Annotated in this window: 47 protein-coding genes, 1 tRNA gene and 1 other RNA gene (2 of these 49 cut by a window edge); 30 read left to right on the forward strand and 19 right to left on the reverse strand. The window is 47.1% G+C overall.

From position 1 onward, the window contains the following. The 4 genes from JFC05_RS04700 to JFC05_RS04715 form a co-directional block, all read right to left on the reverse strand. On the reverse strand, positions 1-297 hold the 5' portion of the coding sequence (locus JFC05_RS04700; protein ID WP_198335975.1) for a 3'-5' exonuclease family protein. Its footprint begins 249 nt before the window's first position; 297 of the gene's 546 nt are visible here — the first part of the coding sequence; its start codon is at positions 295-297; the stop codon falls past the left edge of the window. 295 nt (positions 298-592) lie between these two features. Next, complete coding sequence (locus JFC05_RS04705; RefSeq protein ID WP_105244797.1) at positions 593-1012, reverse strand: hypothetical protein; 420 nt, start codon at positions 1010-1012, stop codon at positions 593-595. A 361-nt stretch (positions 1013-1373) separates the two neighbouring features. Beyond that, positions 1374-3857 (reverse strand): YgiQ family radical SAM protein, encoded by a 2484-nt coding sequence (locus tag JFC05_RS04710; protein ID WP_198335976.1) that lies wholly within the window; start codon positions 3855-3857, stop codon positions 1374-1376. A 242-nt stretch (positions 3858-4099) separates the two neighbouring features. After that, entirely contained in the window at positions 4100-4876 is a 777-nt protein-coding gene (locus JFC05_RS04715; protein WP_227697408.1) for a YidX family protein, read from the reverse strand. Between JFC05_RS04715 and JFC05_RS04720 the strand changes: the two genes are divergently transcribed. After that, positions 4875-5216, forward strand: a complete 342-nt coding sequence (locus JFC05_RS04720; RefSeq protein WP_198335977.1) for a hypothetical protein — start codon at positions 4875-4877, stop codon at positions 5214-5216. The genes JFC05_RS04715 and JFC05_RS04720 overlap by 2 nt on opposite strands. Continuing rightward, positions 5213-5491, forward strand: coding sequence for an EamA family transporter (locus tag JFC05_RS04725; RefSeq protein ID WP_227697409.1), 279 nt, complete (start codon positions 5213-5215; stop codon positions 5489-5491). Before JFC05_RS04720 ends, JFC05_RS04725 begins: the two co-directional genes overlap by 4 nt. A 251-nt stretch (positions 5492-5742) precedes the next feature. Here the strand turns inward: JFC05_RS04725 and smpB are convergent, their stop codons facing one another. Further along, positions 5743-6219: an SsrA-binding protein SmpB gene (smpB, locus tag JFC05_RS04730; protein ID WP_075101997.1), complete on the reverse strand. Its 477-nt coding sequence runs from the start codon at positions 6217-6219 to the stop codon at positions 5743-5745. Between the two features lie 223 nt (positions 6220-6442). Here smpB and coaD point away from each other — a divergent pair, with 223 nt between their 5' ends. The 19 genes from coaD (at position 6443) to pdxJ (ending at position 26679) form a co-directional block, all read left to right on the forward strand. Continuing rightward, on the forward strand, positions 6443-6961 hold the full coding sequence (coaD, locus tag JFC05_RS04735; RefSeq protein WP_198335978.1) for a pantetheine-phosphate adenylyltransferase: 519 nt from the start codon (positions 6443-6445) through the stop codon (positions 6959-6961). A gap of 97 nt (positions 6962-7058) precedes the next feature. Beyond that, complete coding sequence (locus JFC05_RS04740; protein ID WP_198335979.1) at positions 7059-7307, forward strand: YfhL family 4Fe-4S dicluster ferredoxin; 249 nt, start codon at positions 7059-7061, stop codon at positions 7305-7307. Between the two features lie 111 nt (positions 7308-7418). Continuing rightward, positions 7419-8732 carry an adenosylmethionine--8-amino-7-oxononanoate transaminase gene (bioA, locus tag JFC05_RS04745; RefSeq protein WP_198335980.1) on the forward strand — a complete coding sequence of 438 codons (1314 nt, stop codon included), beginning with the start codon at positions 7419-7421 and terminating at the stop codon, positions 8730-8732. After that, entirely contained in the window at positions 8729-9454 is a 726-nt protein-coding gene (gene bioD, locus JFC05_RS04750; RefSeq protein WP_198335981.1) for a dethiobiotin synthase, read from the forward strand. Before bioA ends, bioD begins: the two co-directional genes overlap by 4 nt. 86 nt (positions 9455-9540) lie before the next feature. Further along, an RNA gene (rnpB, locus tag JFC05_RS04755) (RNase P RNA component class A) lies at positions 9541-9897 on the forward strand. A gap of 173 nt (positions 9898-10070) precedes the next feature. Next, positions 10071-10147: transfer RNA gene (locus JFC05_RS04760), tRNA-Met, on the forward strand. 247 nt (positions 10148-10394) lie between these two features. Further along, positions 10395-11207 (forward strand): ABC transporter permease, encoded by an 813-nt coding sequence (locus tag JFC05_RS04765; protein ID WP_198335982.1) that lies wholly within the window; start codon positions 10395-10397, stop codon positions 11205-11207. 33 nt (positions 11208-11240) lie between these two features. After that, positions 11241-11912, forward strand: a complete 672-nt coding sequence (locus tag JFC05_RS04770) for an ABC transporter ATP-binding protein (protein WP_198335983.1) — start codon at positions 11241-11243, stop codon at positions 11910-11912. Next, the gene (locus JFC05_RS04775; protein WP_198335984.1) at positions 11881-12996 is read left to right on the forward strand and encodes a KpsE/RkpR family capsule polysaccharide export protein; all 1116 of its coding nucleotides are present in this window, start codon (positions 11881-11883) and stop codon (positions 12994-12996) included. The genes JFC05_RS04770 and JFC05_RS04775 overlap by 32 nt, the downstream gene beginning before the upstream one ends. A 71-nt stretch (positions 12997-13067) precedes the next feature. Beyond that, positions 13068-14837, forward strand: a complete 1770-nt coding sequence (locus JFC05_RS04780) for a polysaccharide biosynthesis/export family protein (protein ID WP_198335985.1) — start codon at positions 13068-13070, stop codon at positions 14835-14837. An 82-nt stretch (positions 14838-14919) separates the two neighbouring features. Continuing rightward, a complete protein-coding gene (locus JFC05_RS04785; protein ID WP_198335986.1) occupies positions 14920-17514 on the forward strand; it encodes a capsular polysaccharide biosynthesis protein in 2595 nt (864 codons plus the stop codon). Between the two features lie 155 nt (positions 17515-17669). Further along, positions 17670-18896 (forward strand): capsule biosynthesis protein, encoded by a 1227-nt coding sequence (locus tag JFC05_RS04790; protein ID WP_227697410.1) that lies wholly within the window; start codon positions 17670-17672, stop codon positions 18894-18896. A gap of 388 nt (positions 18897-19284) precedes the next feature. Beyond that, positions 19285-21084: a translation elongation factor 4 gene (gene lepA, locus JFC05_RS04795; protein ID WP_198335988.1), complete on the forward strand. Its 1800-nt coding sequence runs from the start codon at positions 19285-19287 to the stop codon at positions 21082-21084. 105 nt (positions 21085-21189) lie between these two features. Next, complete coding sequence (gene lepB / locus JFC05_RS04800; RefSeq protein WP_075102008.1) at positions 21190-22092, forward strand: signal peptidase I; 903 nt, start codon at positions 21190-21192, stop codon at positions 22090-22092. Between the two features lie 223 nt (positions 22093-22315). After that, complete coding sequence (locus JFC05_RS04805) at positions 22316-22708, forward strand: DUF4845 domain-containing protein (protein ID WP_227697411.1); 393 nt, start codon at positions 22316-22318, stop codon at positions 22706-22708. Between the two features lie 93 nt (positions 22709-22801). Beyond that, positions 22802-23599 carry a ribonuclease III gene (gene rnc, locus JFC05_RS04810; RefSeq protein WP_198335989.1) on the forward strand — a complete coding sequence of 266 codons (798 nt, stop codon included), beginning with the start codon at positions 22802-22804 and terminating at the stop codon, positions 23597-23599. Positions 23600-23915: 316 nt separating this feature from the next. Beyond that, positions 23916-24932, forward strand: coding sequence for a GTPase Era (gene era / locus JFC05_RS04815; protein WP_075102064.1), 1017 nt, complete (start codon positions 23916-23918; stop codon positions 24930-24932). A 70-nt stretch (positions 24933-25002) separates the two neighbouring features. Then, positions 25003-25806 (forward strand): DNA repair protein RecO, encoded by an 804-nt coding sequence (gene recO / locus JFC05_RS04820; protein WP_198335990.1) that lies wholly within the window; start codon positions 25003-25005, stop codon positions 25804-25806. A 93-nt stretch (positions 25807-25899) separates the two neighbouring features. Continuing rightward, complete coding sequence (pdxJ, locus tag JFC05_RS04825) at positions 25900-26679, forward strand: pyridoxine 5'-phosphate synthase (protein WP_227697412.1); 780 nt, start codon at positions 25900-25902, stop codon at positions 26677-26679. 142 nt (positions 26680-26821) lie between these two features. Here pdxJ and JFC05_RS04830 read toward each other — a convergent pair whose 3' ends face one another. After that, positions 26822-27586, reverse strand: coding sequence for a pilus assembly FimT family protein (locus JFC05_RS04830; RefSeq protein WP_198335991.1), 765 nt, complete (start codon positions 27584-27586; stop codon positions 26822-26824). Positions 27587-28172: 586 nt separating this feature from the next. Here JFC05_RS04830 and JFC05_RS04835 point away from each other — a divergent pair. Further along, positions 28173-29474 (forward strand): OmpA family protein, encoded by a 1302-nt coding sequence (locus JFC05_RS04835; protein ID WP_198335992.1) that lies wholly within the window; start codon positions 28173-28175, stop codon positions 29472-29474. 367 nt (positions 29475-29841) lie between these two features. Continuing rightward, positions 29842-31689: a translational GTPase TypA gene (gene typA, locus JFC05_RS04840; protein ID WP_198335993.1), complete on the forward strand. Its 1848-nt coding sequence runs from the start codon at positions 29842-29844 to the stop codon at positions 31687-31689. Positions 31690-31871: 182 nt separating this feature from the next. Here the strand turns inward: typA and JFC05_RS04845 are convergent, their stop codons facing one another. The 6 genes from JFC05_RS04845 to cysM all read right to left on the reverse strand — a co-directional run bounded on the left by JFC05_RS04845 (position 31872) and on the right by cysM (position 40037). Then, entirely contained in the window at positions 31872-32312 is a 441-nt protein-coding gene (locus JFC05_RS04845; RefSeq protein ID WP_105244818.1) for a hypothetical protein, read from the reverse strand. Positions 32313-32624: 312 nt separating this feature from the next. Beyond that, positions 32625-33560, reverse strand: a complete 936-nt coding sequence (gene mutM, locus JFC05_RS04850) for a bifunctional DNA-formamidopyrimidine glycosylase/DNA-(apurinic or apyrimidinic site) lyase (RefSeq protein WP_198335994.1) — start codon at positions 33558-33560, stop codon at positions 32625-32627. Positions 33561-33636: 76 nt separating this feature from the next. Next, positions 33637-36189: a RelA/SpoT family protein gene (locus JFC05_RS04855; protein WP_198335995.1), complete on the reverse strand. Its 2553-nt coding sequence runs from the start codon at positions 36187-36189 to the stop codon at positions 33637-33639. 354 nt (positions 36190-36543) lie between these two features. Beyond that, positions 36544-38085 (reverse strand): 23S rRNA (uracil(1939)-C(5))-methyltransferase RlmD, encoded by a 1542-nt coding sequence (rlmD, locus tag JFC05_RS04860; RefSeq protein WP_198335996.1) that lies wholly within the window; start codon positions 38083-38085, stop codon positions 36544-36546. A 113-nt stretch (positions 38086-38198) separates the two neighbouring features. Beyond that, positions 38199-39023 carry a 3'-5' exonuclease gene (locus JFC05_RS04865; protein WP_100748916.1) on the reverse strand — a complete coding sequence of 275 codons (825 nt, stop codon included), beginning with the start codon at positions 39021-39023 and terminating at the stop codon, positions 38199-38201. Between the two features lie 24 nt (positions 39024-39047). Beyond that, the gene (cysM, locus tag JFC05_RS04870) at positions 39048-40037 is read right to left on the reverse strand and encodes a cysteine synthase CysM (protein WP_227697413.1); all 990 of its coding nucleotides are present in this window, start codon (positions 40035-40037) and stop codon (positions 39048-39050) included. A 553-nt stretch (positions 40038-40590) separates the two neighbouring features. On the opposite strand from cysM, the gene JFC05_RS04875 reads away from it, so the two are divergent. The 6 genes from JFC05_RS04875 to tsf all read left to right on the forward strand — a co-directional run bounded on the left by JFC05_RS04875 (position 40591) and on the right by tsf (position 49534). Next, a complete protein-coding gene (locus tag JFC05_RS04875; RefSeq protein WP_198335997.1) occupies positions 40591-44040 on the forward strand; it encodes an ATP-binding protein in 3450 nt (1149 codons plus the stop codon). Positions 44041-44374: 334 nt separating this feature from the next. Then, a complete protein-coding gene (locus JFC05_RS04880) occupies positions 44375-45187 on the forward strand; it encodes a crotonase/enoyl-CoA hydratase family protein (protein WP_198335998.1) in 813 nt (270 codons plus the stop codon). A 253-nt stretch (positions 45188-45440) separates the two neighbouring features. Continuing rightward, positions 45441-46700, forward strand: a complete 1260-nt coding sequence (locus tag JFC05_RS04885) for a multidrug effflux MFS transporter (protein WP_198335999.1) — start codon at positions 45441-45443, stop codon at positions 46698-46700. 94 nt (positions 46701-46794) lie between these two features. Next, positions 46795-46974 carry a hypothetical protein gene (locus tag JFC05_RS04890; protein WP_227697414.1) on the forward strand — a complete coding sequence of 60 codons (180 nt, stop codon included), beginning with the start codon at positions 46795-46797 and terminating at the stop codon, positions 46972-46974. A 468-nt stretch (positions 46975-47442) separates the two neighbouring features. Beyond that, positions 47443-48222, forward strand: a complete 780-nt coding sequence (rpsB, locus tag JFC05_RS04895; protein WP_100748923.1) for a 30S ribosomal protein S2 — start codon at positions 47443-47445, stop codon at positions 48220-48222. 430 nt (positions 48223-48652) lie between these two features. Further along, positions 48653-49534: a translation elongation factor Ts gene (gene tsf, locus JFC05_RS04900; protein ID WP_192995953.1), complete on the forward strand. Its 882-nt coding sequence runs from the start codon at positions 48653-48655 to the stop codon at positions 49532-49534. Positions 49535-49646: 112 nt separating this feature from the next. On the opposite strand, the gene JFC05_RS04905 is transcribed toward tsf, so the two are convergent. The 6 genes from JFC05_RS04905 to hflX all read right to left on the reverse strand — a co-directional run bounded on the left by JFC05_RS04905 (position 49647) and on the right by hflX (position 55525). After that, positions 49647-50573 carry an IS3 family transposase gene (locus JFC05_RS04905; RefSeq protein ID WP_198336034.1) on the reverse strand — a complete coding sequence of 309 codons (927 nt, stop codon included), beginning with the start codon at positions 50571-50573 and terminating at the stop codon, positions 49647-49649. Then, positions 50474-50995: a helix-turn-helix domain-containing protein gene (locus JFC05_RS12945; protein ID WP_198336000.1), complete on the reverse strand. Its 522-nt coding sequence runs from the start codon at positions 50993-50995 to the stop codon at positions 50474-50476. The genes JFC05_RS04905 and JFC05_RS12945 overlap by 100 nt, the downstream gene beginning before the upstream one ends. Before the next feature lie 90 nt (positions 50996-51085). Then, positions 51086-51913, reverse strand: a complete 828-nt coding sequence (locus JFC05_RS04915; protein ID WP_198336001.1) for a lytic transglycosylase domain-containing protein — start codon at positions 51911-51913, stop codon at positions 51086-51088. A 442-nt stretch (positions 51914-52355) separates the two neighbouring features. Further along, a complete protein-coding gene (locus JFC05_RS04920) occupies positions 52356-53045 on the reverse strand; it encodes an LrgB family protein (RefSeq protein WP_198336002.1) in 690 nt (229 codons plus the stop codon). A 34-nt stretch (positions 53046-53079) separates the two neighbouring features. Further along, positions 53080-53565, reverse strand: coding sequence for a CidA/LrgA family protein (locus JFC05_RS04925; protein ID WP_198336003.1), 486 nt, complete (start codon positions 53563-53565; stop codon positions 53080-53082). 517 nt (positions 53566-54082) lie between these two features. Then, positions 54083-55525, reverse strand: a complete 1443-nt coding sequence (gene hflX / locus JFC05_RS04930; protein WP_198336004.1) for a ribosome rescue GTPase HflX — start codon at positions 55523-55525, stop codon at positions 54083-54085. Positions 55526-55869: 344 nt separating this feature from the next. On the opposite strand from hflX, the gene JFC05_RS04935 reads away from it, so the two are divergent. Beyond that, positions 55870-56670 carry a lysophospholipid acyltransferase family protein gene (locus JFC05_RS04935; RefSeq protein WP_105244832.1) on the forward strand — a complete coding sequence of 267 codons (801 nt, stop codon included), beginning with the start codon at positions 55870-55872 and terminating at the stop codon, positions 56668-56670. Between the two features lie 121 nt (positions 56671-56791). Here the strand turns inward: JFC05_RS04935 and JFC05_RS04940 are convergent, their stop codons facing one another. Continuing rightward, positions 56792-57671 carry the 3' portion of an aldo/keto reductase gene (locus JFC05_RS04940; protein WP_198336005.1) on the reverse strand. 161 nt of this gene lie beyond the right edge of the window, so only the last 880 of its 1041 coding nucleotides appear in the window; its start codon lies beyond the right edge, outside the window; its stop codon occupies positions 56792-56794.

Raw genomic sequence — 57671 nt, forward strand, 5'->3', positions numbered from 1 at the left:
GAGGTTGTGCTGCGCTGTCGCCGCGTCCACATCGAAGTACTCGGCATAATCGAGGACGTTTTGGCTATCGATGGCAAAGGGGTACTCATAGGTACTGCGATGAGCAGGCTTTTCGCCGCTCGCGACCGACGACCAATCGATGGTGTAGGCGGCAGGCGCTGAGGTCTGTGCAGTGCCATCGCTGGACACTGCCGCTTGCTCAGTCGCAGGGTCAGCCACCTCAGTTGACTGGTCACAACCTACTAGCGCCCAACCAGCAGTAGCCACTAGTAATATACTCGTTAAGCGCATTCCCATCGATGTATCCTCTTTGTTATTGGTCGTTATGATTGCCCGTTGTGCTATTTTGCCAGCTTTTGCTCGGCTTCTCTAGGGCGTGTCCTCAATACGTTTTAATACCTCGATATTATCTGCGCTATTTTCGTTGTTTGATTAGGGCGTGTTGAACATTCAACCATGGCATTGACAGAGACTATTAATGCGCATAAAAAAACAGCCATCTTTTGATGACTGTTTTTGATGTACTTTATTGGTTTGGCTTTTTGGTTTTCTGTCGTTTAAACGCAAAAGCTTAACGACTGAACCTTAAGTATTATCTACCGATCTGGCAGTTTACTTGATATTCTTTACCGTTTGCCCATTTGATGGCAAAGATACCTTTGTCACCTTTCATATGCCAAGCATAGACTGCTTCTGGGTTTGAGTCATTGATATAGCTGGCTACGTCACCTTGTACGCCGCCGTTTAGGATAATTGGCTGCTCTGCCCATTTTACTTTAGGCATGGTAGCGTTTAGCATGACTTGTTTTTTATTGATAGACTGTTTTGCCATGATTTGGCTGTCATCAGTACAGGTATAAGGTGCTGGTGCCATACGGTCGTAAGCGGCATCCGTGACGCTCTCTGATGCTGGCGTATTTGCAGCGTTTGGCGTGGTCGGTGCGGTCGTGGCACAGGCGCTTAGCAATGCAAGGGCAGGTAAGGCAGTGGCGATTTTGGTTAGGGTGTTCATGGCATTCTCCAAATGTTTAACAAAATTATAAGAGGTCTTAAGACGTCTATAACAATGATCATGTATTTATTATTAACAAAGCATTAAGCATAGGCATAAGCATATAGGGGCTATGGTAACGAAAGCCGCCTTTGATGAGTGTTAGAAATTGTTTGTTACATGTTCATTAAGTTACGTAAACACTGACTAATGTAACGCTACGGGACAGTCGTTAGTGATAACCGGCTCGCCGCCAGTGCCACATTTGATAGTTAATTCGATATAACACCCTACAATTACCAAAAAACGCCTGCCGACAATTAGTCGACAGGCGTTTTGCTCAGACAGCGCTTGGGATAGTCCACTCTAGCCATAGTCCAGACTATTTAGTCTTGCGCGGCGGCAGGCCAGTATGCTGCGTCTGAAAGTTGCCTTTACTGACGCGCTTTTTGCTATTTTTGTTCCCAGTATTTTTGGTCGTTGGGCGCTCAGAGGCGCGGTTGCTGCGTTTGAGCGAATCGTTGCCGACGCGGCTGTTCTTTTTGCGTGCAGAATGGTAGCTGTCTTGCGCCGCATCCCGACCTTCTAGATGGGCGTTATATGGCGGTATCAGGCAGCCGCGATTTTTACCGATCAAGTCACTACGGCCCATGTCTTGTAGCGCTTTACGCAGTAGTGCCCAGTTTTTTGGGTCATGGTAGCGAAGAAAGGCTTTGTGCAATTTGCGCTGCTTGCCTGATTTGACGATGTCCATATCACCACCCCCACGGCTGACCTTGTGTAGCGGGTCTTTGTGGGTATGGTACATGGTGGTCGCGGTCGCCATGGGGCTAGGATAAAACGCCTGCACTTGGTCGGCGCGGTAGCCGTTACGCTTTAGCCACAGCGCAAGGTTCATCATGTCCTCATCTTTGGTGCCAGGGTGGGCGGCGATAAAGTAAGGAATCAGATACTGCTCTTTGCCAGCCTCGGCGCTGAAGCGCTCAAACATGGCTTTAAATTCGTCGTAGCTGCCCATGCCCGGCTTCATCATCTTGGACAGTACGCCTTCTTCTGAATGCTCTGGGGCAATTTTTAGATAGCCGCCGACATGATGGCTGACCAGCTCTTTGACATATTCAGGGTCTTTGACCGCCAAGTCATAACGCAAGCCTGAGGCGATTAGGATTTTTTTCACACCTTTGATATCACGGGCCTTGCGATATAGCTGGGTGAGGTTGCTGTGATCGGTAATGAGGTTTTCACAGACATCAGGATAGACACAAGACGGCTTGCGGCAGTTTTTCTCAATGGTCTCGTCTTTGCAGTTGAGGCGGTACATGTTGGCAGTAGGGCCACCAAGATCGGAGATGACACCTGTGAAGTTAGGCGCAGTATCACGGATGGCTTCGACTTCACGTAGGATGGAGTCCTCTGAGCGGTTTTGAATGATGCGGCCTTCGTGCTCAGTGATAGAGCAAAACGTACAACCACCAAAGCAGCCGCGCATGATATTGACCGAAAACTTAATCATGTCATAAGCTGGAATGCGTGCGTCACCATAGCTCGGATGCGGCAAGCGGGCATAAGGCAGGTCAAACACATAATCCATCTCTTCCGTGGACAGCGGAATCGGTGGCGGGTTTAGCCACACATCGATGGCGCTGTGTGAGTTACCACCGCCGCTGTTGTGTCGCTGCACCAGCGCCCTAGCGTTACCGGGATTGGTCTCTAAATGCAGGATACGGTTGGCATGCGCGTAGAGCACAGGGTCTGATTTGACGTGCTCATAGTCAGGCAGGCGAATCACTGTCTTATCACGTGGCGGCATTTTTAGCTTATGTTTAAGAGCAGTTTTTGGCTTATACTCTTTATTATCTTCAGCCTCCATGCCACGCATCTGCACCACTTGCGTATCCGTATCGACTTGATCAGCATTTAAGACTTTGTTGGTGACGGGCTCGGCGACGAAGCCTTGATACTGCTGCGAGTATTGTGAAGCCGTGCCTGTCATTGCTGACGTGGCTTGCCCAACTGGCGAGTCCGATGGTTTTTCTTGTTCGATTTTACAGCTATCAACGTCCTCGGTCATCACGTACGGGTTGATGATTGGATCGACGCGGCCGACGGTATCGACATCGTTGCTGGCGACCTCAGTCATATCTGCTTGCCAATGGCGACGACTCGGCGAGAGTAGATACGCTGTGCCTCGCAGCTTACTCATCTGCTCAAACGTATAGCCTTTAGACAGACCATGTACCACATCGACGATGGCGCGCTCGGCATTGCCGTACAGTAACACATCAGCGCGCGCATCCATCAAAATACTGCGGCGGACTTTGTCTGACCAATAGTCATAATGAGCGATACGGCGAAGGCTGCCCTCGATACCGCCGAGGATAATCGGCACATCGGGATAGGCCTCACGGCAGCGTTGACTATAGACGATAGCGGCGCGGTCCGGGCGTTTGTTTGCCACATTGCCCGGCGAGTACGCATCATCGCTACGAATCTTGCGATCGGCGGTATAGCGGTTGATCATGCTGTCCATATTACCCGCGGTCACGCCGTATGCATAGACTGGCTTGCCAAGCGCCATAAAAGCGTCTTTGCTCTTCCAGTCAGGCTGGGCGATGATACCGACGCGAAAGCCCTGCGCTTCTAATAAGCGACCGATAATCGCCATACCAAAGCTTGGGTGATCGACATAAGCGTCGCCTGAGATGATAATGACATCACAGGCATCCCAGCCCAGCGCGTCCATCTCAGCACGGCTCATCGGTAGATAAGGCGCAGGCTCGTAGCAGCTCGCCCAGTGTTTGTCATAATCATAAAGCGGTTTGATGCCTTGTTTAAAGGCGGTGCGGGCGATGGTATCGGCAGACATGGGCGGACCTGTTAAATAAAAAGAGACACTAAAAAATAAGCCGTTATTTATCAATAATAATAACGGCTCATTAAAAAACGCTCATTTTAACATGAATTGTCTTCAGGATGTCATAAAGCCGTTTTAATGAGCGAAGGGTAAGTTGTTGATAGCGTAAGAAAATGTTGAGCGTAAAGGCGGCCGCCAAACCGCTGGCTTGTACCGTGTTTTAAAATCATGACTGCTTTAGTCAAAGACACAAGCTAATCGCCCAATAATTGTAATGGAAAAGTCACTACATCAAATGCTAAGGCAAAAGGCAGTAACACCAGTTTTTGGGCGCTATTAGGGCCGCGGCGATTGACCTGCTCGTGCTCTGTTTGTGTATAAAAGCTGACGGTATAAGGTTTGGTCAGTGAGCGGTAATTGGACTGAATCAAACGTAAATTGCTGACTTGCGGATAGATAGCGCCTTTGACAGGAACGCTAAAGCAAAAGCGCTGTGCATCGATGCGCTGGTCGCTAGTGGTGGTGCAGTCACGGCCATTATTTTGCAAAAAGAACTGATAGTCTGAGCGCTGAAACTCGTCTTTTAATTTGGCATAAGACAGCTTCATCTCTCCTTGAAAAACGCCAGCGTTATCGGGTACATAAAAGCTCATGTCATTATCGACGTGGATGTTTTTGGGTGTCAGGGTGCTCAGTAAGCTGATCATCTCTGTCCCGCCCTGCGTCAACACATAGCTGTTTTTTTCGCCGACGATGACCATGGTAGCATTGGGCGTTTTGGGTAACGCTTGAGCTGGGCGACCAAAAGCGACGATCTGATCTTCGGATAATATCTCTTTGCTGGTTTGGCTGCTGACATGACGATCATTTTCTAGTAGTGCGCTGGTAGCGCAGCCTGAGCTGGCAAGTAGCGCTGCAAGCGATAGCCCTATACAGCTGGCTTTTAGATACCTGTTTAGGTATACGTTTAGGTACACGGCCGCGCTCATGCTTTGCAGCTTATGAGAGAGTGGGGTTTTTGATGGGGTCATGGTCGCACTTCCTTGTTTGCGATATTGTTGTGGGGAGATGACGGTGGTTTTCTGTAGATATCCTACCCTGTTTATCCAATACTTTGCTACTGCAAATAGAGGTTTTGCGGCGGCAAATGACAGTGCTGTTGGCACCGATTGTCCTGCCCTGTTTATCCAATACTTTGCTACTGCAAATAGAGGTTTTGCGGCGGCAAATGACAGTGCTGTTGGCACCGATTGTCCTGCCTGTTATTGGTCTGACTATTATCAGCCTGACTGTCAGTCGAGCAATATTTTGGTGCCGCTTTTGGTAAAGTTCATCACAAACTGGCTCTTAAAGCCCCGTACATTATTTTGATGCTGGCAGGATTGGGCGTGCTGAGTGTGCTGGCGATAAAAACCAACGTCGATGCCAGTCAAATGCTACCGGTTAATGTGTACGGCATGATGCGCTACCTAGAGCCGGCGCTGCTATTTATCTTGGCGATTACGGTTTTGGGCAATCCATTTGAGTCGGCGATGATATATAGCTATGGGCTAATCTGGCTCGGTATTGTGTGTTTACTGCTTCATGGTATCTGTCCGCTGCGCGGTACCAAAAACGAGACGTTAGGTACAAAAGCTGCCGCTTAACGCATGTATGCTGGGGTGATATTTATATTTAGCGGAATGTAAAACTGTTATGAATTTAAACGCGCTACTGGTATAAATTTTACTTGCGTGCTGCGTTCACAGAGGCTGCGCAACCTACATTTAAAAACAGCATCCCAGTAGCGCTATGACATTTTTAGAGTGTATCGACTATGTAATAAAACAGGACGGTTTACGCGATGGTAAATCGTCCTGTTTATCAGCTCGATAGGAGCAGAGCACTGCCAGAGCATTTAATCCAAATGCTGCTTAAAGCCGCGCTGCTTATCGCGCTCCCAGTCGCGGTCTTTCAGAGTTTTACGTTTATCGTGTTGCTTTTTACCGACGGCAAGGGCGATCTGACACTTGACCATCGAGCGCTTCCAGTAGCAAGACAGCGGCACACAAGCATAGCCTTTTTGATTGACCGCGCCATATAATTTGTCGATCTCGCGGCGATTGAGCAGCAGTTTACGGGTACGGATGCTATCGGGGCTAATGTGCGTCGAGCTAGATAGCAGAGGCTGGATATGAGCACCAAACAAGAAAGCCTCACCATTACGAAAGGTAATATAAGCCTCGGTGATGGACATTTTACCTGCACGAATGGCCTTGACTTCCCAGCCTTGCAAAGACAAGCCTGCCTCAAAGGTTTCTTCGATAAAATACTCGTGCCGCGCTTTTTTATTGGCGCAGATTTGATTGTCTGGTTTTTTCGCTTTTTTTGACATAAATTCTCCATCAGGATGTCAGTGCGCTGCATCCTTGTCTTACCATTCCTCATCCAAGACCATCGGCGGGCCTACTATGTGAGATGAGTCGAAGCGCTTATTGTAGCAAAGCAAAGGGGCAAAAGGTAAATCGGCTGTTAGGACAAATGTAGCAGATAAGTATTAAATGTAGGCAAAATTTGCTAGCATGTGCAGTATCATTAACGACCAGATTAGCACTGCTATGAATTCAGCAAATGCCGCCCATGCTTCAAAGCTTCAGACCAAGATTTTATACCCTGGCACCTTTGACCCCATTACCAATGGCCATGTCGATTTGGTGACGCGCGCGACCAAATTATTTGATGAGGTGGTCATTGCCGTGGCATCAGGGCACCACAAAAAACCGCTGTTTAGTTTTGAGGAGCGGGTGGCTTTGGTCGAGACGGTGTTTGCAGATTTGCCGCAAGTGTCGGTGGTGGGTTTTGAAGGTCTGCTCGTGGATTTTATGCGCCTGCAAGGTGCCACTGCTGTCTTGCGTGGCCTGCGTGCGATGTCGGATTTTGAGTATGAGTTTCAGCTGGCCAATATGAACCGCGAGCTCGATGAAAATTTTGAGGCGGTGTTTTTGACGCCATCGCAAAACTACTCGTTTATCTCATCGACGATGATTCGTGAGATTGCCAAGCTTGGCGGCGATGTCAATAAATTTGTGCCACCTTGTGTCTCGCAAGCTTTTGCCAAAAAGCTCACGCTTAACTAGCCGTCACCGTTTATCTGCTGACAGTTATTTTATCCTTCACCAAACTCGCCAGAGTAATCTGACGCGCTTGTTATTAGTCATACATAAGGAGCAGTTTATGGCATTGTTAATCACTGACGAATGCATCAACTGTGATGTCTGCGAGCCTGCTTGCCCAAACGAGGCCATCTCTGAGGGCGATGATATATATGTGATCGACCCTGATCTGTGTACAGAGTGTGTCGGTCACTTCGATGAGCCGCAATGCGTGGTCATCTGTCCTGTCGACTGTATTCCAAAAGACCCCGATCATATCGAGAGCGGAAGCGATTTATTGGCCAAATACAAGCGTATCACTGGTCAATAATGCGCTGAGATGCTGCTGCCCAACAAAGCCTAGGAATAATATAATGAATACGGATATTCAATTGCTCATACACTTTTTTCAACATACGTACTTTTCGTTTGCGAGCGGACGATGAGTATGCCTACCAGCGACTTCGACCACCAGCACTTGTGGCATCCCTATGCCAGCTTGCCGCCCACTTATCCAAATATCGTCATTGACCATGCCGAAGGTATCTATATCGTCACTCAAGATGGCACGCGCCTCATAGATGGCATGTCGTCATGGTGGGCAAGCGTGCATGGCTATAACCATCCGGTGCTCAATGCGGCAATGACTCATCAGCTCGGCAAAATGGCGCATGTGATGTTTGGGGGCTTGACCCATCAGCCGGCGATAGACTTGGGTGAAAAACTGCTCTCCATCGTACCAGCAGGCCTCGATGCTATTTTTTATGCTGATAGCGGCAGTATCGCGGTGGAAGTGGCATTAAAGATGGCGCTACAGTATCAGATTGCTGCTCAGCGTCCGCAAAAGTGCCAGTTTGCCTCAACGCATTCAGGCTATTATGGTGATACCTGGCATGCGATGAGCGTCTGCGATCCTATCAACGGCATGCATAGCTTATACGGTAAGCAGCTGCCGGTGCAGCATTTTGTTTCTGCGCCGCCTATGGAATTTGAACATAAATTAACGCAAGACGTGCGCGATGAATTAACCCAGTTTTTTGCTAAACATAGCGCTCAGCTTGCCGGATTCATTATCGAGCCTGTCATTCAGGGCGCAGGCGGCATGCGCTTTTATAATCCAGAGTATTTGCAATTACTGCGGCGGTTATGTAATGCGCATGATGTGCTGTTGATTACCGATGAGATCGCCACAGGCTTTGGCCGTAGTGGTAAGCTTTTTGCGTGTGAGCACGCCGATATCAGCCCCGATATTATGACCGTGGGTAAGGCGCTAACGGGCGGCTATATGACTTTTGCCGCAACGCTATGTACCCGCAAAATTGCGGATACCATTCACAATAGCGACTATCCAGCCCTTATGCATGGTCCGACCTTTATGGGTAATCCGCTGGCTTGCGCGGTCGCTTGTGCGTCGATTGATTTGATTTTGTCTTATGATATCGAGAGGCGTACGGCAGATATGCAAGCCGTTATGGAGTCGCAGCTTGCGCCAGCAGCGACATTGGATGGTGTCAAAGAGGTACGTTGTTTGGGCGCGGTCGCCGTCATTGAATTGGATAAAGCGGTCGATATGCCTGTTTTTCAATCCTTACTGATCAAAAATGGCATTTGGGTCAGACCCTTTGGTAAATTGGTCTATATCATGCCGCCCTTTGTCATGACGGATGATGAGCTGGTGACGCTATGTCAGTCACTACTGACCGTCGTTACCTTTTATTTAAATCAAACTTGTGTCACCAATAGAGCGGCTATATGAGTGTGCTATTTATCTCCGGTATCGACACCGACATTGGCAAAACTTACGCCACCGGTATACTGGCTAAGGCCTTAATGCAGCAGGGCATAAATATCATCACCCAAAAGCTGGTACAAACGGGCGTTGGGGTTGATTTGGCCAGTGGTGAGATGAATATTGCTGATGATATTGTTACTCATCGCCAGTTGATGGGTGTACCGCTACAGCCGTGTGACCTTGCTCACACCACATGCCCTTATCGTTATAAAAAACCAGCGTCGCCGCATCTGGCGGTCAGACTGGCCGATGATGTGTTAGACCCTGATGTCATCACTCAGGCGACGCGGCAATTGCAAGTAAACTACGATGTGGTGTTGCTAGAAGGGGCAGGCGGTTTGCTCGTACCCATAACCGAGCAATTACTGACGCTAGATTATATTGCCACCCAAGGCTATCCAGTGGTTTTGGTGACCTCGGGTCGCCTTGGCAGTATCAATCATACTTTGCTTAGCCTTGAAGCCATCAAAGCACGCGGTTTAACGCTGCATAGCGTGATTTATAATCCCATTCATGATAATGCGGCTCAGACAGATTCTGAGATTGCGACGAGTACCATGGCGTTTTTACAGCACCATCTGCAGCAGTACCATCCGGACACGTACTGGCTGACCCTGCCCTATATAAAGCAAGATAAGCAACGCCACACTCTGCCAGATTTGTATTTACCAAATGGTTTTGTCTGAGGCGGCTACAAGCGATTATTTGACGAGGCAAAATTAGTCACAAAAGATATTTCCAGATGAGCCTTGGGTTTGCTATACTGGCGCCCTTGGTAGACTAGGCGATCGCCGCTGCACACTGGCAACAGATGTGCAGGGGAGGAAAGTCCGGGCTACATAGGGCAGCGTGCCAGCTAACGGCTGGGCAGGGTAACCTGACGACCAGTGCAGCAGAGAGGAGACCGCCGCGCGCAAGCGAGGTAAGGGTGAAAGGGTGCGGTAAGAGCGCACCGCGTGTCCAGCAATGGTGCACGGCATGGTAAACTCCACGCGTAGCAAGACCAAATAGGCATCGGCATGGCGCGGCCCGCGTTCGATGCGGGTAGGTTGCTTGAGCGTATCAGCGATGATGCGCCTAGAGGAATGATCGTCCACGACAGAACCCGGCTTATCGGTCTACCAACTTTTTTATGCTTCGTTTTTTAAGCGTTGTGTTTAAGCATTGTTTTTACGCTTCGTTTGTATAGTTAGCAGTGATGTTTTTGCGCTTAATTTGAATAAAATTCATTTTTTTTTGCAAAAAAAGCCAATTAGGGGTTGACGGTATCAACCTCTATCGGTATTATACCGAGCCTTAAATGGCGATGTAGCTCAGCTGGTTAGAGCGCACGACTCATAATCGTGAGGTCGAGAGTTCAAGTCTCTCCATCGCCACCATATATCATAAAACCTAATCAGTTTTAAAAAGCCAATCTTTCATGATTGGTTTTTTTTTGCCTAAAATCACTTAAAAACTCTGTCAGGCTGAGGGCTTTTTATCATGAAGCCACTTATAAAAGAGCCATTGAGCTTACGAATTTCTTGCTATATCATTAGTTTATCAGTTTACTTACAGATTAATTCTTGTAACTTATGTCCTGCTTACTTATTATAGGGACTGTTTTCGGTAAAGTCCTGTAACGTCATGTCTGTACAATTGCCTCCTTATCGTCCCATCAAGCACCGTAGTGGCCTTAAAGTCATGGGTGCGGCATTTCATGCGTTGCTGATGCGTGAGCTACAGACGCGTTTTGGTAGCTATCGTCTGGGCTATCTGTGGGCGCCGCTTGAAGTCCTGTTTCAAGTGCTTATCTTTTTGGTTATTTTTGGTGCGATTCGTGAGCGGTTAGTTCCTGGGATGGATTTTTCCCTGTTTTTAGTCGCTGGTATGGTTCCGTTCCGGATGTTCCAAAAGATAGCGACAAGAGCCTTGGGGGCAGTTGAGGCTAATAAAGGTTTATTGGTATATCGCTCAGTTAAGCATGTTGATGTCATCATCGCACGCTCTTTCTTAGAGTTAGTGATCTATTTTTTTACTTTTATTCTACTTCTAGTGGGTCTGTCTTTTTTTGGGATAGTTCCTGATTTTAGTAATTTACATATTGTTATTTTCTGTTGGGTTACGCTCTTCTTATTTAGTTTAGGTACGGCTCTCATTATGATGATTGTTGGCTACTATGGTGGTGAAATTACCAAAGTAATATCTATTTTTTTTACAGTGTTATATTTTACTTCAGGTGTTATATTTCCATTACACATTGTCCCAGAGCCCTATTTTAGTTATTTACTATACAATCCATTAGTACATAATTTAGAGTTGATAAAGTATGCATTTGCGCCTAACTATCCGTCCTATCATATTGATATTGGATATTTTTTAGAGTGGATGTTTGCAGTGAATTTTTTGGGACTCTTGCTTTATAAATATGCAGAACGTGATATGATTCGCTCCCGTTAGAGCAAGCGCTAAAGTATACAGAAAGGCAAGTAAATGATTGAAGTTAAAAACATTTCTAAGTCATTTATGACAAAAAAAGGTCGGCATTATCTTTTTAAAGATCTCAATCTGACTATTGGTGATAAGCAAAGCGTTGGCTTGCTCGGGCGTAATGGCGCGGGTAAGTCAACTTTGCTGCGTATCATCTGCGGACTTGATGAGCCAGACCATGGCGAGGTCATTACTGATTCTACCATCTCATGGCCAGTCGGCGTGGCAGGAGGCTTCCAAGGCAGTTTGACGGGTCGGCAAAACGTCCGCTTTGTGTGCCGGCTGTATTCTAGCGGGGCCTATATCGATGAAAAAATTCGTTTTGTCGAAGAGTTTGCAGATATAGGTAGTTATTTTGATATGCCTGTACGAAGTTATTCGTCAGGTATGCGTTCAAGGCTTGTATTTGGCTTAAGCCTAGCGTTCGATTTTGACTACTACATGCTAGATGAAGTAGGTGCTGTTGGCGATGCAGCTTTTAAGAAGAGGTCTCGAGAAATATTGAAGGCACGAAAAGAAACGTCAGGTGTACTTATGGTGTCTCATAGCTTGAAAGATATAACGGCAAGTTGTGATGTTGGTATTGTATTAATGGATCAGACAGCACATGTCTTTGATGATATAACAGAAGCGATTGAGGTTTATGAAAAGCATATCCACAAAGCAAAAAAGTAAGGTAATTAACCTCTCGTTATTTATCGGCTTAGTCATACTGCCTTGGGTGCTCGTGATATTTTATGTCATGACGCTGGCTCATCCGCGTTATATATCGACCGCTGATGTGGTGGTAAAGCAAGTCAGCGAGTCAAGTGTGCCGTCTGGCGGTGGCATATCAGCTTTACTGGGTGTCAATAGTACCAGTAAAGAAGATGCAACCTATTTGACAGAGTACATTCTGTCAAATGATATGGTGAAGCGGCTAGATAATAAGTTTAAGTTTCGCGAAGCATACTATGTCGATGGTTCAGACCCCATCTATGAGATTGATCCGGATGCCACGCAAGAAGAGCTGCTCGATTACTTCAAAAAGCGGGTACACATCAACCTCGATGAGCAAAGCTATGTGCTGTCGGTGGCGACAGAAGCCTTTGATTCACGCTACGCGTTTGAGCTAAACAAAACTATCTTGAACGAGTCTGAGCAATTCGTAAACCGTATCTCACAAGAAGTTGCGCGTGATCAGTTGGTGTTTGCCGAAACCCAATTAGAAGAGTCACAAGATCGCCTAAACGACGCCAAAGAGCAGCTATTAAACTATCAAAACACCAATGAGATTTATGACCCGCAGGCCAACGCCCAGATTATCAATCAGCTGATTGGCAGCCTACAAGGACAGCTGAGCTCTCTACGTACTGAGGAGCGGCAACTGCTTAGCTATCTCAATCCTGATGCGCCGCAAGTGGTGTCGATCAGAAGCCAAATCAAAGCGATTGAAGCGCAAATTCGTCAAGAGCAAACCAAGCTGACCTCGCCAAATACCACCAAGCTAAACCGTCAAGCGGTGCAGTTTGAGACCATAAAAGCGGATGTGGACTTTGCCACAGAGCTGTATAAGCTGTCGCTATCATCACTTGAAAAGGCGCGCCTAGAAGCCTTTAAAAAGATGAAAAACCTGATTGTGATCTCAACCCCTTATGAGGCCGAAGAAGCGTTGTATCCACGCCGCGCTTATATCATTTGGACATCACTTATATTGTTATTGATATTCTATGGTTTTGTGCGCTTGGTGATGGCCGTTGTCCGCGATCATCGTAGCTAGTTTTGCGGTCTGCCAGCTTTGACCGACCAGATATCACTAATGATCGACAGATCAGTAAAGGAATATAATTCATGAATACGAAACCACGTGCGATCGTGATGATGATAAGTGTGGCGATGGCTGCTATGAGCATGTCAGCAAACGCCGTCAGTTATGCCGAGCAAATGGCAGGCTCTAGCTTTGGTACAAGCGCCAATAATGCCAGCCAAGATCAAAATCGCAATAATATCAATGTTTCAACCCAAGCGTTTGCTGGCGGTGTACCTGGACAGGCCACCAGCCAAGAAGCGGTGAATGCCGCCAGCTTGCCCAGTCAGTCGGTTATTAACACCACCCGCCCTTACCAAGACATCAACACCCAAGACATGATGTTTGGTGAGCAGCTATTTCGCGGGGCTTTTTCGACCACCTCCGGCTCGACCTTTAACGACAGCTATGTGATAAACCCAGGCGACAATGTCCAAGTACGCATGTGGGGCGCTTATCAATTTGCCTCCACCATGACAGTCGATCCACAAGGCAATATTTTCTTGCCAAACGTCGGTCCGGTACGTATCGCTGGGGTTCAAAACGGCAACTTACAAAACGTAGTCAAAAGCGCGGTCAATCGTATTTATCGCTCAAACGTCGGCGTCTATGCTTCTTTAGAGCAAGCACAGCCGGTCAAAGTATTTGTCACCGGTTTTGTCAAGCAGCCTGGTTATTATGGCGGGCTGGCGGCGGACTCGGTGCTGTCTTATCTCGACAGAGCGGGCGGCGTCGACCCGACACGCGGCAGCTTTATCGACATTCAGATCAAACGCAATGGCCAAATGCTCCAGCAAGTCAATCTTTATGATTTTTTATTGGCCGGTAAGTTGCAGCCTTTTGCCTTTCGTGATGGTGATGTGATTACAGTGGCCCCGCAGAAAAAAACCTTTGCCGTGAGTGGTGAGGTGCAAAACGAGTATACATTTGAGTTTGATGTCAACGATCTGACCATCGGTGATGTCTTGCAAGTGGCCAATCCTGCCGCAAACGCCACCAACGTCAGTATTACCCGCAGTGCAGGCCGCGCCCAGACGGCGGAGTACTACTCACTGGCAGAGGCGCAAAACGTGCCTGTCTATAATGGTGATCAGATGGTGGTGACCTCAGATCGCTATGCTGGGACGATTGCAGTGCAGGTGAAAGGAGCACATACGGGCAATGGCGCGATGGTGGTGCCTTATGGCGCCCGTCTCAAAGACATCGTGCCGCAATTGCAGCCAAGCCCGCTGGCTAAGTTGACACATTTGACCATTTATCGTCAGTCAGTCGCTGAGCAGCAAAAACGCATGATCAATGAGTCGCTTGATCGTCTAGAAGAGCTGACACTTGCCACGCAGTCAACGACTCGTGAAGAGGCCGCACTGCGTCAAGATGATGCCGCTTTGGTCAAGCAGTTTGTGGCAAAAGCGCGAAATGTACAGCCAGATGGTCAGATCGTTGTGGTGCCAAACTCATGGCAAGACATTATCCTTCAGCAAGGTGATGTCATCGAGATCCCCGCGCAGACGTCTGTGATTACGGTCAATGGACAGGTACGCGCGCAAGGGGCGTTGACCTTTAACCCAGATTATACCGTCGGCGATTATGTGGCCAATTCAGGCGGCTTTGGTGATAATGCAGATACCAAAGAGATTTTGGTTATCCATCAAAATGGCGCCAGCGAAGTGGTGAATACCGCTTATCGTATCCAGCAAGGCGATGAGATTATGGTGTTGCCAAAGGTTAAGACCAAGCGAGTAGAGATTGCGCGCGGACTGTCGCAGATTTTCTATCAGTTGGCCATCGCTGCAAAAGTGGTGCTGGATCTATAACGACTGATAGGCGTTTTATAGAATAAGGTGTTTATACTAAAATATCAGTGATTGGTAAATCACTGATTGACAAGGGGAAGTAATGGCAAACAGCGTCACAAAAGAAGGCAAAAGCGCCTCTATATCGGCCTTTGATGATACGCTGTTTTTGCCCTTAACCCAGCGCTTGCAGCCGATGCAACTGGCGGTAATTGGTAAAGGTATGCAGCGTAATAATCTTTTGCTGCCACAAGTGCTGCATGCTGATATTCAGCGCTGGTATCCGTGGTCAGCAAGGCAACAAGGTGTCACGGCTCCTGCTGCATCACTGATGTCTAGGTTGCCCTTACCAAACCGTATCAAGAATCAGATCAAAATCATATCGAAGCCTCAGCCTGAGGCTTTTATCGGTTGGGGACGCAAAAAAAGCTTTCAGCGCGCCCACAAAGCCGCCAGCAAACAAAGCTGTGCTGCGCTGAGTATCGAAGACGGCTTTTTACGCTCACTAGACTCTGGCATCAGTAGCCGCCATGCTGTCAGTGTGGTCGTCGATGATGTGGGTATTTATTTTGATTTGACCCAAAGCTCGCGCTTAGAGCAGCTTATCGTTGCTCGTACCAGCTTTGACACTCATAACAATCGTGACAGTGCTGGGCATCATTCGCTGCATCACAGTCGTGCTCAGCAGCTGATGTCACGCATCTGTGCAGAAAAGCTGAGTAAATATAATGCGGTGACGACTTGCCCCTCACTCAATGAGTTGGCAAACAGTAAAGCGGCAAAGCGAAAAGTCGCCAGTACCGCAAACACTCCTCGGCAGCCACATATCTTATTAATCGATCAAGTCGTAGGCGATGCCTCTGTCAAAGGAGCTGGTGCAGATAAACGTCAGTTTAGGCGTATGCTAAAAGCCGCTTGCCGCAATCATCCGAATGCCCATATTTGGATAAAAGCACACCCTGCCGCCCGCACAGGCTATCTGACTGGTCTCAAGCTACCCAAAAATGTGCAGGTGTTGACACAAGTGCTCAATCCTATCGCTTTACTGACGCAGGTCGATCATGTGTATACAGTCAGCTCGCATATGGGTTTTGAGGCGCTGATGCTCGGCAAGCAGGTGCATTGTTTTGGGGTCAACTGGTATAGTGGCTGGGGGCTGACAGATGATAGCGGTGCGCCCAAACGCTTGTATCATACTGTCATGCACCGTCGTCAAAAATTTGCGAAGGGTTTGCCGCCGTCCAAACCACAGCCTAATTCAGCCTTATTTCCACCAGCTTTTTCTCAAACGACGTCTAAAACCAATATGGCGAGAAACGTGAGCGCAACTTTAGAGGTGTTGTTTTATAGCGCTTATGTCGATTATAGTCACTATGTCGATCCTGCGAGCAGCAAAGCTTGCGACATAGAGGCGGCGATTGAGTGGCTGGTGACCAACCGTCACTGGCAGTCGCAGCTGGCAGGTCGTTTGACGGTTTATGAATTTAGCCGCTGGAAGCTGCCATTCGTTAAGGCTTTTGTGGATCTGCCGCGTACCGATTTGTTTATAAAACCAAAACCTCGCCTAAAAAACCTGCTGCATCCCGATCATTTACGGGTGGATTATCAGCAGCCGTTACTGGTTTGGGGCTTAGCAAAGCGGCAGCAGGTACAACAAAAACGCCAGCGCAAGCAGATAGGTTTTGGTGCAGATAGCCCAGCTATCTACTGTATGGAAGATGGTTTTATCCGCTCCAACGGTCTGGGCGCAACGCTACTGGCGCCTTTATCTGTGGTGATAGACAGACAAGGCATCTATTACGACGCCACCGCGCCCTCGGATTTGGAGACGCTGCTACGCCACTGTCAGCCGCTAAGTCAGTCGCAGCGTCAGCGCGTCCAAAACCTACAAACCAAACTGCTCACCCAGCGAGTCAGTAAATACAATGTGGGTGCGAGCATCAGTCGTCAGGCAAGTCGTGATGGCAGCTGGCTCATACAGGCAAAGCAGTCTGGCAAGCGTCGCTTCCTCATCGTTGGACAAGTAGAAGATGATCTCTCTGTGCAGCACTGCGGGTCAATGATCAAAAAAAACCGTGATCTGATCGCGCGCGTTAGGCAAGATAATCCTGATGCATATCTCATTTATAAACCGCATCCTGATGTGGAGGCAGGGCTGCGCGCTGGCAAGGTAGGCGCTGATGGCTTACAGCTGGTAGATGCGGTCGCTTATGATACCGCGATGCCTGACTGCCTAGAAGGGGTCGATGCGGTGCATACCATCAGCTCGTTGACAGGCTTTGAGGCGCTGCTTCGTGGTTTGAGTGTGACGTGTTATGGTCTGCCGTTTTATGCAGGGTGGGGGCTGACCACAGATATCGACGCGCAGCTGCCGCCAAAATCTCAATATCTGGCCAGACGTAATCGCGCCACTCCTTTATCGCTTGAGCAGCTATTGTATTGTACTCTGATTCGCTACCCGTTATATCGCCTGCCAAATGGCCATGGGCTGGCGCAAGTGGAGCAGGTCATCGACTATTTGTATCCGCCTGATGACGATGCTTTGATGGCCAGTTCAGAGGCTTTCATTACTCCCAGCACCAAGAGCCCTATGCGCGCTTTATTACCAACGCCTACCCAATTAAAACGCCGCGCCGCGACGCGTTTTATGCAGTATCGCCATCAGTGGCAACAGCGTCTAAGTAATAAACCGCACTAACCTTATCTCAACAATCAACGTAAATACCCTGCGACAATCATGCCTTTTTTAGGTATAATTGCCTGTCGTTTATGCGGTTTTTTTGTATATTGGCCTGTTTTAATGCGACCTTCTTTTTCTTTTATTAATGGTAATTTGATACTATGACAGCTTCGATGTCTCATTTGCTTACTCATCGACATGTCTTGCTATTACAAGGAAAAATGGGCGGGTTTTTTCATCGTTTCTCAAGTTTTTTGCAGACGCAAGATATCAAGGTCAGCAAGATTAACTTTAATGCTGGCGATGCGCTGTTTTATCATCATCCCAATACTTACGAATACACAGGCACATTGGCGCAGTTTTCGTCGTGGTTGTCTGCTTTTATTCAAGAGCAAGGGGTCGATGCCATCGTCTGCTTTGGCGACTGCCGTCCGCACCATACTCAAGCGGCGCGGGTCGGTGAGCAGCTAGGCACCTCATTTTTCGTATTTGAAGAAGGCTATTTGCGCCCTGATTACATCACCTTGCAAGAGCATGGCATCAATGGCTACTCACGCCTCAATACGGCTGATATCAAGGCGCTGAAAAAAGCCAACGACCAACCGCTATATACGCATAATCGCTTTTATCGCTTGAGCGTCGCGGCTGTCGTTTACTATGCGGCCACTTGGCTGTATAAAAGCCGCTACCCGCATTATTCCCACTATCGTGGCATGACCGCCTGGCAAGAGGGAATCGCTTGGCTAAAAGCGCCGTGGCGCAAGCTGCGTGGCTACTTACCTGACAAGCGCTTACAACAGCGGCTAACGCGGCAAGATAGCAATAATTATTTTTTGATTAGCTTACAGGTGCATAATGACTCGCAAATCACTCATCACAGTGACTATCGTGATGTGGTGCAGTTTATTGACGAGGCCATCGCAAGTTTTGCCCATCATGCTGATGCTGCGCAGCTGCTGGTATTTAAGCATCATCCGCTAGACCGAGGTCATCGGGATTATCGTGAGTTGATAGCAAGTTTGGCAGCGCGCTACCAAGTCGCAAACCGAGTGTTTTATGGCTGTGATATGCATCTGCCCACCTTGATTAAGCACAGTATCGGAATGGTCACCATCAATAGCACCACGGGTCTACAATCGGTATATCATAAAAAACCGACCAAAGTTATGGGCCGCGCTATCTATGACACTCCCAAACTGACGGATCAAAAGCCACTCGATAAATTCTGGCAGCAGCCAAAGGGCCCCGACAACGAGTTTTATCTGCGCTTTCGTGAGTATCTGATAGAGCAAACTCAGCTAAATGGTGCTTTTTATGGCAAGTCGCCATGGATATATAAGTATCTGAGCGCGACAAAAGACACTGACGATTCGGCGTTCTCTGAGAGTAAGATGCCCTAAAAAATAACGGGGATAAACGTGAAATATCGCAAAAGACACAGGCGCGATAAACAAATTAGCCAACAATCTGTTGCCTTCTTTTTTTCTGTAGCGTTATCGGCTTGTAACCTCACTGGTAAATCCTCTGCCAACAAATAAAATCGCCTTACTTTATAGTGGAAAACTGCTAGAATACGCTTTTATGTTTGCGCATAACGGTTGGTGTCTTCAGTGGTTGATTAAAGACAGTGATACCGGATGTCGGTCTGATAATGTCTGGATCTTTATGGCTCATTTATAGGCCGCCAGTTTTTAGATAGCGACTTTTTAGATAGCGACCGTGTGACATGCGCCTGACAGCATTTGCTCGAATCTTTTATTCTATCACCCTTAATTTAGTAGGCGCTTTGTGACTGCATTAGCAAATATTCGTAACTTTTCAATCATTGCCCACATCGATCATGGCAAGTCGACGCTTGCCGATCGTTTTATCCAGATGTGCGGTGCCTTGCAAGATCGCGAGATGCAAGCGCAGGTACTCGACTCCATGGATATCGAGCGTGAGCGCGGTATCACGATTAAGGCACAGTCGGTCACTTTGTTTTATGACCATCCAAATGGCGAGCGCTATCAGCTTAACTTTATTGACACACCAGGCCACGTCGACTTTTCTTATGAAGTGTCGCGCTCACTTGCTGCCTGTGAAGGGGCACTGTTGGTGGTGGACGCCGCGCAAGGCGTCGAAGCACAGTCGGTGGCCAACTGCTACACCGCGGTCGATCAAGGTTTGGAGGTTATGGCAGTCTTAAATAAAATTGATTTGCCACAAGTAGAGCCTGAGCGCGTGATTCAAGAGATTGAAGACATCATCGGGATTGAAGCCATTGATGCGCCGCGTGTCTCTGCCAAATCAGGTCTAGGCGTCGATAAGCTATTAGAAACGTTAGTAGATGTTATCCCTGCGCCAACAGGCGACCGCGAAGCCCCGCTACAAGCCCTTATCATTGACTCTTGGTTTGACAGCTATTTGGGCGTGGTATCGTTGGTTCGTGTCCGTGAAGGGACGGTGAAAAAAGGCGATAAGATTTATATCAAATCGACCAAAGAGTCTCATCCTGTCAGCTCTATCGGTGTCTTTACGCCAAAACCTGTCGACACCGGCGTTCTAGAAGCAGGGGAAGTGGGTTTTGTCATCGCTGGTATCAAGGACATCGCAGGCGCGCCGGTGGGTGATACCATCACGCATGCCAGCACGCCTGACGTTGAGCGTATCCCAGGTTTTCAGCAAATCACTCCGCAGGTCTATGCAGGCATGTTCCCTGTCGATGCCAATGATTTTGAAAAATTCCGTGAAGCCTTACAAAAACTACAAATCAACGACGCCTCGCTTTTCTTTGAGCCAGACACCTCGGATGCGTTAGGGTTTGGTTTCCGCTGTGGCTTTTTGGGCATGCTGCATATGGAGATTATCCAAGAGCGTTTAGAGCGTGAGTATGACTTGGATTTGATCACCACTGCGCCGTCGGTGATTTATGAGATTGTCAAAAAAAACGGTGAGATTATCTATGTCGATAACCCATCGAGATTGCCTGAGCCAAACAACATCGAAGAGTTCCGCGAGCCGATTGCCCGTTGTCAGATTTTAGTACCGCAAGATTACTTGGGCAACGTCATGACTTTGTGTATCGAGCGCCGCGGTGTACAGGTCGATATGCGCTTTATGGGCAAGCAAGTCCAGCTGATCTTTGATATTCCGATGGGCGAGGTGGTCATGGACTTCTTTGACCGTCTAAAATCAGTCTCGCGCGGCTTTGCCTCATTGGATTATAACTTTGAGCGTTATCAAGTCGATAAGCTGGTGAAAGTGGATGTACTCATCAATGGTGATCGAGTTGATGCGCTCGCGATGATTGTCCATCAGGACCAAGCACGCTTCCGTGGCAACCAGCTAGTGACCAAAATGAAAGAGCTGATTCCGCGTCAGATGTTTGATGTGGCAGTTCAGGCGGCGATTGGTAGCCAAATCATCGGTCGTAGTACGGTCAAAGCCATGCGTAAAGATGTCCTAGCCAAATGTTATGGCGGTGACGTATCACGTAAGAAAAAGCTGTTGTCTAAGCAAAAAGCGGGTAAAAAACGTATGAAGCAGGTGGGTAGCGTCGAGATTCCACAAGAAGCCTTCTTAGCCGTGCTGCAAGTGGATAACTAAGAGTACATGCTGCTTTGGTAAAGGTTTGATAAAAAATACGTCACATATGGTTTGATCTTATCGATGCTGCAATAAGATAAGCCGCTCGTTAATAGGCAAGTTATTATGGATTTTGATTTTAATTTAATTTTAGTGCCATTAACCATCGGCTTAGGTATCATTTGGCTATTAGATAAGTTGACCCTCAAACAGCGTAAGACTCGCGGACGTGGCAAGGAGAGCTTATTGGTCCGCTGGGCTTATGATTTTTTCCCCGTATTGGCCGTGGTGTTAGTGGTACGCTCATTTTTGATTGAGCCTTTTAATATTCCCTCATCATCGATGGTGCCTACGCTGTACACAGGCGACTTTATCGCGGTCAATAAGTATGCGTATGGTGTGCGTCTGCCTTTGACGTACAATAAAGTATTGGACACAGGCGAGCCTGAGCATGGCGACGTGGCCGTGTTTCGCTATCCAGAAAACCCAAGTATTTACTATATAAAGCGTGTGATTGGTCTGCCAGGGGATACGGTGAGCTATGATAACGGGACGCTTGCGATCAATGACGTACCAGTAAAAACCAAGCCTGTCAGCTTTACGGCCAATACAGATCTGACGTCTCAGCTTTATTTGCCAGGACAGATTGCCCCCGGTCAAATACTCACCGAAGAGAGCGCTGCTGCCATGGGCCAGCAAGAAGAGCGTGAAGCGCAGTATTTTGCCGAAACCCAAGGGGATACGACGCATCTTGTGCGCTATTTGACCGATATGAATAGTGCGCAATATGCGCCTTTTTTGCAGCAACAAGCGCCAGAAGTGGTCAGCTCTGAGGGCACACAGTGGCGTATTCAGGTACCAGAAGGTCAGTATTTTGTGATGGGTGATAACCGTGATCGCAGTGCTGACGGTCGGTTTTGGGGTTTTGTGCCCGAACAAAACCTAGCGGGCAAAGCGGTCTACATCTGGATGCATAAGCCACCAGGTCTAAACCTGCCCACTTTTGCACGTAACGGTACGATTCACTAACCGTAAAGGCTGACTAGAGCGCTTCTTCACTTAGGGTTTGGTTTGAGGCAGCGCGTACAAGCATGATATGTCTGCTGATAAAAAATAGCAGCGCCGCTATTGGTTTTTTTATCGATAATAGTTTTGTGCTAATATTGTTACTATCTAATTAACGATCGCCTCATAGGTAGGCGGCGGTTAAAAATAGTGATTTATCAATATGGACCAGTAGAGGAAAAGGATCATGCAGCAGATATCTGGCTCGGCAACGCAGCGCGGTGCAAGTGTGACCAGTATCGTTTTAGTCATTATGGTTTTGGGTGTTGCTGCCAAACTCATCGTTGCTATCGTACCCGCTCACATCGGTGATTACCAGTTAAATAAGACTTTGAGTGCCCAGCTAAAAGAGTCGAATAAGAATAATGAAACCGCCAGACAGTACGTCGAACGTGTCAATCGGCAGCTATCTATCAACGCTGATTATGACACCAAAGCAGAAGATGTCTTTACCTTTACCAATAAAAAAACGGGTCAACTGGCGATTCATAAGCAGTATGCGGTCAACAATAACTTTTTTGGCAATGTCGATATCGTCAATCGTTTTGAGGCCGATATCGATATGAATAGCGCAGAGTAGCGCAGCTGAGCCGCCGATGATTTTTATAGCGCATTTATCATTCCAACCATTCACCACCTCAGTAAAAACAGAAGGGATAACCATAAGCCACGCATGAAACCAACTTCGCAGCATTCCCAAGCGGTTACTACTCCCAAAAAAAATAGCACGTCTGTCGACAACCACGTTGTAAGTACAGAGTTTGCCCAACGATTAGCGATTTTGACGCGCAAATTAGGCTATGTGTTCAACGATTTAAGCTTGCCAAAGCTTGCGCTGACGCACCGCTCTTTTGACAGCAAAAAAAACTACGAGCGTTTAGAGTTTTTGGGTGACGCCCTGCTAGGGATGATCGTCGGAGAAGCTTTGTACCATCGTTATCCGACGCAAAATGAAGGGCGATTGACGCGTATGCGAGCCACCTTGGTACGGCAGGAATCGCTGGTAATCATCGCGCAAAATCTTGAGCTCTCCAACCATTTGATTTTAGGTGTGGGCGAGCGTAAAGGTGGCGGACGCAATCGCGCTTCTATCTTGGCCGATGCTGTAGAGTCTTTGATTGGGGCGATTTACCTAGATAGCCAAGACATGGACATCACGCGCCAGTGCGTACTGTCGTGGTATGGGGATTTGATCGACAATGTCAATGATCAAAAAGCCTTAAAAGATGCCAAAAGCCGTTTGCAAGAGTGGCTACAGTCCAAGCAATTTGATTTACCGCATTATGAATTATTAGAAACTCGAGGGAATGCGCCGCATCAGATATTTGTGGTGCGCTGTCATGTCAATATCAATGAATGCCCTGACATTACTGAGTCTGGTGAGAGTCGCCGTATCGCTGAGCAAAAAGCGGCCGAGCTGATGATTAATCAGTTGCACAAGCTGCCAAACTCTGCCAAAAAACGCTTATAGCAAGTGATAAACCCACAGCCTGACATATAATATGGTTATTGCAAGGCAGTTTGTCCACGTTGATTTTACTCGTCTTGACCGCATATATTATAAATGTTTACCTATTTATTAGCCCATAACGCGATGGATGTTTTAATATTGGTGATAATGCACCATTTAACGCCTAGTGATTTTTTATCAAACACCGTTTGGCTGGTGATAAACCCTACAGGATTACCTTATGAGCAATCATTCTGATTTGCCATCACACAATGCAGATAATACTGACAATATGACTGAAAACACCCCCATGCCCGCAGACCAAAATCAGGTAGCAATGAGCACAGACGAGATCAATCAGTCAGAAGATGTCTCATTAGAAAACGATGCCGCCATTGAGGCGTTTTTTGCCCCGAGTAGCCAGACGCGTATCGCGGAAGATTTCAAGTCGGGCTATGTGGCGATTGTTGGTCGTCCAAACGTGGGTAAATCGACGCTGATGAACCACTTGCTTGGGCAAAAACTGTCTATTACCTCGCGCAAGCCGCAAACCACCAGACATCGTATTCACGGTATTTTGTCAAACCATGAGATGCAAGCGGTGTTTGTCGATACGCCAGGTATCCATCGTAACGAAGTACGGGCAATCAATGAGCGTATGAACAAAGCCGCGGTTTCGGCTTTGGTCGATGTTGATTTGGTGCTGTTTGTGGTCGACTCGGATCAATGGCGCGATGACGATCTGCTTACCTTGCAAAAACTTGGTGAGACAGATCTGACCGTGGTATTGGTAATCAATAAAGCTGATACCTTAAAGGATAAAGGTACGCTCTTGCCCCTGATCGAAACGTTCCACGAAAGCTTTGACTTTGCTGATATCGTTCCTGTGTCTGCGCTAAAAAACCAAAACCTCGATCGCTTACAAGAGGTGATCGCCTCACACTTACCAGTGGCGTCGCCTATTTATGACACCGAGCAAATCACCGACCGTTCAGAGCGCTTTTTGGCCAGTGAAATCATTCGCGAAAAAATCATGCGCAGTGCAGGCGATGAAGTGCCCTATGATTTGACCGTGCAAATTGATGAGTTCAAAGACGAGCCTGCGCATACAGATGCCAAAACTGGCCGTCCACGCAAAGCCTGTACCTTTATTGATGCGACCATCTATGTGGAGCGTAGCGGACAAAAAGCCATCGTCATCGGAGATAAAGGCCAGCGTATCAAGCAAGTCGGCATGGATGCTCGCAAGGATATGGAGCAACTGTTTGACAAAAAAATCATGCTGACCTTATGGGTAAAAGTCAAACGTGGCTGGTCTGATGACGAACGAGCCTTGACCAGTTTGGGCTATTGATGCGCAGCGATACCGATAGGTATAGCCGTTTTTAAGCCACCTGATAAAAATGGGTGCTGAGGTAATAGACATGCGTAACGAAGCGTTGACAGGTTACTTATTGCATCAGCGTCCTTATCAAGAAAAGCGCGCATTATATTGTCTTTTTTCTCAGAAGCATGGGGTCATACATGGGGTTGGCAAAAAAGGCGCCCCGCTATTTATGCCTTTGCAGCTATTTGCCAGTGGCAAGCGTGATTTAAAGACGTTTAGTCAAATCAACATTGCTGTACACAGTAACAGTAATAGACATGAAAAAGTCTCTTTAGATGCTCATCCCGATGATACAGCGGTAGATGACGCTCACACGCTTGCTGCAATGCCTTATGAGACAATCACGGGTCAGCAGCAGTATTCGGCACTGTATCTCAACGAGATATTGTGGCGTCTTTTGCCAACCGAAGACCCAATGCCGGTACTGTGGCAGCACTACCAAAACAGCCTATACCAACTCAAACAGCCTTTGACCCAGCAGCAGCTGCGTCTATGCTTGCGTCAATTTGAAAAGCACCTATTTGATGAGCTTGGTTTTACCCTGACTCTCAGTCATGACAGTATGCAAGACGCGATTGTGCCTGAGGGACTATATCGGTTTTTGCCAGATGCTGGGTTTTTGGCCATATCGCGTGACACCATAGAGTCTGAGCATTTAACAAGTACCAGTGGCTACGCGGTGTTTTTGGGTGCAGATATCATAACAATGGCGCAGTCAGGCATCACTACCACGACGCTAAACGACTGGTCAAAACTACATCGTCATCTGATTGATCATTTATTAGAGTATCAGCCCCTGCAAAGTCGATTGTTGTGGCAGCAGCAGCGGCGCTATCAATGATTACGTCTAGCAGTAGTCACATTTATCAATCAATCGTTACGTCTATCAATAGTCATGCCTGTCTATTAGGTCTCGTTATTAAAAGGATGTCTTATGACCACTTCTTCATTGTCCGCCGCTCATGGTATTTTGCAAAAACCTTTATTAGGCGTCAATATTGACCATGTAGCGACATTGCGTCAAGCACGCGGTGTCAATTATCCAAGCCCTTTGGCAGCCGCTTTACTGTGTGAAAAGGCGGGCGCTGACGGTATCACGATACACCTACGCGAAGATCGTCGCCATATTCAAGATGCTGATGTCTATGAGATAGCAGAGCAGCTGACGACGAGAATGAATTTAGAAATCGCTGCAACAGAGGAGATGCTAAAAATTGCCAGTGAGGTCAAGCCATACTGGGCATGTCTGGTACCTGAAAAGCGTGCTGAGCTAACCACAGAAGGCGGTCTGGATGTCGCAGGACAACTGGCTTGGTTGACCGATTATATCGGCAAGCTACAAGCGGCGGGCATTAAAGTGTCACTGTTTATTGACCCTGACGACAAACAAGTCGCAGCAGCCATCGAGTGCGGCGCGGATGCCATCGAGCTACATACCGGTGCTTATGCCGAAGCAGGTTTGGCCGGTGATGTAGATGCCCAGCAAAATGAGCTTGCGCGCATCAAAGCGGCGGTTGCGACTGCGCAACGTCTCAATAACCAGCTACTGGTCAATGCAGGTCATGGCCTCACACTTGACAATGTCCATGCCATTGCACAGATAGAAGGGATTTATGAGTTAAACATCGGCCATGCGCTCATCGCAGATGCCGTATTTGCCGGACTAGAGCAGGCCGTCGTGATGATGAAGAAGGCCATGCATCAAGGCGGCTAATGCATATATAGCCAATCCGATATAAAAACGATACAGCGAGCGGCGTCGTCACAGCACGCAAGAAAAACAATGCTTTATTGAGCCGTTTTTAGCGCACTTAGATAACTATCGAGATAACTATCGAGTGAATTGAAGGCACGCTTTAGCTATTACACTGCGTAGGATGATGCTCATTGTGCTTTTGCTTGACGATACCTCGTTGATTAAATGAGATAAGATACATGGCTTTATTATAAGTAGCCGTTGGACAGTATTTTATATGACCAAAGTGCCCACGCGGTTTGCCACTATCTCCCCAAAACTTAGTGTAGTGGCGTCTGCCGCCTACGCGTAACATCACCTTACTGTATTTTAGCTTCAGTGACTGCTGCACCAACAGCTGATCGACCTGCGCATCGAAGTGCTTGTTGTTATTTTTATCGATAAATAACAAAAGGGTTTTGTCACTGTTTCTATGACAGCGGCCACCTGCGTTTGATAGGCACAGCAACACGTTTTGCCTTCTGATAAAACTTTCAGCCTTGGCTAATGCAAGTGTATCCTCTAGTTGATTTTTAACGCGTTCAGCTTCCATCTGCGCCAGCTGCGTCTGTATGGCTGGTGCCGCCATCATCGCTATAATAGCCAGTATCGCAACTGTGATAATCAGCTGAATTAAGGTAAAACCCTGACAACCTTTATACACGTGCGGACAATTCGCGATTTTGGGTTTATCTAATGAAGTGATTGGATATGGTGAGCGTGGCGACCAAGCTATACAGTCTTTACCTCTCTTGTCTTTACCTCTCTTATAAAGCAAGTAACGTCTTACTTTGTCAAATAACAGTGCGCCTAAGACCAACGTTACTTTACCAGCGCGACCAACGCGGCAAATTCTAAGTAGCTCTATCCTAAGTAGCCAGTTCATGAGGCGTGTAACCTATACTAAGTGAAGGAATCTAATAACGGGGTCCCACTTATTTCCTTGTTACTTCATTATATATTTGTATTTTCAAATATATTGCTGGTTTTTTATCAAAGTGCCATTATTTTGCTTTACATAAAACTGTATAAATACACTATAATATACAGTAAATAAATGTCGACTTATTTAGTTTAAACAGAATATATGTCTACTGTCAAAAAATGTTTCAATTGGTGAATGCTGGGTTTTAGCAATAGAGAAAAATTACTAACTGTATTAAAATACGCTCAGACAGTAGGTATTGTTAAGTGAACTATCTATTGCGAACTGACATACAAAAGATAAAAAGCGTAAGGTGTGTTAGTTCTAGGTAACTTATGCTGGTTATTGTGTTTTAGTTACGACATTATCGTGTAATAATGTGTAGCTCGTTAACGAAAAAAGTTGTAAACTGAATTGATAATCGCTAAGCTACTCCTTAATTGGTTTTGCTTTGTAACTTAAAATTCGTAAGAGATGTTTATTTTAGAGCGTCTTGAGAAGCGGTTTTGCTTAACGCATCACTAAAATTATCCTTTGGAGGAAGTCCATGAAATTGAATAAAATTGCTCTAGCTCTGGTTGCTGTAGCAGCTGCGCCTTTAGCAGCAAATGCTGGCGTAACAATCAGCCCGCTATTACTTGGTTATCACATGACTGAAGAGTTCAGCGATACTAGTGATAAGCAACGTGATATCCTAAAAACTGGTAAAGACCTATATATCGATGGCAAAGGTCAACCAATTGATGGCCGTGGTGGTAACGTACCAAACGGCGGCGTAGCGCAAGAAAGCGGTCTTTATACTGGTGCTGCTCTTGGTATCGAATTGACACCTTCTACGCAGTTCCAAGTTGAGTATGGTGTTACTAATACCAATGGCGAAGCTTCAGAAAGATCAGCAGATGCTGGCGTAAACCGTTTTGACGTAGAACAAACCATGCTTTCTGGTAACTTCTTGATCGGTACTGAAGAGTTCACGGGTTACACCGACAACGCATTCAAACCATATGTATTGGTTGGTGCCGGTCAATCTAAAATTGAAGTAGAAAACCAAGAGACTTATGATACTGCTCAAGGCTCATCTGTAGGTAAGGTTAATGCTGGTACTGAAGTATCGAACTCTAAAGACACTATCGGTAACCTAGGTCTAGGTGCTATGTATCGTATCAACGATGCACTAAGCCTACGTGGTGAAGCTCGTGCGATTCACAACTTTGACAACGACTGGTGGGAAGGCATGGCATTGGCCGGTCTAGAAGTTGTACTTGGTGGCCATTTAGCACCTACAGTAGCAGTACCACCTATGCAAGAGCCAGTAGTTGACAACACGCCAGTCGTGGTTGTTGATGACCTTGATTCTGATGGTGATGGTGTACCTGATAGCATCGACGCTTGCCCAGACACTCCAATGAACGTTGTCGTTGATGAGCGCGGTTGCCCAGTTCCAGTAGATATTACTGATGAGCTAAAAATGGAGCTACGTGTATTCTTTGACAACGACAAGTCAACGATCAAAAACCAGTACAAGCCAGAAATCGCTAAAGTTGCTGAGAAGATGCGTGAGTATCCTAACTCTACCGCTCGCGTAGAAGGTCATGCTTCTAAGACTGGTCCTTCAGCACGTTATAACCAACGTCTATCTGAAGCTCGTGCCGTTGCGGTTAAATCTATGCTAACTAACGAATTTGGTATCGCGCCAAACCGTCTAACCACTGTTGGCTATGGTTACAACAACCCAATCGCGCCAAACGACACTGAAGAAGGTCGTGCTATGAACCGTCGTGTTTATGCCATCATCACTGGTGACAAAACAATGACTGTTGAGCAAACTAAAGACATGGTTGTTCAGTAAATAACAACTGATAGACTCAAGTCTTGAGTGAAAAGCACTCATATATAGTTACAAAAAAAGCCGCCCATAGGGTGGCTTTTTTTTATTTATGTATTGAGAAAAGCAAGTAATTACATAAATTTATCGGGCAATAATGTTATACTAGCAGCCCAAACATTCTGTAAATTGACAGAGTGTACATTAGCATAGCTATCTGTATGATGAATTTATCAGTGTAGATATTTGATTCTCTTGAAATAATTAGAAAGTCGGTACTTATTGGACGACTTTTTAAATCGGTATTAAATACCTGTCTGATTGATGATAAAAGTTTATCCAGCGGCGCTTATTGCTACTGCATTTTTTTAAGACGAAACGAGCATTTTATATGGCGAACGATATCAAACACCTGCGTAACATTGCAATTATTGCCCACGTTGACCACGGTAAAACCACTTTGGTTGATAAGTTATTACATCAGTCTGGTACTTTTGGCGACCGTGCAAACATTGCTGAGCGTGCGATGGATTCAGGTGATATTGAGCAAGAACGTGGTATTACTATTTTGGCTAAAAACACAGCCATCCGCTGGACAGATCAGACTGATGGTACCGAATACCGTATCAACATTGTAGACACCCCAGGTCACGCCGATTTTGGCGGTGAAGTCGAGCGTGTTATGTCAATGGTTGACTGCGTCTTGTTGGTAGTGGACGCGGTTGATGGCCCAATGCCACAAACTCGTTTTGTGACGCAAAAAGCATTTGAACAAGGTCTAAAGCCCATCGTGGTTATCAATAAAATCGACCGTCCAGGCGCGCGTCCTGACTGGGTCATGGATCAAATCTTTGATCTATTTGATAATTTGGGCGCAACCGATGAGCAGCTTGATTTCCCAGTAGTATATGCTTCAGCGCTAAACGGTATTGCAGGTTTAGATGCTGATGATTTGGCAGAAGACATGACGCCGCTATTTAAAACCATCGTTGATGTGGTACAGCCACCTCAAGTAGATGCAGATGCGCCATTCCGTATGCAAATCTCAAGCCTTGATTACAACAGCTTTGTTGGTGTTATCGGGGTTGGTCGTATCCAGCGCGGTAAAGTAAAGACCAACACACAGGTCACGATTATTGATAAAAACGGTAAAACACGTAACGGCCGTATTTTAAAAATCATGGGTTACCACGGTCTTGAGCGTATCGATGTAGAAGATGCGCAAGCAGGTGATATTGTTTGTATCACGGGTATCGATGCACTAAATATCTCAGACACCATCTGTGATCCAAACCATGTAGAAGCCCTGCCAGCGTTGACAGTTGATGAGCCAACGGTATCTATGAACTTCCAAGTAAACAACTCACCGTTTGCTGGTCGTGATGGTAAGTTTGTGACGTCACGTAATATTCGTGAGCGTCTAGAGCGCGAACTGATTCATAACGTCGCCCTGCGCGTAGAAGATACAGAATCTCCTGATAAATTTAAAGTATCAGGTCGCGGTGAGCTACACCTTTCAGTATTGATCGAAAACATGCGCCGTGAAGGTTTTGAGCTTGGGGTATCAGGTCCTGAAGTTATCGTAAAAGAAGTCGATGGTAAGCTACAAGAACCGTATGAAAACGTCGTCTTCGATATCGAAGAAGAGCATCAAGGCCCTATCATGGAGCAAGTTGGTCTACGTAAAGGCGAGATGACCAATATGGAGCTTGATGGTAAAGGTCGTATGCGTATTGAGGCAACGATGCCTGCGCGCGGTTTGATTGGTTTCCGTTCTGAGTTTTTAACGCTAACCTCAGGCACGGGCATCATGACATCGAGCTTTTCTCACTATGGTCCGCAAAAGATTGGTGATGTCGGTGGCCGCGCTAATGGTGTGTTGGTATCTATGGCCAATGGCGTATGTCTAGGTTTTGCACTATTTAACCTACAAAAACGTGGTAAGCTATTTGCTGAGCCACAGCTAGAAGTCTACGAAGGCATGATCGTCGGTCTAAACTCACGTAGTGATGATATGACCGTTAACCCAACGACGGCAAAACAGTTAACCAACGTTCGTGCTAGTGGTACTGATGAAGCGTTGACATTGACGCCAGCTGTGAAGTTCACTCTTGAGCAAGCGCTTGAATTTATTCAAGATGATGAGTTGGTCGAGGTGACACCAAAAGCCATCCGTATCCGTAAGCGTTACTTGACGGAAAATGAGCGTAAGCGTCACAGCCGTAGCAAAAAAGCATAAGATAAACCAGAGTTTAAACACTCAGTGCTAAAATATAGTACGAAAGTTTGTTTAAGCTAAAAGTTCAGTAATAAAAACGGCTAACCCTAGGGTTAGCCGTTTTTTTGCATATGCGTTAGGACAAAGATAATAAGATTTAGAGCAAAGAATAAGGTAAGGAGTGTAGAGTAAAGCAGCAAAGACTAAGGGGTTACGACCACATAATCATTGGTATTGATTAAGATCTCTGATGGCTGGTCTACAACGATACGTACGACGTTATCATTGACGGCTTGCGATTTATAATAGTTGTCTTCGGCGACGGTACAGCCTAAGCAGCGACCCATGGCACTCCACGGCTCAACGAACAGCTTTTGCTGCGCTTGATCTGGGTTACCCCCGATGATAGAAAATGGCAAACTGACGATATAAGCGGCGGTGCCAGCAACTGCATTGACCAGTTGCAAAGGCTTGCCTACAACGGTATCCACGACCATGGTCTCATAAGAGGGGCCAAAGTCGCTTTCATCAATCTCTATCGCTGCCAACGCAGGTTGCATGCTAGCCGCCATCAAACCTAAGCTTGCGACTGCTGTAAAAAGTTTTTGCTTAACGGCGCGTTGGTTGTTGGCTCTAACAGTCATAATGATATCCTAAAACTCATGATTAATATGGTTTGCTGGTGCTTTTAAAGCAACTAGGAAACCGCGTCTCTATAAAGTTATTGCAATAATAGACAGCTTGAATATTACAGATAGATGAATGATTTGCACAACTTATGTAAGTGCTAGCACTATTAAAGCAAGATGTGCGTCAATAAGCAACAAAAATGCGTACAATCGCGCGGCGGAAATATAAACGGCGATTGTATTATCGATAAATAGTAGAGCGTTATGAGTGGTTGTTTAAAGCCAATGAGATAACAGTCAGCTGAGCTGCTAACAGGTGAGCACCACTTAAGGATTTAGAGGCTGACAGTTGGCACAATAGACACTTGCGCGGCCATTAAGTTTGATGTTTTTGAGGGGTGTATCGCAGTGTGGACAAGCTTCTCCTTGTCTGCCATAAACATTGAGTGTTTGCTGAAAATAACCCGTGGTGCCGCTTGCCACCGTAAAGTCGCGTAGAGTCGAGCCACCAAGCTCTATGGCTTTTAATAAAATATCTTTGATATGAGCGACCAAAACCAATAGCTGCTCATAGGAGAGCTGATGGGCTGGGGTGGCGGGATGAATACCTGATAAATATAGGCTTTCTGTCGCATAGATATTGCCCACACCAACGACGACCTGCTGCTCCATAATCACTGATTTAATTGCGCGGGCAATCGGCTGTTTCTTTGATTTGGTGGTACTGGCAGCCGCTGTACCATTGCTGTCGTTAGGTGCAGTTGTCCGCTGAATCAAATGGTACAGATAGTCAGCGGTGAACGCCTCTGACAAAGGCTCAGGGCCTAAGTGATCAAGCAGCTTGGTGCGATAGTCTCGATACCAGAGCACCGAGCCAAAGCGTCTAGGGTCATAGTAGTGCAGCTGGGTTTTGTTGTTGTCAGTATCGCGAAATGTGATCAGCAAATGATCGTGTTTGCGTTTTTCGGTCGTATGCTCGTGTTGTTGCAGGCTGCCTGACATACCCAAATGCACCAATAGCTTTTTTGGCTCCTTTATATGAGCGTGCTGAGAGCCATCATCAGAAGTAGAGGGTAAGAAGTTTAGGATCAAGTATTTGGCGCGGCGCTCCACACTGACTAAGGTATGATGAATCAAACTTCCCAAATCATCTGGCACAGCCCAGCGCAGTTTTGGCTGAAACACTTGTATGTCAACGACTTGCTGACCATGTAAGGGGCTTAGGCTGGTCTTGGTGGTTTCTACTTCAGGCAATTCTGGCATGATGTTTTATGATAACTCTATGATTAAGGTAAGTTTGTAGGCTCAGGTCAAGGGACAGGCTATAAAAATACGCGCCTTATGCGACGGCACGTCTGGCATGCAAGATACCGTGCTGCTGCTCGAGCTTGGCCAATAGTTTAGACAAGTGCGCCAGTCCTGATACTTCGATATGGAACTTCAAAAAAGCGATATTGTCGTCATTACTTAACGTCTCAACTTGGCGAATATTGACGTTTTCTTTGTCAATAATCTGTGTTAAATCGCGTAATAACCCTCGTCTGTCATAGGCCTCTATATGTATATCGACTGGTTGATAGCGGCCAGGTTGGACGCGCCAGCTGGCCTCTACCTCGCGCTCAGGATCACGCTCGATGAGACGCAGATATTCTGGACAGCCACGATTGTGGACACTGACACCGCGTGACAAGGTGATATAGCCGGCGATGGGTTCGCCATGGATAGGGTGACAGCAACCCGCCAAGCTAATCTCGATATTATCCAGTCCATCGATTCGTATCTTATAGGCATCGAGCTTGCTTGTGTCTTTGGTATCGATGCTGGGTACAAAATCCTCTGGCGGTCGCTCCGGCTCTAGCTGTAGCTGACGCGAGATATGACTGGTGAGCTGGTTTAAGCCGATGTCACCGGTGACCAACCCGACGATGATATCATCGGTATTATTGACATTAAAATGCTGGGTATAGTCATTGAGATCAATGCTGTTGGGATGTACGGACAAGCGCTCAAGCTCTTTGCTGAGCATTTGCCGCCCAATCTCGATGTTTTTGTCACGGTCTTGCTTGTTAAACCATTGGCGTAGTTTTGAGCGTGCACGGTTGGTATGGATATAACCAAGCGAGGCCACCAGCCAATCACGATTAGGCTCACGTGAGGCTTTGGTGATAATCTCTACTTGCTCGCCCGTTTTGAGCTGGTAGGTCAGCGGCACATAGCGCTGATTGACTCGCGCTGCCTGTGCGCGGTTGCCCACCTGCGTATGGACATAATAGGCAAAATCAAGGACGGTCGCGCCTTTTGGCAGCTCGGTGATATCGCCATCACGACTAAAGATATAAATGCGCTCCAGCTCATCGAAATCGACTAACTGTTCTTCTTCATCAAGCTCCAGCTCTTCTATTTCTTCGCCTGCTAAAACTGCCGAGCGCGGCTGGTTGCGGGTTTCGTTATTAATGGACAAAAGCTGCCGCAGCGAGCTGATTCTTTGATTGAGGTAATTGTCTTTTTTGTTTTTTAGGCCTTCTTTATAATTGACATGCGCGCACATGCCAAGCTCGGCCTCAAAGTGCATCTCATGCGTTCGAATTTGTACTTCCAGCGACTTGTTTTCGGCAATGACGGCAGTATGCAGCGAGCGATAGCCGTTGGACTTCGGGTTGGTGATATAGTCGTCAAACTGCTCAGGAATATAACGCCATAATCCATGCACGAGCCCAAGTACGTGATAGCAATCTGAGGGGCTGGTGACCAAAACCCTTAGCGCCCGAATATCATAAAGCTGATCAAACGATAAGCCTTTGAGCTTCATTTTTCGATAAATCGAGTAGATGTGTTTGACGCGTCCCGACACTTCTCCTTCGATACCGGCGTCTGCCAGCGCCTCATTGAGCTTGTCTTGCACGCGCTGGATATAAGACTCGCGCTCACTGCGTTTTTCTGACAGCAGCTTAGCGATCTCTTTGTAGCGCTCAGGTGCCAGATAGCGAAAAGCCAAGTCTTCTAGCTCCCACTTTAATTGGGCGATACCCAATCGGTGCGCTAGTGGGGCATAGATGGTCATGACTTCTCGCGCCACGCGATTTTGCCGCTCCTTACTAGAAAACGTCAGCTCACGCATGGCAAAGGTACGCTCGGCAAGCTTTATCAGTACAACACGGACATCGTTGGTGACCGAGATAAGCATACTGTAGATGTTAGAGAGCTGGTCGCGCTGGTTGTTGACAAAGTGGTCTTCTAAACGCTTGTTGCTCTCGATGATCTCCGACAGCTTACCCATCGCTAGGGTATCTTTGACCAAGGTGGCGATGTCTGCTCCGAAGTTTTTTTCGATATCTGTCAGGCTAATGATAGACTTGCGCGCGCTACGATAGAGCATCGCTGCCACCAAGGCATCTTCGTCTTGATACAGGTACGTCAAAATATCGGTCATGCCAATACCTGTGACATAAGCGCCTGAGCGCTCGGACTCACTGGTATTCATATGGCTGCGAATAAACTCACAAGCCGCGCTGAGATTGGGCACCGCATCTTGGCCGATACGTTTGGCGACATTGTCCAGCCACGTTGGGACGTCGATGTTGACTTGATCTAGATTAATCGCCTCCAGCTCTTTTTTGGTTAAAGTGTTGTTTTTGTCCAAAAGCGGATTGTTTGCATACTCATTGGCAAGTTTTGGGTCATGTGTATGCAGCGCATGATCGGCGGAGCGATCAAAGGTGGTGTGCAGCTTATGAGTGGCCAGTTGGTATTTGATATCGAGAGGAATTTGGGCATAGCTATTGGCAGATTGGTGAGAGCGCTGGCTCGCAACCAGTTGCGCCGCTAGTGTGGCACTGTCAGCTTGAGTGGTTTGTCCATCCACCAACGGCAATCCTTCACGAATTTTGACCATAGCCGACTCCTCTTAGCTATCTTGAATTGATTATAACTTCATCTACTCTGCACGCACTTTGGATGAGATCACAAAGTGTCAGCTATAAACCAATACAACTGCTAAAAAATCCTTTTTTAGCAGCTATAAAATGCAAATAAAATATATAAAGCTATGAGTGCACGTCTTCGCCATGTGCTGATAGAGTAGACATAGGAAGATTGTTTATTATTATCTCATTTTGAGGCGACAAATCAAGCGAGGCTATGTAATGTCTGTTGTTGATAGGTTGAACTAGCGGGTTTGCCTCGCGACATTATCTATAGTTTTAATAAAGACAGCGTGTTCTTTTTTGATAAGGACACGCCGGTAATATCAAACCGCAACCTTCTCAAAACGGGCAATGGACTCTACATGACCGGTATGACAAAACATATCCATCACCCCAGCATGTGTCAGGCGATAGCCTTGCTCTAATAAAGCCTTGGTGTCGCGCGCGAGCGTCGCTGGGTTACAAGAGACATAAACGATGCGCTCAGCGTTGAACTTGGGCAGATACTGCATAATCTCCCACGCGCCAGAGCGTGGTGGGTCGATCAAGAGCGCATCAAATCCTTGGTTGGCCCACGGCTGATCTGAGCAATCATGCGTCAAATCCTGACTATAAAATTCTGTGTTGTTAAGGCCATTACGGCGGGCGTTTTCTGCGGCGCGCGCGGTCATTGCGTCACTGCCTTCTACGCCGACCACCGAGCCTGTCTCTCCGACAAGCCGCGCTAAGGGCAGACTAAAATTGCCCAGTCCACTAAACAAATCCAGTACCCGTTCGCCTGCTTTTAAATCCAACAAGTCGCAAGCAAGCTTGGTCATTTGACGGTTGACGGATAAGTTCACTTGTGTAAAGTCAGTTGGAATAAATTCATACGTCAGGTCAAACTCGGGTAGCTGATAATACAAACGTCCAAACTGCTGACTCATATCATCATCAGCGCTCAAGGCGATACGCTGAATGCTATCAGCACCTTTGGGCTGTAGATACAACTGCCAGCTGCGTGCTGCAAAAAACGCCTTTAGTTTTTCTACATCAGCCTCTGACAAAGGCGCTAAATTGCGTACGATCAAAGCAACGGGCTGATTGCCGTCTGGTAGTCCATCTATTTGTTCACCCATCGCCAGCTCAAGCTGGGCAATCTTGTCACGGCTCTCTAAAGTACTAATCAGCGCTTTTAGGTTTTCAATATCAAAACCGATACGCGGGTCTAGAATATGACACTCATTTAGCTCCGCCAAAAAGTTACTAGAGCGCTCTCGAAATCCGACCAACGCTGTTTCTTTTTTGGCGACATAGCGTACGCCCAAGCGCGCTTTGGTGCGATAGCCGAGGCGATCACCGACCACAGGCGCCAGCCAAGTATCAGGCTCGGCATTGGCCTGATGGATGAGCATCTCTGCCAGTACAGACTGTTTAAAATTGATTTGGCCATCTGGCTGCCAATGCTGCAAGCTACAGCCGCCGCAGACGCCGAAATGCGGGCAGGGCGGAACCGCGCGCTCAGGATTTGGATTGGCCGTAATACTCACAGCGTCGCCTTCTTCAAAGCTGGCACGACTGTTGGTCAACTTCACTAAAGCGCTCTCACCTGGTAAGGCAAAGCTGACAAAGACTTTTTTGCCGTGCTTGTCTTCGATATGGCCGTCATCTACGCCAAAGCCATTACCATATATCGCCACGCCGCGACCATCATGTGATAGACCATCAATCGAAAAAGGTAGCGGCTCGGCTTCTTTTAACCGTCGACGTGTCTTTGAAGAGGGTTTGGATTTTTTTTTGTTGGGCGGAATGGTGATTGTTTGGCGAGCGCTCTCAGGCGTCGTCGCCTCGGGTGCCGTAGAAGTCTTTGAATCGGTGGGCTGCATAAACCTGCCTTAATAATAAATGATAAATAACGAAAAATAAGATAAGGGTGAGTGCTACTGTGTATAGCTTTGCTCATAGCACTGCGGTAATATCGGATGGTCAATCACAGGGTTTAAGCGTCGGGTGCCGACGACCAATCAGCGATAAACTCATGATGACGTGGGCGACCATCTGCTTGGGTATATTGTCTTAAATAAGTCAGGCTCTGCTGCTGCCATATATCAAAATCCTGCAAAGACAGCTGTCCAGTTAGTCGTAGCCAGCGCAAATAAATCAGCCACGTATTCATGACATCAGATTCGCAGTATATCGACAGTGTCTGCCAATCTGCCTCATTAACCAGATCGCCCACCATGCTACCATCGACACTGGTCTTGCCAGGCAGACCGTAGAGGCTTGCGACCACATCCATGGCTTCGCGGCGACTGGCACCATACTGGCTAAATCTATCCATCAAGTCTAGATGGCGAGTATGAAAGCGATTGACATAATTATCAAAACGCATGTTTTTGATACGCTCGCCTTCTTCAAATAGCCACGGCGCTGCCAAGTCATACTGCATGGCGCGATAAATAAGCACCGGAATATCAAAGCCAGAGCCGTTCCAGCTGATCAGTTGCGGCAGTTTTTCAAGATCATTAAATGCCCGAAAAAACTTAGCAAGAATATCTTTTTCGCTAAATTTGTCCGCCGTCAAAGAAAACAAAGAAAACTGACCGTCTTTGATATACAGCGCTGATATACAGACGATACGTTGCAGCGGCAGACGCATAAAATCATGTCCTGCTTCTTGTGTGCGTATCGCTGTCAGTGCGCTGAGGGCATCGGCATCGTTAAGCTCAGCCAACTGTGGATAGATACGGCGCGCCGCATCAGTATCGGCAACGGTCTCGATATCGAAGACCAGTATCGGGTCGGATGGTAAGGCTTGTGACATAGGTAAACCTAATTAATTGTTTGCTTATTGTGCGGCGTTTTCTGTACCGTTAACGACATTGTCGTCATTAACCTTGTCGTCATCTACATTGTATAAACCAGTCGATAAATAACGATCACCGCGGTCGCAGACGATAAAGGCGATGACGGCGTCTGGATTGGCTTTGGCGACTTGTAGCGCCGCCCATGCTGCTGCCCCAGATGACACCCCAGCGAAAATGCCTTCGGTTTTGGCCAGTTTGCGCATATAGACTTCGGCGATATGTTGATCGACATCCATCACCTCATCGACCAAATCAGCATCAAAGATACCCGGCATATACTCAGCAGGCCAGCGGCGGATGCCTGCAATAGAGGCATCTTCATCAGGCTGTAGACCAATCACCTTGATATCTGGGTTTTGCTCTTTTAGATAGCGAGACACCCCAGTGATCGTGCCTGTGGTCCCCATAGAGCTGATAAAGTGAGTGATTTTACCGTCTGTTTGTGTCCAAAGCTCAGGGCCTGTGGTGAGATAATGCGCTTGGCTATTGTCAGGGTTGTTGAACTGGTCCAGCACAATCCCTTTGCCATCGGCTTGCATCTGCAGAGCCAAGTCGCGCGCCGCTTCCATGCCTTCATCGACCTCGATGAGGGTGGCACCATAAGCCGTCATGGCGTCTTTGCGCTCTTGGGTTGAGTTGGTCGGCATGAGTAGCGTCATCGGATAGCCGCGCATGGCGGCAACCATGGCGAGCGCAATACCAGTATTGCCGCTGGTGGCCTCAATCAGCATATCACCTGGCTTGATATCACCGCGCAGCTCTGCTTGATAAATCATGTTAAATGCTGGGCGATCTTTTACCGAGCCTGCTGGGTTATTGCCTTCTAGCTTGGCCAAGACCGCTGTGCCACCAGCAATCTGCTCTTGCTCAGGCAAGCGCTGCAATTTCACCAAGGGTGTCTGCCCGACGCAATCGGCAAGGGCGGTAACTTGAGAGATGAAGGTGGCGTTTGACGTGGCCGTAGCTGACATAAGATACCCTTATTGTTAATATGAATGTTCAAACCTGATTTATGCACTTGCAAAGCGTGACCGTGTTGACCTTGATTGTCTAAAATCAACGACAGTTTTTTATCGTTGTCGCCGTGCATGCAAACGCTCGTCTACCGATACATACGATGAGACTGTCGCCAAACGGACATGACAGCGCGCAAAAATAGCGGCAAGTAAAAAGCTGCGCCATTATATCATTTTGTTTTTGCCTACGCTGAATGCATGCAGAGATTTTGGTAAATGAATGATGCTTATAAATGGTAGTTGAGACAAATACTGTTAAAATACTTGTATGATTCAGAAGCGTTATGATGCAGCCACCGCACTTATCGCCACGATTGATACCCAACGACTGATAGCTATAGCCAAGTGATAACGATAGCGCTATAGTACAGGACGCGATGGCGCAAAGTCGCTGTGATAAACCTAGCGTATGTCCTCCATTCAATTGATAGTCATCTTATCTTGTTTTTATCATTGTTTTAAAATGAGGACACGCCCTAGCAAAACATTGAGATGAGAGCGAGCTTGCATGGCACACAAAAAACGTTTTGATAACAGTAGCGCCTATGGTCAGCTGATCATATTGGTGTTTTTGCCGATATGCATATTGGCCGCTGTCGGCGGTATTTTGGTGTTTCATGAGACCATGCGTGCCAGCGACTCTGAGCAAGAAGTGTTGGCCGAGGCGGTGCTGATTCGTTATACCCCAGAGATTGCAGATCTGATTCCTGAGCTGTTAGAGCAAGAGCGCCAGCAGGCGGGCAGTGCCTCCAAGGCTGCCGTCTCGACGCTAGAGGGCATTCGTGACAGGCTAGGCCGCATGCAGTCCGAGCAGCACGTGCAGCGCATCGCGATTGTCAATGAAGACAATGAGGTGCTGGCCACGGTCGGTTATGGGCTCAATGAGCCTTGGCCATTGATTGATGCTTCAGCGCAATTTATCTCGCAAAAACCCACGCCGATTGGCACCGCTTATGGCAGTGTGATTGGTGAATTTGAAGGGCAGCGGCTGTGGTTGCTCGTCGATATGGACAACGAGCCGCTGTATATCGCGCGTTATCGCATCGCCATGGCGCTAGTGATTACGGGGTTGTTTACCATCCTGATTTTGCTGTTGAGTTTAAATATTTACTCAAAACGCTGGATCGCACCGATTTATGAGCTGCGCTTGCAGTTGCAGCGCACTCACGTAGACAATTTATATCAGCCGATTCCGGTGGAGTCGGATGGCGAGCTAAATTTATTGCAGCAAGATTTGGTCAATACCTTGCGCCGCTTGCACAGAAGCTTTCAAGACCTCAAAGACCATGCCGAGCAGACTGAGGATGACTTGCGTTTGGCGTTTGATGAGATGGAAATGCAAAACATCTCGATCAGAAACGCGCGTGATGCCGCCATCTCAACCAGCCAAGCCAAATCGGCGTTTTTGGCCAATATCAGTCACGAGCTACGCACCCCGCTCAACAGCATTGATGGCTTTATCAACCTACTAGCGCGTCACGGCGAGCTAAATCCTGAGCAAGACTTGTACGTACAGACCATTCGTAAATCCTCAGCGCATCTGCTGGCGCTGGTCAACGATGTCTTAGATTTTTCTAAAATCGAGGCGGGCAAGCTGGTGCTTGATCGTCATGAGTTCGATCTTTATGACACCATTTATGATGTGGTCGATATGCTCTCGCCAGTCGCCGCCGAAAAAGGCCTGCGCATGGCAGTGCTGTTTTATAACGATGTGCCGATGCGTATCAATGGCGATGCCTTACGCCTCAAGCAAGTACTGACCAATATCGTTGGCAATGCGATTAAGTTTACCGACAGTGGTGATGTGGTGGTGCGGGTCAGCCTTGATGATCACCGTGATAATTATCTGATGATAAGTGTGCAAGACAGCGGTAAGGGCATCTCGCTTGCTGATCAAAAAATGCTGTTTCAAAGCTTTAGTCAAGGCGATCCTTCTATCACGCGTCAGTATGGCGGGACTGGGCTGGGTTTGGTCATCTCCAAGCAGCTGACGCGATTGATGGGCGGTGATATTGGGTTTTATGACAATGCGCAAGAAAACATTGCCAATCAAGGCGCGACGTTTTGGTTTCGCATGCCAGCGCACGTCGATGTGCTCGAGGCGGCGACAGGGCAGACCATTGAGCTGCCTGTGCTCGCGCCGCTTGCTAGCGAGACTGATGAGTTTAATGTGCTGGTGTGGATCAACCATCCAGCCTCGATACAAGTGCTCAAAGCCAGTCTGCAATATCTACCAATTCAGCTGACCCAAGCCAACTCATTGCCAGGTGTGCTTGAGTCGTTAAAAGAGCGTGGTAACTACTGGGACTGGGTCATCGTCGATGACGATACCCAAGACGATATGATGGCACTATTAAGACAAATTCGTCTGCACTATCAGGGCAAGCTTGCTGTCTTTGGCTATCAAGTGGCCGCCGATCAGGCTCTGCTCAACCGTTATCATGCCAATATCTTATATGAGCCTTTGGATAAAAGGCAGCTGTATGCCATGCTCGATACACAAAATCGCCGCCAGCCAACGAGTCTGCAAGAGCCGCGCTGGAAAGGGGTGACGGTGTTGGCAGTGGATGATCATCTGCCCAATCTCTTGGTACTCGATGCGCTGCTTAGCGAGTTGGGTATTCATGTCGTCACCGCCAGTAGCGGCTTTGATGCGATAGAGATTATCAGTAAGCAGCAAACCAAAAACCTGAAAACTGCCAAAAACCAAAAGCAAAGCCTGTCAAACAAAACCCAGCTCTCTAAAGCCGAAGCGCGAGATGACATGAGCAAAAAGTCAAATTCTGTGCTGTATGCAGAGGAGACGGTTAATGAAGATAAAGGCAGCAACCAAGACAATTATAAAGACACCCACAAAGACAGCATCGACTTGATATTTATGGATATCCAAATGCCGCGTATGTCTGGGCATGAAGCGGCCAAGCAAATCCGCAGTATCGAAAGCGATGACAGTCACATTCCTATCATTGCCTTGACAGCGCATGGGCTAGCTGATGAGCGTGACAAGCTGATAGCCAGTGGTATCAACGACTATGTCGGCAAACCCATTAGTCAGCCGCAGTTGCTGCAAGTGCTGCAAAAATGGCTGGGCCGCACCTCGACCACGCCGCAACTAACCGCGCTGTCTGAGGCCAATCTACATGGACTGGGCTTGCAAGACACAGATGCGGCCTCTAGTCACACCGACGCATCAACAGACACCGACACGCAAACCTTCTCTGAATGGCCGCTGGGCGCGACGACCAGCACGTATCCTGTCAGTAAAAGCGCGCGCACCACAGATGCCAGCGAGTCGCCAAAAATAACGCGACCATTATCACTCAAAAAAATCCGTGATGACTATTTGCGTGACAGTCAGCCGCGCGAAGACTATAGACGAGAGACACCGCGAGAGACTCAGCCGCGCTACGACAGCTTACGCTTACAAAAGCAAGGACAGGCGCCGTTGCTGAGTCCGCCATCAGGGTCGATGGATCATGCCAGCGAACCAAATACTGATCTAGCCGCGCGGCCGCAGGAGCAAAAGGATACAGCGATGGACAGCCCACATTCAGAGATTTTGGACTGGCAAGATGCGCTGACTCGCTCAGCCAATAAGCCCGATCTGGCAGCCAAGCTGATCATCATGATGCTCGACACCATCAATGATGAAAAGCAAGCGTTGACTCAAGCATGGGAGGCGCGCGACCGTAGCATGCTGGCGCAGATTGCCCATCGTATATTGGGCGGTAGCCGCTATACTGGCGTGCCGCAGCTGCGTCAGGCTAGCCAAGATTTAGAAGATAAGTGTTTATTAAATATCCAGCATACCACGCCTGCGCAGTTTGCCATGCTCCAGCCTTATTACGAAGCGCTACTGACCGCATTAAATAATTTGCAAACGCTGGATTTGTCCGCTTATCCGCAGCTCAATTACCATCGTCTAAGCGAAAACGACATGACGTGGAAAATGATTTAGGAGTAGTGGTTTAGGAGCAGTGATGGAGTAATAGTGAGGGGGAAACAATAAAAAGCGCAACTTCATGTTGCCATGCTCATATAATCGATCCACCATAAAATAAATACCGTGCGACTGAGAGTGATTTTGCGCAGCATCTGCCTGCATCGCACAGCAAGCAAAGTTGATACCAGTCGCGCGCAAAAAATCACGTACTTCTTTTATGTAGGATTGACAATGCAGTCTCGCTATAAAGTATCGTGGCAGTCAGTTATTGCTAAGGTAGGATATGGATAAGCCTGCTAACATTATCGCTATCAGTCTATCTTTTACCCATTCATAAATAAGGATCGTTATGAACGCCATTGCAACTTACCAATACGAAACGCTACAAGTGAGTGTCACTGATAATATACTCACTGTGACGTTAAATCGTCCGCACAAAAAAAACGCCATGAGCTTTCAAGTCATCGATGAGCTGATCGCCGTAGCAGGTCGCATTAGTAAAGACAAAACGATACGCGCGGTCATCTTAAACGGTGCAGAAGGGACGTTTTGTGCCGGTATCGACTTGGGCGATTTAAACCATCCCAAAAACCAAGCTTTTGCCATTTGGGAGCTGATTAAGCCGTGGCAAAGCTCGTTTCAACGTGTCTGCTTAATATGGCGTGATTTGCCAGTACCTGTTATCGCGGTATTAGAAGGCTACTGTATCGGCGCTGGGTTACAGCTGGCATTGGCCTGTGATGTGCGTATTAGCCACCCAGATTGTCAGCTGTCTATTATGGAGGCCAAATGGGGTTTGGTACCCGACATGGGATTGACTCAATCCGCATTTGGGGTGGTACGAGAAGACGTTCTCAAAGAGCTGGCTATGACGGCGCGCATCATTAATGCTACTGACGGCAAAGAATTAGGATTAATCAGTCATTGTAGTGAGACGCCACTTGAGCAAGCACAGCAGCTAGCGGCTGAGTTTGCCGAGCGCTCTCCTGACGCGGTGCTCGCCAGCAAACGAGTAATTAATGCCATGCATCATCAGCCTGCAACCACGCTCTATAAAGAAAAGATCTGGCAGATTAAGATGATGCTGGGCCGCAATCGCAAGCTGGCCCTTAGAAAAGCCAAGCAAGCAAGCACCACCTTTGCCAAGCGACAGTTTCGCTAGTCTTTTATAATGAGTCATAAATCATAAGGTTTTACATCAAAGGTAGAAAAATTTAGACAGAGTCTTATGCTTTACATTGATTGTTTTTAGTTGTTAAGTCGCGTGTTATGGCTATTGAAATACGAGTGGACAGCACGATATAACACTATCCGCTTGCACAGATTTGGATAAAATGCACTATTGTCGTTAAAAATATCTATTTCATGCATCTTATAAGAGCTTAAGTAATCATCACTATATAAACGGTCTAACTATGTCTGCCCCAAAATCCTCTCTTTCAAAGAAACCTATCACCGCTGAACGAGTACGTTCTGCTGATCTGCCTGTTGCATGGATTATGATGCTGGGGTTGATGGTTGCAGTAGGACCATTATCTATTGACATGTATCTGCCTGCGTTACCGTCAATGGCAGACGATTTCGGTGTGTCAACCGCCTTTATGGCCAACTCAGTCCCAGCGTATTTTGTGGGTTTGGTATTTGGTCAGTTGTTTTACGGCCCCTTTAGCGATCGTGTTGGTCGAGTCAAGCCGCTGTATATGGGCATGACGCTTTATGTGATTGCTTCTGTTATCTGTGCCACCACGGATAATGAGTACGTATTATTTGTAGGACGAACGATGCAAGCATTGGGTGCTTGTGTGGGGGCAGTGGTGACCCGTGCTGCCATTCGAGATCGTCTAACAGCCAAGCAAACCGCAAAAGCTTTTTCGATTATGGTTTTGGTGATGGGTCTGGCTCCTATATTAGCGCCGTCGCTTGGGGCGCTATTTCTACAGTTTTTTAATTGGCACTCTATTTTTTGGTTTTTGGCCGCCTTTGGTGCTCTCAATCTATTACTGACGAAGTTTTTCTTTTTTGAGACATTGACCGAAGAAAACCGTAACGTACGCCCTGCCAGAGAAGTGCTGAGCCAATATTGGGACTTATTAAAAGATCCCAGCTTTAACTACCCTGCGATCGGTGGCGGGCTGTTGATGGGTGCGATGTTTGTCTATATCAGCTCAGCTTCTGAATTAATCATGGACACTTATGGCGTCTCGGCCACGCATTTTGGCTGGTTGTTTGGGATGAATGCGGCAGGGTTTGTGGGTTTGACTCAGCTGAATCAATGGTTGACCAATCGCTTTCGTATCTTGAGCATATTACGTTTCGGGGCGATGATGCAGGTGCTCTCTGCAGGCACGTTGTTTGTTGTCGGTATATTTTTGGGGACCGATGCTTGGTTGCCACTGGTGCTGGCGTGTATTTTCTTTTGTATTGCAGGCTTAGGATTGACCCAGCCAAACGCCTCGGCGATTGCGCTGGCTTTTCAAAAGCAGCGTGCGGGTATGGCAAGCGCGCTGCAAGGCTCGCTGATGTTTTCAGTGGGTATTTTTGGTGGTTTATTATTAAACTTATTCCCTCTTAATCCAGTGTTAAAAATGGGTATTGCACTTTTTGTCCTGATGAGTTTGGGTGCGTTTTTAATCTGGCAGATAGATCGTAATTTAGACCTCGATGACGCAGAGTAGCGGCTGCAAGTTTTTGAGACACCCAATATTGGGTGTTTTTTTTGCCTTAATAAAAAGGTTCTTGACACGAGTCTTGTGTGCTTTTGACTTAAAGATGGCCAACACCATCTCTGGTAACTCTCGGACGGAGTTTGGATCAGAGTTTATTATCTCGCCGCCGCACATCGTCGAGAGCGCGCCTAACGTGTCGTATCTACCCAAAGATCGGCAAAGCTATATCACGCCCTTTACCTGGCGTGGTCACAAGGCCGTCATTGGTATCTGCATCACTTAATGACAATTAACTGATCAACGACAATCAACTGATAGTGTCTCGTTTATCGCGTTGCCTCAACGAAAAGCGACAAAAAAGCGACAACAGTAAAAAGCGATACAATGGTATCGCTTTTTTGTTGATACGACGATTCGAGGCGTGAGGCTCACAAGTTGTTAAATCGCGGTTTGTCCTCATAAAGCGCTGGAGGTTGTGAGGCGTTATATGATAGAATACGGCGCAGCTATTTCTATAATTTGCTTTATAGGAGGGGTTTGAGTTTTTTGCTAAAACCCAACATGGCTTCTTTTTTACACCAACCAATGACACACACATCATGGCAAAAAATTGCTGGGTGTTTGGCGACTTGATTAATTTGCAAGTTAGGTCAGTGCCATGATTATAGGCATGACCCACAGGCAGATGCGTGTTGCTAGATAGGCAGTTTTTGTGATGTGGAGGCATAACCCAATCAACAGGATATTTCACATGGCTACAAACAACCCAACCAAAATCGAAATGCGCGACTTACTACAAGCCGGCGCTCACTTTGGTCACCAAACACGTTTTTGGAACCCAAAAATGGGTCCTTATATCTTTGGTGCACGTAACAAAATTCATATCATCAACCTAGAGCACACCGTAAAAGCGTTCAACGAAGCGTTGACTTACGTAAACGGCCTAGCTGCCAAGAAAAACAAAGTATTGTTTGTTGGTACCAAACGTGCCGCTAGCGGTATTATCCGTGAGCAAGCCCAGCGCGCTGGCATGCCATACGTCGACCATCGCTGGTTGGGTGGTATGTTGACTAACTGGAAAACGCTACGTCAGTCAATCAGCCGTCTAAAAGAGCTTGAGAAGCAATCAGAAGACGGTACTTTTGCTAAGTTGACCAAACGTGAAGCGCTTGAGCGTACTCGCGATATGGAAAAACTTGAGCGTTCACTAGGCGGTATCAAAGACATGGGTGGCTTACCTGACGCTATCTTTGTGGTAGACGTAGATCACGAAGCGATCGCTATCAAAGAAGCCAAAAACCTTGGTATCCCAGTAATCGGTATCGTTGATACCAACTCTAGCCCAGACAACGTTGACTACATCATCCCAGCTAACGATGATGCTATCCGTGCTGTGACTCTATACGTCACGTCTATGGCTGATGCGATCATCGCTGGTAAAGAATACGCACAGACTCAAGCGGGCGGCAAAGCTGAGCAAGCACCTGCCGAAGAAGCCAATGCAGAAGAAGCAGCAACGCCAGCTGAATAATTCGCTGCATTAAAAGTGTTACTTTGTAAGGATGTCTTGATAGCACCGCTAACAGCGTCCATATAAAGTCATTAATGATAAGCTCGTAGTAGGCATGATGCAGTTTTTTACTCGTCATGCCTTGTTGTTAAATAATAGCGCTGAAACCATGGCTATTACATAACGTGATGAAATGATGGCGGTCAAACGCCCTCAATCAATAACTGCTATTACATAAAGTATATTAAATACATGCTGATGACATGATCGTCATCTATCATAAACTGGCCAAACGAGTATTATCGTTTACTCCAGTGGGTAGAGTCGCTGGATGTCATGATTTATTTCTATTAATAAGCAGATAATACGAGCGTTTTTCTTAAGTTATCAGCAGCCTTAAGAAAAATAGACATTAAGCCCTCCTATACATAACTATACTAAGGTGACTCTTATGACAGAAGTACAAGTATCTGCCAAAATGGTAAAAGAATTGCGAGACCGTACTGGTCTTGGCATGATGGAATGTAAAAAAGCCCTACAAGAAGCCAATGGTGATGTTGAAGTTGCCATCGATAACTTGCGTAAATCTGGTCAAGCAAAAGCGGCCAAAAAAGCAGGTAACATCGCAGCTGACGGCGCTATTATCATTGCTCAAGGTGACAATAAAGCGTTTTTGTTAGAAGTAAACTGCCAAACTGACTTTGTGGCAAAAGACGCCAACTTTACTGCTTTTGCAGAAAAAGTAGCCAACATCGCGCTAGAAAATAACGTCACAGACGTTGCTGCTATCTCTGAGCTACCATATGGCGATGGCCAAACCGTTGAAGAAGCACGCGTGGCTTTGGTACAAAAAATCGGCGAAAACATTCAGGTGCGCCGTGTAGAAACCCTAGAAGGTGCCAACCTAGCATCATATCGTCACGGTCTACGTATCGGTGTTGTGGTATCGTATGAAGGCGGCAGCGAAGAGACTGGCAAAAACCTAGCGATGCATATCGCGGCGTTCAACCCTGTAGCGGTCGACGACGAAAGCGTTGATGCTGATGTATTGGCTCGCGAAAAAGACATCATCGAAGCCAAAGCCAAAGAGTCTGGCAAGCCTGACAACATCATTGAAAAAATGATCGAAGGTGGCCTACGTAAATACCTAGACGAAGTCACTCTACTACGTCAGCCATACGTCATGGACAACGACAAAAAAGTTGGCGATGTCCTAAAAGCGGAAGGCGTAAAAGTACTAAGCTTCAAACGTCTAGAAGTGGGTGAAGGTATCGAGAAAAAGCAAGAAGACTTCGCAGCTGAAGTTGCAGCGGCTCAAGCGGCTAGCAAGTAACATCTCTGTGCACTTGCACTGATGAGGACGGTTAAGCCCTTGGTTTTGCCGTCAGACACAAAAAAGCCCGTTACTCGATATGAACTGACCCCCAAATATTGGACGGTTTAGTTTAAATCAAGGACTGAGTTCTGTATTGCACAGGACTCAGTCCTTTTAATTTGAGTTGAATACGCTCATTATTGTAATAATGCATATACTCATGAATCTGTTGTTCTAACTGCTCAATCGAGTTTGGTTTCTCAATATAGATCGTCTCGCACTTAAGCGTTCCGAAAAACCCCTCCATTAATGCGTTATCCAAGCAGTTGCCTTTTCTGCTCATGCTTTGCTTAATACCGTGTTGTTTAAGCATCTTACTAAGCGGTCTCATCTGATAATGCCAGCCTTGATCTGAATGCAGCATTAACCCGTTTTTCTGTTGCGTATCTATCTTATCTAACGCCTTATCTAGCATCTTGCTCACTAAATCATAAGTCGGCCGCTTGGAGAGCGTATAGCTAATGATCTCATTGTTATAACAATCGAGTATCGGTGATAAATACAGCTTATGATCACCCACCTTAAACTCAGTAATATCGGTCAGCCAGCGTGTGTTCGGTCGATCTGCATGAAACTGGCGCTTTAAGTAGTTCTTTGCAATCTTGCCTTGTACACCTTTATAAGAGCGGTACCTTTGTCGTCGAATCCGTGCGCTTAAGTTTAGATGACGCATAAGCTTAGCGATGAGCTTGTGGTTATGATGACTGCCTAACTGCTTTAGCGCTGCCGTTATCCTGCGATAGCCGTACCTGCCTTTATGCTGGTGATATAGCGTGGCAATACGCTGTTTTAAGTCAGCATGCTTGTCTTTATCACCAAGCTTTGCTCTATGATAGTAAAAGACGCTTTTAGGCATACCAGCAGCTTTAAGTAGGGCTGTTAAACTGTACTTATTCCTCAACTCTTCGATGAGCCTTGCTTTCTCAAAGCTTGTTTCCTCTTCTGTTTGAGCAAAGCATCCAGCTTTTTTAGGTAGGCGTTCTCCGCACGTAGGTATTCATTCTCACGCTTAAGCTCTGCTAAGCTCTTTTCTTCATCTGGCTTGTCTGTGATAAAGGGTTTACTCATGGCGGTTTTACCTTTAGGTTTGGGTGTTAGTCCAGACATACCTTGTAGCCGATACGCTTTGTGCCAGTGACTAATAAGCGCCGGTGAGCTGATGTTATACCTTAAAGCAACTTCCAATTGACTCAAGCCTTGGCTAAGCATCGTTGTAAGCACTTTGTGTTTAAACTCGCGACTATAGTAGGCTTTGCTGGTCTTTGGTTTGATAGCATCGATACCACCGCTTTGATATTGCTTAACCCATTTAAGAACAAACTTTGGATTTACAGTAAACTTCTTGCTTGTGGCTCGACTACTATGTCCTTGTTCATAGTATGCGATGACTTGCAGCTTAAAGTCTAGATTATAACGCATAAAAATACCCCATAAGTTGTGTCCAACTTATGGGGTTCGGTTCAATAACGGGCTTTTTTGTGTCTGAGCTTGACCAACTTTATGGACTTACTAGCGTAAGGCCTCGTAGGCAGATTTGATATAACTTGGGCTGTTGCTATTACTGCTCGTGCCATAACTGACGTTTTGTAGCCCATTGTTTGTACTGTTCATATTGACTTGGTTGTTGGCATTGATACTGGCACCAGACAGACCAGCGTCATTTTTGTATAAGCTATGATAGCGGCTCATCACTCTTTTGACATAGTTGCGCGTCTCTTTAAAAGGCGGGATGCCGCCGTATTTATCGACATTGCCCTCGCCTGCGTTATAGCCTGCCACAGCGTGCTCGACGTTGTTATTAAAACGGCGCATCAGCCAGGCGATGTATTTGGCTGAGCCTTCGATGTTGTCGGCAGGGTTCCAAGGATTGCCCACATTAAATCGCCGTGCGGTAGCAGGCATCAGCTGCATCAGCCCTTGAGCGCCGACTGGTGAGCGAGCATTTGGATTAAAAGCCGACTCAGTATGCATCATGGCTTTCATCAGGGCAGGATCGACGCCATGACGTGCCGCGGACGCGCGAATATAGCTATCATAGGCGTTGCGACTGGCACTACTACTCGCCGGACTGCTGCCATAGCCGTTGCTGCTGCCGTCATACATCTTAGAATCTTTATAGTAAGTGACTTTGACTTTTTTGGTGAACTTATCAAAGTTGCCACTGGGGCTAACGTTGGTCAAGAGCACCTGACCGCCTTGGTCTTTGTAGATATACATATTGCCTGCATGAGCACTCACACTCAAGCTTGAGATAGCAAGGATACTGGTAACACCAGTGATGGCATTTAATAAAAACGGAGACAAACAGCGAGTCTTGATGGTAGTCGTATTTATCATAGAGATATCACTTTTTATCGAGTAGTCGCAAATGACTGTCGCTGATGAGTCGGCCAGCTTATAAAGGCAAGTGCTTATTTTATCTGCCGTGTTTTGTCGCCAGCTACCTAGCAACGACCCTGACGTCTTCATGTTTCGTTAAGATCATTTGCAATAGATACAAAAAATAATAGTTGTTTACTATAACATATAATAACTTTTTGACGCATGGGATTGTCAAAATAATAAGAAAAAGTGAGCATTATTTTGTAAATAATACGAAATAAATCAATAAGCTATCATTTGCAGTGTACGCATTTCAGTGTCAGCTCAGCTGCCGCAAGGGCTCATGGTGGTAGTAAGTGGCTATGATAAGAGTGTAGGAACGGTGTAATAAGAGCAAGAGGATAAGAGCGGCTAATGCTTTGAGCTTGTCTTTAATTGATGAGAGGTCAGGGGGTAGCTATAACGCAACGGCACTAACAAATATCGGTACCCAAATCGCGGTCACCAGCCCATTGACTGCCAGTCCAAAGGCTGCATAGCGTCCGGCGGTATGACTGATCTGCCACGCTTCGACTGTACCAAAAGCGTGAGCGGCCAAGCCAAGTGCTAAGCCTTTGGCACGGTCATCATCGACACGGCCAAATAAAAAGCGCGCCAAAGTACCCCCAACGAGACCTGAGACAATGATGATAAGGTTGGCCATCGCCAGCGGCGCTTTGATCAAATCCGCCACACTAAGACCGATAGGAGTGGTCACTGAGCGGGTGGCAAATGCCAGTATCGTCTCGTGACTGAGTGACAGCAGATAGGCGAGCGACATTGGCAGCAAAGCACCGACCACGCTTGCAATCATGACGATAAGGGTGAGTTTTTTGACAGGTAAGCCTTTAAAGTTCATGGCGGCGAGTGGCACTGCCAATAAAACCGTGACGTATCCTAAGAGATGGTCAAACACAGGCTTTGCGACGCTATAGTAGTGATTGTAGTCCCACTGCAGCACAAACAAAAACAGCAAAACCAGCGCTAAGGCCGTGATGACCATCGGTAGCCAAGATAGCTTACGCGCTAAGATACGGGCAATGACATGGGCGACCAAGGTCAATAATATCGCCGCAAGGGTTGCTGTCAATACGCTATCAAAAGTCATAAGTCTGCCTTGTTCATTCAGCTGAGCGCCGCTTTTATTGCTTGCTAGTGCTGCCGGTGTTGCCAGCTTGCGAGTCACTATCAGACTCAGTATCAGTATCAGTATCAGTATCAGTATCAGTGTCAGTGTCAGTGTCTTGATTGAGCCAGCGGTTGGCCAGCAATGCTAATCCCCAAAGCGGTATTAAGGTGCTGATCAGCATTGTCAGCATCACGCCCCACAGCTCGTCTCCTAAGGCAAATAACAATAAACCTGCACCAGCAGAAACGGGCAAAAAAGCAAAGCCGCTATCAACCAATAACGTATTGCTGGCTTGAGTGAGCCAGATAGGTAGGCCTTTTAGCAAGCGCCACGCCATCAACACCACAAACATCGCCACCAAACCGACGATATTGGCCGCTTTTTCGATACCCGCCCATTGACAGACCAGCACCGCTGTTTCACGGACAAAAATAACCATCGCTAATGTTAATATCAGCGCCAGCCATAGCGGTAGGTTGGAGGAGTGAGTGGACTTCATAAGCAGTTTTGGCCAAATCGGAGATGGGTAGGCGCAGCGATAACGGTTGGCGCATGGCTATGGCAGCTGCACCCTTATAAGTACATTGTGTCGTTATGGTATTTTGTATATGGCATATCGTATAGGCGATTATATAGAGAATCACGTAACTAATAAAGCCTATCGTCGTGACTAAATAAAAGAGAGGTAAGATAAAGAGATACACTGCATACATTCGCTAGACTGGTACAAACTTTTTTGCGTGCTGTGCTTGCGCCGCCAGATGCTACGAAAAATTTATTTCAGTCTCGCTGTATCCTTTTTTTATTGACCTGACTATAGGTATAACCGCCCTAGTATCATCGTGCTATTTTGTCTTATGGTATTAGGGAAGGTGGCTTTGAGAGAGACGGCTTTAAGCGAGGCAATAAAAAACAGACGATATCAGCGATACCATCTGTGTGTAGGGCTTTGTCTGTAGGTATATCAAAGCGGTTTGCAAATAAAAGCTGAGCCGCCCGCCGCTTGCTCTTATAAGTTATGAGTCGGGTAGGCTGCTTTTTTGAGGCGAGGACGATGCTGTGTTTGTCTCAAACTCATCAAAGGCTTTTTCTTCGGCCGCAGTCAAGGTAGGCTCTACGTTCTCATCTGGCTTTTCAAACTCCTCAAGCGTCGGCATCAGTAGCGTCGCTTGCGCCAGTGGTAGGACATCTACAGGATCGAGATTGGCTTGTCCAAGCAGCTGTTTGAGCCGATCGCTTGGCAAGCGAATGGTTAGGCACTCGTGGCCTGTGTCATCGTAGCTTTCTTCTAAGATGACGCCTAGCTCGTACAAGGTGTTTTTAAATTGACCCGCACCATAAGGCAATGTCAAATCAAAGGTGGTCAGTGCGCCAGTGAGCAGCTGCTGTACAGCAAGCGACAGCGCTTCTATTCCAAGGTTTTCTTTTGATGAGACGTAGACGCGGTTTGGCTGGCCTTCGCTGGCATAACCAATATGAGCAGGCTCGCCTGTGATATCAATTTTGTTATACACATTGAGCACGGGTACGTCGTTATCAATTTCAGCCAACACATTTTTTACCGCTTCGATTTGCTCGTGCATGTCTTCGCTAGAGGAGTCGATGACGTGTAGTAGCAAGTCCGCCTCTAGCGTCTCTTCTAGTGTCGCGTGAAACGACTCGACCAGCTCGTGCGGCAAATGACGCACAAAACCGACAGTATCGACCAGTACCACACGTCCCACGCCTTGCCAGTCAAGGCGACGTAGCGTCGGGTCGAGGGTAGCAAACAGCTGATCGGCGGCATAGATGTTTTCGTCGACCAAGCGGTTAAACAGTGTCGATTTACCAGCGTTGGTATAGCCGACTAGCGAGATGGTCGGTACGTCAGATTTTTGTCGACGGGCGCGTCCTTGTGCGCGGGTTTGCCGGACTTTTTCAAGCTTAGATTTGAGCTGGTTGACTCGCGTTTGTAGTAAGCGGCGATCGGTCTCAAGCTGGGTCTCACCCGGCCCGCGCAGACCGATACCGCCTTTTTGCCGCTCCAAATGCGTCCAACCACGCACCAGCCGTGTCGATAAGTGGTTGAGCTGCGCCAGCTCCACTTGTAGCTTGCCCTCATAAGTGCGGGCGCGCTGAGCAAAAATATCCAAAATCAGTCCGGTGCGATCCAGCACGCGGCATTTGACCACCGACTCGATATTACGCTCTTGTGAGGGCGATAAGCTGTGATTAAAAAGAACAATATCGGCGTCGTGCTCACGCACTAGCTCTGCAATCTCTTCTGCTTTGCCGCTACCCACAAAAAACTTGGCATCAGGCTTTAAACGTGAGCCTGTCACCAATGCCAAACGATCGGCGCCTGCTGAGTCTGCCAATAGCTCAAACTCGCTAAGATCGTCAGGGTCTTGGATTTGACGAATATCTAAATGTACAATGATGGCACGCTCGCCACCTTCATGTCTTTCAAAATAATCCAAAGAATATCACCTATTTAATAAAGTAAATAAATCGCTGCCATTTGTCTGTCAACTTCGAGGCGGCGTTCATATGACCTTTTATATGTGGTCTTATCTGTTGATATTAAAGCGTAACGGCACAATTAGCGATAGATTTATGTTACACAGGTTTGTGTTTCCTAGCGCGGAGGACGGCTGGTAAGTTAGCGCGTTTATAAGTGGCTTCATTGCGCGTTTGTATAAAACTTTGTATAAAACTAGGCACTGACTCAGTGAACAGGCTATCACTGAGGCGCATAACTTTGCTATACTTAGCTCGTTTTTTTGTTGATATAAACAGCAGTTATTTAATCATGAGGACGAAGATGAGCCAAGCTAAGTCAAAATTTTCACTCAGACAACAGCTAGGACGCGGCAAGCAAATCGCTGGTATGACCACAACGATGGTCGGTGGACTGCGAGCCGCTCAGCGTCTTGGTGCCTTTAAGCAGCCGCCACGCGAAAAACTACCCCGTTATATTCAGGCGTTTTGTCGTAAGATGGCAGGCTCTTTTGGTGTTAAAGTCATCGAGGTCGAGCCAGTACAGCAGCATCATGGTCTGTGGGTGTCCAATCATGTGTCATGGATGGATATCCCTGTCGTGGGAACGGTAAGCCCCGCGTTTTTCTTATCCAAGGCGGAGATTGGTGAGTGGCCTGTGTTTGGTAAATTAGCGCATGCTGCCGGCACGCTCTTTATTGAGCGCGGCTCCGGTGATGCAGGCTCAGTGGCCACGCAGATTGCTGAGTTTTTGACCAAAGGGTTTTCGGTTATCTTCTTCCCTGAAGCGACTACGACTGATGGCAAAAAGGTCAAGCGTATCCATGGTACCCTGCTACAAGCTGCGATAGACGCAGATGTCCCTATACGACCGATCCTTATCGCTTATGTTGACAAAGACGGAGCGCTCAGTGAGGCATTGCCGTATTATGGCAAGATTACCATGAAAGAGAGCTTAAAAAAGGTGCTAGATAGTAAGGATGTGACGGCCTATGTGCTACCATTAGAGCCGATAGACCCTAAAGGCTATAGCAAAAGCGAACTGACCGACTTGCTGCAAAGAAAAATGCAAGAAGGATTGGCCGATCTGCATGCGCGGGTACTGAGTGTGCCGCCTAGTCAATAATCAGCTGAGCTGTACAGTCAAATGAAAAGTCGCTGAATAAAAAAGGCGCCAATCGTAGCAATATTTACCGCGATTGGCGTCTTTTTTCGTGTTTTGTCAGTGACACATTGGGCGCCGCTTATTAAGGTGACGGATTGGGCTGGCGCGTGTGCACTGCTTCAATGGCCTCCAATACATCGTCAGTGAGTGTCAGATCAATGCTATCGATATTGGATTTTAACTGCGTAAGTGTGGTCGCGCCAATGATGTTGCTGGTGACAAACGGGCGTGAATTGACAAAGGCCAGCGCCATCTGCGCCATATCTAGTCCGGCATCGCTGGCAATCTTAGCGTATTGCTCAGTGGCTGCTAGCGCTTGCTCATTAATATATCTTTGGAATCTATCATACATGGTCAGGCGCGCGCCAGCTGGGCGTTTGCCGTCCAAGTACTTACCTGATAGTACGCCAAACCCAAGCGGCGAGTAAGCAAGCAAGCCGACGTTTTCACGATGGGCAATCTCCGCCATGCCGACCTCATAGAGACGGTTGAGGAGGCTATACGGGTTTTGCACCGTTAGCGGCGCGATTAGACCGTTTTTGTCCGCTTCCCACAGATAGCGCATCAGTCCCCACGCGGTATCATTCGACAGTCCATAAGCACGAATACGGCCTTTTTTAATCTCATTATTCAGCGCTTGGACGGTCTCCAAAAATGGCGTTAAGTCATCAAGCGATTGCGCTGACATCTCGCTGTCATAGCCGCGCTGCCCAAAGAAGTTGGCTTGTCGCTCAGGCCAATGCAGCTGATAAATATCGATATAATCGGTTTGTAGACGCTCAAGGTTACTATCGATAGCGCTGCTGATTTGCTCAGCATTAAAGCGCGTTTTACCGTCACGCAAAAAGCTCAGGGGTGACATTTTACTGGCCAAAATGACCTTGTCACGCTGCTGGGTCTTGGCAAACCAAGTACCGATATAACGCTCGGTATCGCCTTGCTTGTCTTTATCTGGTGGTGAT

Origin of the sequence: Psychrobacter celer, assembly GCF_016107555.1 — a bacterium.
GTDB lineage: Bacteria > Pseudomonadota > Gammaproteobacteria > Pseudomonadales > Moraxellaceae > Psychrobacter > Psychrobacter celer.

Coding starts and splice junctions, on each gene's coding strand:
- JFC05_RS04780 (WP_198335985.1), top strand. CDS start 13,068: ATGAATACGAAACCACGTGCGATCGTGATGATGATAAGTGTGGCGATG.
- JFC05_RS04720 (WP_198335977.1), top strand. CDS start 4,875: ATGGTCGCACTTCCTTGTTTGCGATATTGTTGTGGGGAGATGACGGTG.
- JFC05_RS12945 (WP_198336000.1), bottom strand. CDS start 50,995: ATGCGTTATAATCTAGACTTTAAGCTGCAAGTCATCGCATACTATGAA.
- tsf (WP_192995953.1), top strand. CDS start 48,653: ATGACAGAAGTACAAGTATCTGCCAAAATGGTAAAAGAATTGCGAGAC.
- rlmD (WP_198335996.1), bottom strand. CDS start 38,085: ATGCAGCCCACCGATTCAAAGACTTCTACGGCACCCGAGGCGACGACG.
- JFC05_RS04775 (WP_198335984.1), top strand. CDS start 11,881: ATGAAAAGCATATCCACAAAGCAAAAAAGTAAGGTAATTAACCTCTCG.
- JFC05_RS04920 (WP_198336002.1), bottom strand. CDS start 53,045: ATGACTTTTGATAGCGTATTGACAGCAACCCTTGCGGCGATATTATTG.
- typA (WP_198335993.1), top strand. CDS start 29,842: ATGGCGAACGATATCAAACACCTGCGTAACATTGCAATTATTGCCCAC.
- recO (WP_198335990.1), top strand. CDS start 25,003: ATGCGTAACGAAGCGTTGACAGGTTACTTATTGCATCAGCGTCCTTAT.
- JFC05_RS04710 (WP_198335976.1), bottom strand. CDS start 3,857: ATGTCTGCCGATACCATCGCCCGCACCGCCTTTAAACAAGGCATCAAA.
- rpsB (WP_100748923.1), top strand. CDS start 47,443: ATGGCTACAAACAACCCAACCAAAATCGAAATGCGCGACTTACTACAA.
- JFC05_RS04785 (WP_198335986.1), top strand. CDS start 14,920: ATGGCAAACAGCGTCACAAAAGAAGGCAAAAGCGCCTCTATATCGGCC.
- JFC05_RS04835 (WP_198335992.1), top strand. CDS start 28,173: ATGAAATTGAATAAAATTGCTCTAGCTCTGGTTGCTGTAGCAGCTGCG.
- JFC05_RS04855 (WP_198335995.1), bottom strand. CDS start 36,189: ATGGTCAAAATTCGTGAAGGATTGCCGTTGGTGGATGGACAAACCACT.
- cysM (WP_227697413.1), bottom strand. CDS start 40,037: ATGTCAGCTACGGCCACGTCAAACGCCACCTTCATCTCTCAAGTTACC.
- smpB (WP_075101997.1), bottom strand. CDS start 6,219: ATGTCAAAAAAAGCGAAAAAACCAGACAATCAAATCTGCGCCAATAAA.
- JFC05_RS04880 (WP_198335998.1), top strand. CDS start 44,375: ATGAACGCCATTGCAACTTACCAATACGAAACGCTACAAGTGAGTGTC.
- JFC05_RS04935 (WP_105244832.1), top strand. CDS start 55,870: ATGAGCCAAGCTAAGTCAAAATTTTCACTCAGACAACAGCTAGGACGC.
- mutM (WP_198335994.1), bottom strand. CDS start 33,560: ATGCCAGAATTGCCTGAAGTAGAAACCACCAAGACCAGCCTAAGCCCC.
- JFC05_RS04890 (WP_227697414.1), top strand. CDS start 46,795: ATGGCCAACACCATCTCTGGTAACTCTCGGACGGAGTTTGGATCAGAG.
- bioA (WP_198335980.1), top strand. CDS start 7,419: ATGAGTATGCCTACCAGCGACTTCGACCACCAGCACTTGTGGCATCCC.
- JFC05_RS04790 (WP_227697410.1), top strand. CDS start 17,670: ATGTCTCATTTGCTTACTCATCGACATGTCTTGCTATTACAAGGAAAA.
- rnc (WP_198335989.1), top strand. CDS start 22,802: ATGAAACCAACTTCGCAGCATTCCCAAGCGGTTACTACTCCCAAAAAA.
- JFC05_RS04845 (WP_105244818.1), bottom strand. CDS start 32,312: ATGACTGTTAGAGCCAACAACCAACGCGCCGTTAAGCAAAAACTTTTT.
- JFC05_RS04705 (WP_105244797.1), bottom strand. CDS start 1,012: ATGAACACCCTAACCAAAATCGCCACTGCCTTACCTGCCCTTGCATTG.
- pdxJ (WP_227697412.1), top strand. CDS start 25,900: ATGACCACTTCTTCATTGTCCGCCGCTCATGGTATTTTGCAAAAACCT.
- JFC05_RS04770 (WP_198335983.1), top strand. CDS start 11,241: ATGATTGAAGTTAAAAACATTTCTAAGTCATTTATGACAAAAAAAGGT.
- lepB (WP_075102008.1), top strand. CDS start 21,190: ATGGATTTTGATTTTAATTTAATTTTAGTGCCATTAACCATCGGCTTA.
- JFC05_RS04830 (WP_198335991.1), bottom strand. CDS start 27,586: ATGAACTGGCTACTTAGGATAGAGCTACTTAGAATTTGCCGCGTTGGT.
- era (WP_075102064.1), top strand. CDS start 23,916: ATGAGCACAGACGAGATCAATCAGTCAGAAGATGTCTCATTAGAAAAC.
- bioD (WP_198335981.1), top strand. CDS start 8,729: ATGAGTGTGCTATTTATCTCCGGTATCGACACCGACATTGGCAAAACT.
- coaD (WP_198335978.1), top strand. CDS start 6,443: ATGAATTCAGCAAATGCCGCCCATGCTTCAAAGCTTCAGACCAAGATT.
- JFC05_RS04715 (WP_227697408.1), bottom strand. CDS start 4,876: ATGACCCCATCAAAAACCCCACTCTCTCATAAGCTGCAAAGCATGAGC.
- JFC05_RS04740 (WP_198335979.1), top strand. CDS start 7,059: ATGGCATTGTTAATCACTGACGAATGCATCAACTGTGATGTCTGCGAG.
- JFC05_RS04925 (WP_198336003.1), bottom strand. CDS start 53,565: ATGAAGTCCACTCACTCCTCCAACCTACCGCTATGGCTGGCGCTGATA.
- JFC05_RS04765 (WP_198335982.1), top strand. CDS start 10,395: ATGTCTGTACAATTGCCTCCTTATCGTCCCATCAAGCACCGTAGTGGC.
- JFC05_RS04805 (WP_227697411.1), top strand. CDS start 22,316: ATGCAGCAGATATCTGGCTCGGCAACGCAGCGCGGTGCAAGTGTGACC.
- JFC05_RS04875 (WP_198335997.1), top strand. CDS start 40,591: ATGGCACACAAAAAACGTTTTGATAACAGTAGCGCCTATGGTCAGCTG.
- JFC05_RS04865 (WP_100748916.1), bottom strand. CDS start 39,023: ATGTCACAAGCCTTACCATCCGACCCGATACTGGTCTTCGATATCGAG.
- JFC05_RS04885 (WP_198335999.1), top strand. CDS start 45,441: ATGTCTGCCCCAAAATCCTCTCTTTCAAAGAAACCTATCACCGCTGAA.
- JFC05_RS04915 (WP_198336001.1), bottom strand. CDS start 51,913: ATGATAAATACGACTACCATCAAGACTCGCTGTTTGTCTCCGTTTTTA.